Here is a 57,422-nt window from a genome sequence, read left to right on the forward strand (position 1 = left end):
TCCGGCCCGCACGACGGCCCCGAAATCGTTCCCGCCGCATGCGCCGCCGACGGCAGACTCACCTGCATCGCCTCGCCCGCCTTCGACAGCCCCTCCGCAGCCGTCGCGGCCCTGCCCAGAACCCCCGACACACCCGACGGCGAAACATCCCACCCCGACACGAAAGTCCAACCCCCGCACATCAGTTGACCCCACACACCGCCACACGGGTCCCATACGCCCCCCGGCGAACACCAATCCTCCCCGAACCGGCATTGCAACCGCAACGAGGTTGCGAACCCATGGACATGGATCCAGCCAAGTGGAGGGCCATGGGCTGGGTGGGACGCAAGGGACAGGGGAGCCCCTCAACGCGGGAGATCGGGGCCGACGCCCAGGGCCACGGGCGCAGGGCGTCGGCCCCCCAGGGTCAGGGGCGCAGGGTCGCCGTCCGGGTCGGCGGGGCTGCGTCCAGCTTCGCGTCGAACTGCGCCTGCGGCTTCGCGGGGGCCGGGTTCAGGCCTGCCCAGCGGAGGATCGCGGAGGTCGCCGCGGACTTCTGCGCGGTCGGCAGCGCGGCCACCTTCGAGCCGTGGTTGCCGCCCGGGACCGTGTACACGTAGGAGTCGCGTGCTCCCGAGCCGAGGTTGAAGCGCTCGGCACCCCACGGGTCGTTCTGGCCGTACACGTACAGCATGTGGTCCGCGTGGTGCTTGACCCACGCGTCGACGTCCGGCATCGCCCACGGCTGGAACCGCATCGGGATGTCCCGCGGCACGAAGTTGCGCGGCGGCTGGTAGCCGTAGCGGCTCAGCTTGCCGAGCCAGGGCTGCTTGATCGTGGGCGAGCCCAGCTGCGTACCGGCCTGGTAGTAGTACGCCGTGTAGGGGGCCAGGCCCTGGTCGGTGTAGAAGGAGTAGCCGGAGATCGTGTCGATGGAGTCCCAGATCGCCTGGTCGGTCGCGTGCGCCGCGTCCGCCGGGATCGTGGAGCACTCGGCGAGCAGGTGGTACTGCCAGAAGCCCCAGACGTAGTCGAGCACGACCGCCTCGTAGGCCTTGTCGAGGGAGCCGACCGTCGTGAAGGTGTAGCCGTTCGCGGTCGCGTACTCCCGGTACTTCTTCTCCAGGGACGCCCGCCGCACGAGCGCCTCGCGCTGCACGCCCTCCAGCTTGTCGCGGCACTCCTTGGTGCCGACGGACGTGAAGAACCGGTCGTAGGCGGAATCCTCGTTGTTCACCACGTCGTTGGGGGCCACGTACGCGACGACGCCGTCCATGTCACGCGGGTAGAAGCGCTTGTAGTACGTGGCCGTCATGCCACCCTTGGAACCGCCCGTGGTCAGCCAGTTCTTCGAGTAGACCGGCTTCAGGGCCCGGAAGATGGCGTGCTGGTCGCTCGCCGCCTGCCAGATGTCGTCCTTGGACCAGTCGGTGGGCTGCGGCCGGGACTGCGGGAAGTAGCGGTACTCGACGGAGACCTGGTTGCCGTCCACGATCTGCGTCGGTTCGCTGCGGCTGGGGTTCGTCGAGACGTCGTAGCCGCTGGTGTACATCACCGTCGGGCGGTCGGTGTCCTTGTGCAGCAGGGTGAAACGCTGCTGGAAGGTGGCCCGGCTGTACGGGTTGTGGTGGTCGACCGGCTGCGTGATGGAGAGAACGAAGTAGCGGTAGCCGGTGTACGGCTTCTCTTCTATGAGACGTATCCCGGGTATCGCCAGGATGCGGTCCTTGATGTCCGGCTCGGCGGCGGTGGCCGCCCCTGCCGTGGCTGCCGTCGCGGTCAGCGTGCCTATCAGCACGACCAGCGACAACAGCCATCTGAACGCCTTGCGCATTCACACTCCCCTGTGGGGCCCCTGTGGGCTCGGAACGTGGCTCCGCGAACCTAGCGGTGTCAACACCGGCCCCGCCAGACCCAGTTGTTCCCCACGGATGCCCTTCAGCGGCCGGTCAGCAGACCCAGCCCGTCTGCGCCGAACTGCCCGATATCGCGCCGGTGGCGCGGACGCAGCGGTTGCCCGCGTGCACGGTGACGGGGCCGGCCAGCTGTGTGTAGGCGCCGGAGTCGCCGGCCGGGGCGCTGCCCCGGGCCTGGATCGTCACCGACATCTGGCGTCGCGGCCCCGGGCTCTTCGCGGCGGTCACCGCGCACGCGTACCCGTTGCCCTTGTAGAGGCGCAGCTCGCCCGTGGCGAACCCGACCGTCTTCAACGGCCGCCCGGCGCATGCCGCCGCCGCGTCCGCGCTGCCGCCGGCCGGCCCGAACACGACCAGGCCGGCCGCCGCCGCGAGCACGGCCAGGGCGGGCCCCAGCCGTCCTTTGCCGCCCGCCCCGCCGAACATACTCACCCCACCGAACACGCTTGCACCCTTCCGTCACGTGCGCGTACGTGGGGTGGGACGCGGTGGGCCGTCCGGCGGTTCTCCGGTGCGGGGTGGGCGTGCGGTGCCGCTGCGCCCGGAACCCTTTCGCGCAGTTCCCCGCGCCCCCAACCCCTCTTCGGCCTCGCACCGTGCGTGCCTGATCGCGCAGTTCCCCGCGCCCCTAAACCCGTTCTCGCCCGCGGACCGTGCCCGCTTCTCGCGCAGTTCCCCGCGCCCCCTGGCAGCGCCGGTGGCATGGGCATCCTCAGCCCGTCCGGCGATTGAGGACGAGCGCCCTTTAGGCGCGATACGGGGTCTGGGGCGGAGCCCCAGGGGCCGGGACCAACCAACCCCGGGCAACGGGCGGGCGGGTGGGCAAACACCCCGGGGCCGGGGGCGGAGCCCCAGGGGGTTGGGGGTCAGCGGGCCGCGATGGGCTCGGCTTCGCCGATGAACGTGCGCCACAGGCGGGCGTACTTGCCGTCCAGGGCAAGGAGCTGCTCGTGCGTGCCGTCCTCGGCGACCCGCCCGTGATCCATCACGATCACCCGGTCCGCCCGGGCCGCCGTGGTCAGGCGGTGCGCGACGACCAGGGTCGTACGGCGCCCGGTGAGCCGCTCGGTCGCCTGGTTGACCTGGGCCTCCGTCGCGAGGTCGAGCGCCGCCGTCGCCTCGTCGAGCAGCAGTATGTCCGGGTCGACGAGTTCGGCGCGGGCCAGCGCGATCAGCTGGCGCTGCCCGGCGGAGAGATTGCGGCCGCGCTCGGCGACCTCGTGCAGGTAACCGCCGTCGAGCGTCGCGATCATGTCGTGGGCGCCGACCGCGCGGGCCGCCGCCTCCACCTCCGCGTCGCTCGCGTCGGGCCGGCCGTAGGCGATGGCGTCGCGGACGGTGCCCTCGAAGAGGTACGCCTCCTGCGGGACGACGCCGAGCCGGTGCCGGTAGGCGGTGATGTCCAGGTCCCGCAGGTCCGTGCCGTCGGCGGTGACCCGCCCGCCGGTCGGGTCGTAGAAGCGCGCCACCAGCTTGACGAGGGTGGACTTGCCCGCGCCGGTCTCGCCGACGAAGGCCACGGTCTGCCCGGCCGGTATGTGTATGTCGACCCCGCTGAGCGCCTCCTCCGGCTCGTCGGCGGACCCGTACGCGAAGTCGACGTTCTCGAAGACGATCTCGCCGCGCAGCGAGAGCACGTCGAGCGGCTCGGTGGCCTCGGCGGTGGAGGTCTGCTCCTGGAGGAGTTCCTGGATGCGCTTGAGGGAGACCGCCGCCTGCTGGTAGCCGTCGAAGACCTGCGAGAGTTGCTGGACGGGGGCGAAGAACAGGTCGATGTACAGCAGGTAGGCGACGAGCGCGCCCGTGGTGAGGGTGCCGGCGTCGACCCGGTGCGCGCCCACGATCAGCACGGCGGCCGCCGCCACCGACGACAGGAGCTGCACGAACGGGAAGTACACCGAGATCAGCCACTGGCCGCGCACGCGCGCCTGGCGGTAGTGGTCGCTGCGCTCGGCGAACCGCGCCGAGCCGTCGCGCTCGCGCCGGAACGCCTGCACGATGCGCAGTCCCGACACCGACTCCTGGAGGTCGGCGTTGACGACGCTGACGCGCTCGCGGGCCAGTTCGTAGGCCTGCACGCTCTTCTTGCGGAAGACGTACGTGCCGACGACGAGCAGCGGAAGCGTCGCGAAGACGACGAGCGCGAGCTGCACGTCGATGACGAGCAGCGCGACCATGATGCCGAAGAACGTGACGACGGAGACGAACGCGGTGACCAGACCGGTCTGCAGGAACGTGGACAGCGCGTCGACGTCCGTCGTCATGCGGGTCATGATCCGGCCGGTCAACTCCCGCTCGTAGTAGTCGAGTCCGAGCCGCTGGAGCTGGGCGAAGATCTTCAGGCGCAGGGCGTACAGGATGCGTTCGCCGGTGCGTCCGGTGACCTGCGTCTCGCGGGTCTGGGCGAGCCACTGCACGACGACGCTGAGCAGGGCGAGCCCGGCCGCCGCCCAGACCGCGCCGAGCGCGAGCTTGGTGACGCCCTGGTCGATGCCGTGCCGGATCAGGATCGGCAGGATCAGCGACATTCCCGCGTCGATCACGACCAGGAGGAGCGAGGCGAGGAGGGGAAGGCCGAAGCCGCGGAGCAGTCGGCGCAGGCCGTAGGACTCCTCGGCCTGGACGGCCTTCGCCTCGTCTATCGCGGGCACATCGGTCGCGGGCGGCAACGCCTCGACCTGGGCGAGCAGTTCGGGGGTGGCAGGCATCCCGCCGGGGGCGGCGGACTCGGCCTTCTCCTCGCGGACCCACAGCGGCGGGGTGATGCCGCGCTCGACGTCGTACTCCGCGTCCAGCTCGTCCCGTACGGAGTGGTCCTCGTCCTCGGTCTGCGGGGCGGGCGGGGTGTGGCCCGGGGAGACCGCGCCGAGTTCGTCGGGGTCGGTGAGCAGACGGCGGTAGAGGGCGCTGTCGCGCTGGAGCTCGTCGTGGGTGCCGATCGCGGCGAGCCGTCCGCCGTCGAGGACGGCGATGCGGTCGGCGAGGGCGAGGGTGGAACGGCGGTGCGCGATGAGCAGGGTGGTGCGGCCGGCCATGACCGACTTCAGGGCCTCGTGGATCTCGTGCTCGACGCGGGCGTCGACGGCCGAGGTCGCGTCGTCCAGGACGAGCAGCCGGGGGTCGGTGAGGATGGCGCGGGCCAGCGCGACGCGCTGGCGCTGGCCGCCGGAGAGGGTCAGGCCGTGCTCGCCGACGGTGGTGTCGTAGCCCTTGGGCAGCTCGGCGATGAAGCGGTCCGCCTGCGCGGCGCGCGCGGCCTTCTCTATCTCCTCCTGGGTGGCGTCCGGCTTGCCGTACGCGATGTTGGCGCCGACGGTGTCGGAGAAGAGGAACGAGTCCTCCGGTACGAGCCCGATGGCGGCGCGCAGCGAGGAGAGCGTCAGCTCGCGCACGTCGTGGCCGCCGATGAGGACGGCGCCGTGGGCGACGTCGTAGAAGCGGGGCAGGAGCAGCGAGACGGTGGATTTGCCGGAGCCGGACGAGCCGACCACGGCGACGGTCTCGCCGGGCCGGATGTCGAGCGAGAAGCCCTTCAGGACGGGCCGCTCGTCGTCGTAGCCGAAGCTCACGTCGTCGAACTCGACGGTCGCGGGGGTGTCCGGCGACAGCTCCTTGGTGCCGTCCTTCATGGACGGCTCGGTGTCGATGAGCTCCAGGACGCGCTCGACGCCGGCCCGCGCCTGCTGGCCCACGGTGAGCACCATGGCGAGCATGCGGACGGGCCCGACGAGCTGGGCGAGGTAGGTGGAGAACGCCACGAACGTGCCGAGCGTGATCTGGCCACGGGTGGCGAGCCAGCCGCCGAGGGCCAGCATGGCGACCTGGCCGAGCGCGGGGACGGCCTGGAGGGCCGGGGTGTAGCGGGCGTTCAGCCTGATGGTGCGAAGGCGGCCCGCGAACAGCTTGCGGCCGACCTCGCGGAGCTTGCCGGTCTCCTGGTCCTCCTGGCCGAAGCCCTTGACGACCCGGACCCCGGACACGGCCCCGTCGACGACCCCGGCGACGGCGGCGGCCTGGCCCTGGGCGTACCAGGTGGCGGGGAACAGACGGGTGCGGCTGCGCTTGGCGATGAACCAGAGGGCGGGGGCGACGGCGAGGGCCACGAGGGTGAGCAGCGGCGAGAGCCACGCCATGATCCCGATGGAGATCACGAAGAGCAGGACGTTGCCGATGGTCATCGGCAGCATGAAGAGGAGGCCCTGGATCAGCTGGAGGTCGCTGGTGGCACGGCCGACGACCTGCCCGGTGGACAGCTCGTCCTGGCGCCGCCCGTCGAGCCGGGTGATCGTGCGGTACATCTCGGTGCGCAGGTCGTGCTGGACGTCGAGGGCGAGCCGCCCTCCGTAGTACCGCCGGATGTAGGTGAGCCCGTACACCACGACGGCGGAGGCTATGAGGAGGCCGGTCCAGACGGCCAGGGAGCGGGTGTGGGCGCCGATGACGTCGTCGATGACCACCTTGGTGATCAGCGGGACGAGCGCCATGACGGCCATGCCGCCGAGCGAGGAGCCGAGCGCGAGCACCACGTTGCGCCGGTACCGCCAGGCGTACCCGGTCAGCCTGCGCGCCCACCCCTGTTGCGCACCCTCCGTCACGACATTCCTCCCGTTGGTACCTGGTCCTGCCGCAAGCCCCAACACGGGGGCCTGCGGATTTCATCCCGCCGCAACAAATACGGGACCCAGGTCCTGGGTACTGTCCGAAGTCCGGCCGCGCCTCAGAGGTGGGTCGGCGCGAACATCTTCAGGAGGGCGGGCAGCACGACCACCGAGGGCCCGGGGGCAGCCAGCGCCTTGGTGAGGTCGGCGGCCAGGGTGTCCGGGGTGGTGCGGACGGCCGGGACGCCGAAGGACTCGGCGAGCGCGACGAAGTCGGGCCGGGCCAGCTCGGTGGCCGTGGCCTCACCGAACGTGTCCGTCATGTATTCGCGCAGGATGCCGTAACCGCCGTCGTCGACGATCAGCCAGGTGACCGGCAGGTCGTACTGCTTCGCCGTGGCGAGCTCCGCGATCGAGTACATCGCCCCGCCGTCGCCGGACACCGCGAGGACCGGGCGCCCGGGATCGGCGGCGGCCGCGCCGAGCGCCGCCGGGAAGCCGTAGCCGAGGCCCCCGGCGCCCTGGGCCGAGTGCATCGCGCCGGGCCAGGCCGACCAGGCCCAGTAGGCCAGGATCGTCATGTCCCAGAAGCTGGGCGCCCCGGCCGGCAGCGCCTCGCGCACGGCGGCCAGGATGCGCCGCTCCTCGCCGAGGTCCTGCGCGTCGATCCGGGCCCGGACCTGGTCGAGGACGGCCCGTACCCGCCCGGCCGCCGTCTCGTCGTGACGCTCCGCGACCGTTTCGAGCAGGGCCTGGAGGGCGATGCGGGCGTCCGCGTGGATGCCGAGCGCCGGGTGGTTGGACTCCAGCTTGCCGAGGTCGGCCTCGATCTGGATGATCCGGCCGCGCGGCTGGAACGTGTGGTAGTTCGAGGACAGCTCGCCGAGCCCGGAGCCGACGACGAGCAGGACGTCCGCGTCCTCGAGGAAGTCCGTGGTGTGCCGGTCCTCCAGCCAGGACTGGAGCGAGAGCGGGTGCTCCCAGGGGAAGGCGCCCTTGCCGCCGAAGGTCGTCACGACCGGCGCGTCCAGCCTCTCGGCGAGCGCGAGCAGCTTGCCCGAGGCGTCGGCGCGTACGACACCGCCGCCCGCGATGATCGCCGGGCGGACCGCGTTCGCCAGCAACTCGGCTGCCACGGCGGTCAGTTCGGGGCGCGGGACGAGGTCTTCGGGGAAGGCGTCCATGGGCGTGACGGCGGGCAGCGCCGTCTCGGCGAGCAGGACGTCCTGCGGGATCTCCACCCACACCGGCCCGTGCGGCGCGGTCAGCGCCGACTCCCAGGCGGCCGCGATCGCGGAGGGGATCTGCGACTGGCTGCGCACGGTGTGGACGGACTTGACCACATCGCGGAAGGACGCCTTCTGGTCGCGCAGCTCGTGCAGATAGCCGTGCCGTCCGCCGCCAAGTCCCGCGGTGGGGATCTGACTTGAGATCGCGACGACCGGGGACGAGGCGGCTGCCGCCTCCTGGAGCGCGGCGAGCGAGGTCAGCGCGCCGGGGCCGGTCGACAGCAGCAGCGGGGCCGCCTCGCCGGTGACCCGACCGTACGCGTCGGCGGCGAAGCCCGCGTTGTTCTCGACCCGGAGGCCGACGTACCGCAGGTCCGAGCGGCGCAGCGCGTCGAACATGCCGAGCGCGTGCTGACCGGGCAGGCCGAACACGGTGGTGGCGCCGAGCCCGGCGAGGGTCTCGACCACCAGGTCACCGCCGTTGCGCCCGGGCGGGGGGTTCAGGGCGGCCTCCACCTGGCGCGGCGTGGGCCGCAGCACGAGGTCGTGGTCGTGGGTCATCGCGTCCTCTCCTTGGAGCTCGGCCTTCGGCCCGGCGCCGGTCCTCCGGCCGCCGGGCCGACGCCGTTGATCGTTTCCCGGTCCGTGCCGCGCCTCAGCCGCGGCTCGCCGCGATCTGCCGGGACATGATCGTGGTCAGCTCGTAGGCGGTGTGCGAGGCGGCCACGCTGGTGATCTCGGCGTGGTCGTAGGCCGGGGCGACCTCGACGACGTCGGCGGAGACCAGGTTGCAGGAGGCGAGGCCCCGCAGGATCTCCAGGAGCTCGCGCGAGGTCATGCCGCCGGCCTCGGGGGTGCCGGTGCCGGGCGCGTGGGCCGGGTCCAGGCAGTCGATGTCGATGGAGATGTAGAGCGGGCGGTCGCCGATGCGCTGGCGGAGCTGGTCGGCGACCTCGTCGGCGCCGCGCCGGTAGACGTCGGCGGAGGTGACGATGCCGAAGCCCATCTTCTCGTCGTCGGTCAGGTCCTGCTTGCCGTACAGCGGGCCGCGCGTGCCGACGTGCGAGAGCGCCTCGGTGTCGAGGATGCCCTCCTCGACGGCCCGGCGGAACGGGGTGCCGTGGGTGTACTCGGCGCCGAAGTAGGTGTCCCAGGTGTCGAGGTGCGCGTCGAAGTGGAGCAGCGCGACCGGGCCGTGCTTCTTGGCGACCGAGCGCAGCAGCGGCAGCGCGATGGTGTGGTCGCCGCCGAGCGTCATGAGGCGGGCGCCGGTGCCGAGCAGGTCGTCGGCGGCGGCCTCGATGGTGTCGACGGCCTCGTTGATGTTGAACGGGTTGGCCGCGATGTCACCGGCGTCGGCGACCTGGGCGAGCGCGAACGGCGAGGCGTCCTGCGCCGGGTTGTACGGGCGCAGCAGGCGGGAGGCCTCGCGGATGGCGTTGCCGCCGAAGCGGGCGCCGGGCCGGTAGGAGACACCGCTGTCGAAGGGCACGCCGACCACGGCGACATCGGCGGTGCCGACCTCGTCGAGGCGGGGCAGCCGGGCGAAGGTCGCGGGCCCGGCGTACCGCGGGATGCGGGACGAGTCGATCGGACCGCGCGGCGTTTCGTTGCTGCTCATCTGAATTGCCCTTCGTTTCAGCGTTTATGCGCTTTATCAGTGTGACTCTAGCTGTGTGCCGGTGCCGCTTCGGCGGCCGCCGGCTCGTCGGGATCCGACGCGCCGGGTTCCGCCCCGCGCCCGGCCAGCCGCTCGCGCCAGACGGCGAGCACCGCGGCGTCGGTCGGCTTCGTCGCGTACGACACGACGACGTGGGCGAGGAGCGAGGCGAGCAGTCCGTAGTAGACGGGCTCGTTGGCGAGGATGCCGTAGCGCACCATCAGCGCGACGACCGCGAGGCCGCCGACGACGACGGAGGCGAGGGCGCCCGACGCGGTGCCGCGCTTCCACAGCAGCCCGCCGAGGATCGGCACGAGCAGCCCGCCCACAAGCAGGTCGTAGGCGACGGTGAGGCCCTCGACGACACTGCTCAGGCGGGTCGCGATGACGATCACGACGAGGCCCATGACGAGGATGAAGACCCGGTTGCCCTTCACCTCGTCGTGGTCGGTGGCGGCCTGCCCGGACCGGCCCCGCAGCCGCGCCCAGATGTCGTTGTTGGCCACGGTGGCCGAGGCGATGAGCGCGCCGGAGGAGGTGGACATCACGGCGGCGAGGGCGGCGGCGAGCACCAACCCCCTTATGCCGACGGGCAGTTCGGCCTTGACGATGGTGGCGAACGCGTCGTCGGCACTGGCGAGGTTCGGGTAGAGCACCTTGGCGGCGGTGCCGATGACGGCGCCCGCGACGGCGTACACCAGGCAGTACGTACCGGCGACGGTGCCGCCGAGCCGGGCGACCTTGTCGCTGCGCGCGGTGAACACGCGCTGCCAGATGTCCTGCCCGATGAGCATGCCGAACGTGTAGATCAGGACGTACGTGAAGATCGTCTCGCCGCCGATGCCGAGCGGGTCGAAGTAACCGGAGGGCAGCTTCGCCTTCATCGCGCCGAACCCGCCGGCCTTGACGACGGCGATGGGCAGCAGGAGCAGCAGCACCCCGATCGTCTTGACGACGAACTGCACCATGTCGGTGAGGGTGATGGACCACATGCCGCCGAGCGTCGAGTACGCGACGACGATGGCGCCGCCGAGAATGATCGCGACCGTGCGGTTCAGGTCGAAGAGGACGTCGAAGATGGTGGCGTACGCGATGGTCGAGGTGACCGCGAGCATCAGCGTGTAGGCCCACATCACGAGGCCGGAGATGAGTCCGGCCCGGCCGCCGTAGCGCAGGTCCAGCATCTCGGAGACGGTGTAGACGCGGAGCCGGGCGATGCGGGCGGAGAAGAAGACGGAGAGCGCCAGCAGGCCGAGGCCGATGGTGAACACCATCCAGGCGCCGGACAGGCCGTACTTGTAGCCGAGGCCCACGCCGCCGATGGTGGAGGCGCCGCCGAGCACGATGGCGGCCATGGTGCCGGAGTACATCGCGGGCCCCAACCGCCGCCCCGCGACGAGGAATTCGGACTTCGAGCGGGCGCGGCGCATGCCCCACCAGCCCATCGCCAGCATCCCGGCCAGATAGACGACGATCACTGTGTAGTCGACGGCCATGCGGGGCCCTCCTTCGCGCTCACTCGGTGGCGTGTCGTGCGGGGGATCTCGGGTTCCAGGGAGATGTCGAGGTCCCGTCGGCTTTTCGCGGGGACATCCGCCCGTACCCGCGGCCTTCGGTTCGGCACGACCTTAGGTGGCCGGAAAGCAACGCTGAAGTGTACGTTTCCTCCACTCCCGACGCTGTCGATGGATGGATCGTCCACCATGCCGGACCAGACCGCTCCGACCGCCCCGACCATTCCTCCCACCCCGCCCGTGCCGCTCGCCGCGCTGCTCGCCCGCTCCGACCTGGGCCTGCGGCAGCTCGCGGGTCCCTCGGACGCGTCCATCCGCTGGGTGCACACCTCGGAGATGGCCGACCCGTTCCCGTATCTGCTCGGCGGCGAGCTCCTGATGACGGCGGGGGTGCAGCTCCCCGACCCCGAGGTGTACGTGGCCCGGGTGGCGGCGGCGGGCGCGGCGGCCCTCGGCTTCGGCGTGGCCCCCGTGTACGACGCGGTCCCGCCCGCCCTGGTGGAGGCCTGCGCCCGCCACGGCCTCCCCCTCCTGGAGGTGCCGCCGCAGACGACGTTCTCGGGGGTGGCGCGGGCGGTGTGGCTGCTGATGGCGCGGGCGCGGGAGGAGGAGTTGCGGAGGGTGAGCGAGGGCCAGCGGGCGCTGGCCACGGCGGCGGCCCGGCTTGAGCCGGTGGGTGCGGTGCTGCGGGTGCTCGCGGGGCGGATCGGGGGGTGGGCGGCGCTGGTGACCCCGGAGGGGTCGGTCCTGGATTCGGCGGGGCCGGAACCGTCCGATTCCCAGCGGGTGGGGGTGCGGGGGCTGGTGCGGGTGGTGGCGCCTTCGGCGGACCTTCCCCACCCCGCCCCTTCCCGAAAGCCTCCGGCGGATGATGCGACGGCCGCGGACCGCCGGACACGGGGCTCGACCCCGGACCCCACCGCTCAAACGCCGCAGGGGCCGGAATTCCCCCTTGAGGCCCCGGCCGGAAAAGGGCGGGGCGGGGGAAGCGCGCTCACCGCCAGCGACACCGTGGCCGGCACCCACCTCTCCGCCTACGCCCTCGCGGGGCCCCGCGTGCTCGCGCTGGCCACCCCCCACCGCGCCCCCGGCGACCACACCATCGCCGGTGTCGCGGCCGTGCTGCTCACCCTGCTCACCGCCGAGCGGCAGGGCGCCGACGAGGCGGCCCGTTCGGCCGCCCTGGTGCGGATGCTGCTGGGCGGCGGGCCGCAGGACACCTCCGAGCTGCTCGGCCCGGGGCCGTGGACCGTGGTGCACGCCCGGGGCCAGGGTCCCGCGCCCGACCTCGGGACCCCGCTGGTCGAGGCGGACGGCCACCGCGTACGCGCCCTCCTGCCGGCCGGCCGCGAGGTCACCCCGCACCCCGACTGGACCCTGGGCATCAGCGCCCCGGCCGGGCTCGACGGGCTCTCGGTCGCCGACACCCAGGCAGCCCGCGCCCTGGCACGCGCGGAGGCGACCCGCGTCGCCCTGGCCCGGCACCGGCCCGCCGGATTCGGGGCGCTCGTGGACCCCGAGGAGGCCGCCGCGTACGCCCGCGAACTGCTCGCCCCGCTCACCGAGACCCAGCGCGCCACCCTGCACACCTGGCTCTCGCTGCACGGGAGTTGGGACCGCAGCGCGGTGGCCGTCGGAGTGCACCGCAACACCGTCCGCCAGCGGATCGCCCGCTGCGCGGCACTGCTCGGCACCGACCTCGACGACATGGACGTACGCACGGAGCTGTGGCTGGCGCTGAAGCAGCAGGGCTGAGCTCCCCCCGATGCCAACGCGCGCGTCGGGTGGCCGGGTTCAGGTCCCGGCCTGGGTCCCCAGCTCCTTGGCCAGGCGTTCCAGCTGGGGGTCTGCCTTGGCGTTCTCGCCGAGGCTCACGACCAGGGTCGCATCGCCCGGGCCGGACACGGGCAGCCGTACCGACACGACGGTGTCGCCGGGCGTCGGCACCGGCACCCCGCGCTCCGCCTTGGCCGCCGTGCCGAGCCAGGCCACCAGCGCGTCCGTGGACATCCCGGCGTCGCGCTGGACGACCGGCGCCAGCAGATTCAGCGCCGCGCCCTTGCCCGCCGCGACGGTGTAGGCGTGCAGCTTCTGGGAGTTGATCCAGTAGACGCAGTCGAGGAGGGCTCCGTCGGCCCGGCGGAGCGGGGAGTCCGCCGAGCCGTCGAACTCCCCCGTGGCCACGGGCTCGTCGGGCCGCGTTCCCGCCCGGCCGCTGTATCCCGAGGCCTTGGCCGCCGCGACGATGTCGTACTTCACCGGGCACTTCGGCGCACCGCCGGTACCCGTCTCCTTGGCCCGCTCCTTGACCCACGCCACGCTCAACGCCCCGCTCTCCGAGCCCTTCGAGCATCCGGCGAGCAGGAGCGCGGCGGCGCCGAGTACGGCGGCAGCACGGAATTTCACAAGCATGGACATCCCCCGATGAGGTCCGGCCGGGACCGCCGCGGCGACCGGGTGCGGCCGCCGATGACCGACGGACTGGATCCTAGGCCGTCGCCGGGTGGCGCCGGAGCGGGGGCCGGGTGGCGGCGGGGAGTGGGGCGTCTCACTCTGGACCCCTGGACAGTGCCGGTGACTGCCGGGTAACTTCGTTATTCAACCTGAGCAAGCGCTTAGCCGAATTTGCGAGCCGAGGAGGGCGACCGTGCGCCGTACGGTATTCAACGAAGACCACGAGGCGTTCCGGGAGACCCTGCGCGCCTTCATCGAGGCCGAGGTCGTCCCCGCCTACGACGAGTGGTTCGCGCAGGGCATCGTGCCGCGCGAGTTCTACTACAAGCTCGCCGAGCTCGGCATCTTCGGCATCCGCGTGGACGAGGAGTTCGGCGGCGCCGGCATCGACTCGTACAAGTTCGAGGCCGTGATGTACGAGGAGACGGCCCGCGCGGGCGTCCAGTTCGGCGGCTCGGGTGTGCACGTGCTGCTCGGCCTGCCCTACATCAAGATGCTCGCCACCGACGAGCAGAAGAAGCGCTTCCTGCCGAAGTTCGTCTCCGGCGAGGAGATGTGGGCGCTGGCGATGACCGAGCCGGGCACCGGCTCCGACCTCGCGGGCATGAAGACCACCGCCAAGCTCTCCGAGGACGGCTCGCACTACGTCCTCAACGGCGCCAAGACCTTCATCACCGGCGGCGTGCACGCCGACCGCGTGATCGTCTGCGCCCGCACCGACGCCCCCTCCGCCGAGGACCGCCGCCACGGCATCTCGCTGTTCGCGGTGGACACCAAGTCCGAGGGCTACTCGGTCGGCCGCAAGCTCGACAAGCTCGGCCTGAAGACCTCCGACACCGCCGAGCTCGCGTTCGTCGACGTCAAGGTCCCCGCGGAGGACCTGCTCGGCGAGGAGAACAAGGGCTTCTACTACCTCGGCCACAACCTCGCGTCCGAGCGCTGGGGCATCGCGTTCGGCGCGTACGCCCAGGCCAAGGCGGCCGTCCGGTTCGCCAAGGAGTACGTCCAGGACCGTACGGTCTTCGGCAAGACGGTCGCCTCGTTCCAGAACACCAAGTTCGAACTGGCCGCCTGCCAGGCCGAGGTGGACGCCGCCGAGGCGGTCGCCGACCGCGCCCTGGAGGCCCTCGACGCGGGCGAGCTGACGCCGGCCGAGGCCGCGTCCGCGAAGCTGTTCTGCACCGAGGTCGCGCACCGCGTCATCGACCGCTGCCTCCAGCTGCACGGCGGCTACGGCTTCATGAACGAGTACCCGATCGCCCGCCTGTACGCCGACAACCGGGTGAACCGGATCTACGGCGGCACCAGCGAGATCATGAAGTCGATCATCGCCAAGAACATGGGGCTGTAGGGGCCGGCCACACCGACCTGTACAACTACCTTCATGCATCAGGCACTTGAGAACCTCCTCGATCTGCTCGACCTCGAGCGGATCGAGGAGGACATCTTCCGCGGCCGGTCCCGCTCGGCGGTCGTGCCCCGCGTCTTCGGCGGCCAGGTGGCCGCGCAGGCGCTGGTCGCCGCGGGCCGCACCGTGCCCGCCGACCGGATGGCGCACTCGCTGCACGCCTACTTCCTGCGGGCGGGCGACCCGGGCGCGCCGATCGTCTACACCGTCGACCGCATCCGCGACGGCGCCTCCTTCACCACCCGCCGCGTCGTCGCCATCCAGCACGGGCAGCCGATCTTCCACCTCTCCGCGTCGTTCCAGACGTACGAGGAGGGCATGGAGCACCAGGCCGGCATGCCGCCCGCGCCGGACCCGGAGTCGCTGCCGACGGCCGCCGAGATGCTGCCTCGGTACGCGGACGCCTTCCGCGACGCGGGCGTGGTGGACCGGCTGATCGAGGCCCGCGCGGCCGTCGATCTGCGGTACGTGGACGCGCCGCCGTGGGGCAGCGTCGGCACCCCGCGCGAGCCGCGCTCCCAGGTGTGGTTCCGCACCAACGGCAAGCTCGCCGACGACCCGCTGCTCCACGTGTGCCTCGCGACGTACGTCTCCGACATGACGCTGCTCGACTCGGTGCTGCTCGCCCACGGGCGCGGCGGCTGGGCGGTCGGCGACGTCGTGGGCGCCTCGCTCGACCACGCGATGTGGTTCCACCGGCCCTTCCGCGCCGACGAATGGCTCCTGTACGACCAGGAGTCGCCCTCGGCGTCCGGCGGGCGCGGGCTCGGGCAGGCGCGGATCTACACGCAGGACGGGCGGCTCGCGATCACCGTGATCCAGGAGGGCGTCGTCCGCATCCCGCGCTGACGTCGCAGGTGGCGCTGACGTCGCCGGGCACGGGGATCGGACATACCGTCCCGGTATGAGCGCAACGCAGGAGGGCGGCGGCGAGAGCACGGTCACGGTCGTCGTGGCGGCGGCCGCCAATCTCGGGATCGCCCTCGCGAAGGCCGTGGCCGGGGTGATCAGCGGGTCCAGCGCGATGCTGTCGGAGGCCGCGCACTCGCTGGCCGACACGGTCACCGAACTGCTCCTGCTGACCGCGCTCAAGCGAAGCGACAAGCCGGCCGACGAGGAGCACCCGCTCGGGTACGGGCCCGAGCGCTACATCTGGGCGATGTTCGCTGCGGTCGCCACGTTCGTCGGCGGCGCGGTGTTCTCGGTCTACGACGGCATCCACACGCTGGTGGCGGGCGAGGAGCTGGGCGACCCGCTCGTCTCCTACCTCGTCCTCGCGGTCGCCTTCCTCCTGGAGGGCTACTCGCTGCGGACCGGCATCCGCCAGGTGAAGGCGGAGGCGGCGCGGCTCGGGGCACCCGTGGGCCGCTACTTCCGGCTGACCCCGGACACCGCGGTCAAGGCGGTGGTGATGGAGGACTCGGCGGCGCTCGTGGGCCTGCTGCTCGCGGCGGGCGGCCTGCTCGGCGGCCAGCTCACGGGCTCCGGCGTCTGGGACGGTACGGCTTCCGTGCTGATCGGCGTGCTCCTGGCGTACGTGGCCTGGGAGCTGGGCCGGTCCAACGCGCGCCTGCTGATCGGCCGTCCGCTGCCGCCGGAGATGCGGGACGGGGTACGGGCGGTGCTGCTCGGGGTGCCGCACGTGGAGGCGGTCCTGGAGCTGACCACGCTCATCCAGGGCCCGGAGGAGATCCTGATCGCCGCGAAGATCGACTTTCGGGACGTGTCGACGGCGGCGGAGGTCGAGCGGGCCTGCGACGAGGCGGAGGCCCGCCTGCGCGCCCGCTTCCCGGCGGTCCGCCGCGTCTACCTGGACCCGACCCCCTCCGCCTAGAGCGGCGGGCCCGAGCCCCCTTCTCGTCCGTCCACCGTGCGTGGCTGGTCGCGCAGTTCCCCGCGCCCCTTGGCGGCACCGGTGCCGGGCCTCGTTCGCGCAGTTCCCCGCGCCCCTTAACCCCCTTCTCGACTGCGGACCGTGCCCGCTTCTCGCGCAGTTCCCCGCGCCCCTGGCGGCGCCGGTGGCATGGGCATCCTCAGCCCGTCCGGCGTTTGAGGACGAGCGCCCTTAAGGCGCGATACGGGGTCTGGGGCGGAGCCCCAGGGGCCCGGAACCAACCAACCCCGGGCAACGGGCGGGCGGGTGGGCAAACACCCCGGGGGCCGGGGCGGAGCCCCAGGGGGTGTCAGGCCTCCAGGCCCGCCGCCGCGAGGAGGTACGCCGTCATGGGCTCGTAGAAGCGGGGATCCACGACGTGGTCGTCCAGGGGAACCGTCACCTGGAGCACCCCCTCCGCCTCCGCCAGGAACAGCGCGGGGTCGTTGCAGTCCGCGTACCCCATGGAGTCCACCCCCCGCTGCCCCGCGCACCCCGCCCACCCGTGGTCCGCGACCACGAGGTCCGGCGGGGTCTCGAGCGCGTCCAGAATCGCCCGCATGGGCTCCGGCGAGTGGGTGTGCCACAGCGACGCACCCCGCTCGAAGACGGCCACGTCCGCGAACTGCACGACGTACCCCTCGTCCGCCGTGAGCCCGCCGGGGATCCGTACGATCTCGCACCCCGCGGCCCGCAGCCCCGCCGCGGTACGGCTGTGCACGTCGATGAGCGCACCGGGGTGCCCGGTCGCGAAGAGGACCCGCTCCCGCCCCGCCGCGGCCTTCCGCAGCCGCGCCGCCATCCGCTCCAGGCCGTCCACGGTCAGCTCGGGGTCGATGGTGTCCTGGCCGGTGCGGTGGCGCGGGTCGTCCACGACGCCGCAGCGCTCGGCCATCACGGCGAGCACGTCCTGCTCGTCCGTCCAGCGGTCCCCCAGCTCAAGGCCCAGCCAGTAGTGGCGGTCGCCGTTGGCGAGCTTGCGGTAGTGGGAGAGGTTGTTGTCGCGTGGCGTGGCGACGTCACCGGCGATACGGGTGCGGACGAGGTGGTCGACAAGGGCGGCACGGCTGGGTATCGGCATGCCGCCCATTCTGCCCCGAGCGCGCCGCGCGCGACCGGTCCGTCCCGCTCGGTGGACGCGGCCGCCGGGCCCGGACCGGCCCGCTCAGTGCGCGTCGAGCGCGGCGAAGGCCCCGTGCGCCAGGCGGCGAAGGAGCGTCTCGGTGGCTGAGCGGCCGGGCAGGCCCGAACCGTACGAGCCGAGGTGCGGGGTCGAGTTCAGCAGCCCGAACACGGCGTGCACGGCCCCGCGCACCTCGGCCTCCGGCACCGGCGGATACAGCTCGCGCACCACGCCGACCCACAGCTCGACGTACTGCCGCTGAAGCTGGCGCACCAGCTTGCGGTCGCTGTCGCGGAGGCGGTCCAGCTCGCGGTCGTGCAGGGTGATGAGCGACCGGTCGTCGAGGGCGAAGTCGATGTGCCCGTCGATGAGCGAGCCGAGCAGCCGCTCGGGGTCGCCCGCCGCCTCGGCGACCCGCTTGCGCCCGCCGTCGTACAGCCGCCCGCTGATGCCGACGAGCAGCTCGGCCAGCATCGCGTCCTTGCCCGCGAAGTGCCGGTACAGACCGGGGCCGCTGATGCCGACCGCGGCGCCTATCTCGTCGACGCCGACGCCGTGGAAGCCGCGCTCGGCGAAGAGCCGGGCGGCCTCGCGCAGGATCTGCTCGCGGCGGGTGGGGGCGTCGGTACGGGTGCTCATGGGAATTCATTCTAGACAATGCGGTTAGCGCTCGTTAACCTGAAGGCAATGAGTTAACGGTCACTAACATCCGTTGACGTCGCCGCGTACGGGCAAGGGGGCTCGACACGATGCAGCAGGCACCGGTCCTGGGGAGTGCGGCGGATCCCGCCTCCGAGGCCTGGCGGGCCAACGAGGCAGGGCACCGCACGCTCGGCGACGAGCTGCGGACCAGGCTCGCCGCGGCCCGGCTCGGCGGAGGCGAGCGGTCCCGCGCGCGGCATGTCGCGCGCGGCAAGCTGCTGCCGAGGGACCGCGTGGACACGCTCCTCGACCCCGGCTCGCCCTTCCTCGAACTGGCCCCGCTGGCCGCCGAGGGGATGTACGGCGGGCAGGCGCCCGCCGCCGGCGTGATCGCCGGCATCGGCCGGGTGAGCGGCCGCGAGTGCGTGATCGTCGCCAATGACGCCACGGTCAAGGGCGGCACGTACTACCCGATGACGGTGAAGAAGCACCTGAGGGCCCAGGAGGTGGCGCTGGAGAACCGGCTGCCCTGCCTCTATCTGGTCGACTCGGGCGGCGCGTTCCTGCCCATGCAGGACGAGGTCTTCCCGGACCGCGAGCACTTCGGGCGGATCTTCTACAACCAGGCCCGGATGTCGAGCGCGGGCATCCCCCAGATCGCGGCCGTCCTCGGCTCCTGCACGGCCGGCGGCGCGTACGTACCCGCGATGAGCGACGAGGCCGTGATCGTCCGCAACCAGGGCACGATCTTCCTGGGCGGCCCCCCGCTGGTGAAGGCGGCCACCGGCGAGGTCGTCACGGCCGAGGAGCTCGGCGGCGGCGAAGTGCACTCGCGGGTCTCCGGCGTGACCGACCACCTGGCCGAGGACGACGCGCACGCGCTGCGCATCGTCCGTAACATCGTGGCCACCCTGCCCGACCGGGGCCCGCTGCCCTGGTCGGTGGAGCCGGCCGAGGAGCCGAAGGCCGACCCGTTCGGGCTCTACGGCGCGGTGCCGGTCGACTCGCGCACCCCGTATGACGTACGGGAAGTGATCGCCCGGGTCGTCGACGGATCCCGCTTCCAGGAGTTCAAGGCCGAGTTCGGGCAGACGCTGGTCACCGGCTTCGCGCGGATCCACGGCCACCCGGTCGGGATCGTCGCCAACAACGGCATCCTGTTCTCCGAATCCGCCCAGAAGGGCGCCCACTTCATCGAGCTGTGCGACCAGCGCGGCATCCCGCTGGTGTTCCTGCAGAACATCTCGGGCTTCATGGTCGGCCGGGACTACGAGGCGGGCGGCATCGCCAAGCACGGCGCGAAGATGGTGACGGCCGTCGCCTGTACGCGGGTGCCGAAGCTGACCGTCGTCGTCGGCGGCTCCTACGGCGCGGGCAACTACTCGATGTGCGGCCGGGCCTACAGCCCCCGCTTCCTGTGGATGTGGCCCAACGCCAAGATCTCCGTGATGGGCGGCGAACAGGCCGCCTCCGTCCTCGCGACCGTCAAGCGCGACCAGTTGGGCGACGACTGGAGCGCGGAGGACGAGGAGGCCTTCAAGGCCCCCATCCGCGAGCAGTACGAGACCCAGGGCAACGCCTATTACGCCACCGCCCGGCTGTGGGACGACGGCGTGATCGACCCCGTCGACACGCGTCAGGTCCTGGGCCTGGCCCTGACCGCCTGCGCCAACGCCCCGCTGGCCGACCCCGCCTTCGGCGTCTTCCGGATGTGACACCCGCGATGGCTGAGACACCTGAGACGGCACCCACGTCGACTTCTACGTTGAGGGCTCCCATGTTCACGACAGTGCTCGTCGCCAACCGGGGCGAGATCGCGGTCCGCGTCATCCGCACCCTGCGCCGGCTCGGCATCCGCTCGGTGGCCGTCTTCTCCGACGCGGACGCCCAGGCGCGCCACGTCCGCGAGGCGGACACCGCCGTACGCATCGGCCCCGCAGCGGCCTCCGCCAGCTATCTGCGCCCCGAGCTGCTCATCGACGCGGCGCTGCGCACCGGCGCCCAGGCCGTCCACCCGGGCTACGGCTTCCTGGCCGAGAACGCGGGCTTCGCCGCGGCCTGCGCCGAGGCCGGGCTGGTCTTCATCGGGCCGAGCGCCGAGGCGATCTCCTTGATGGGCGACAAGATCCGCGCCAAGGCGACCGTGCGCGAGGCCGGGGTCCCGGTCGTGCCGGGCTCTTCGGGCAGCGGCCTGACGGACGATCAACTGGCGCTCGCCGCACGGGAGATCGGCATGCCGGTGCTCCTCAAGCCGAGCGCGGGCGGCGGCGGCAAGGGCATGCGCCTGGTGCGCGAGGAGGCGCTGCTCGGCGACGAGATCGCGGCCGCGCGCCGCGAGGCCCGCTCCTCCTTCGGCGACGACACGCTGCTCGTGGAGCGCTGGGTCGACCGGCCGCGCCACATCGAGATCCAGGTGCTCGCCGACGGCCATGGAAACGTGATCCACCTCGGCGAGCGCGAGTGCTCGCTCCAGCGCCGCCACCAGAAGATCATCGAGGAGGCGCCCAGCGTCCTGCTCGACGAGGAGACCCGCGCCGCGATGGGCGAGGCGGCCGTCCAGGCGGCCCGCTCGTGCGGCTACTCGGGCGCGGGCACGGTCGAGTTCATCGTCCCGGGCAGCGACCCGTCCTCGTACTACTTCATGGAGATGAACACCCGCCTCCAGGTCGAGCACCCGGTGACCGAGCTCATCACCGGCGTCGACCTGGTGGAGTGGCAGCTGAGGGTCGCGGCCGGCGAGCGGCTGCCGTACGAGCAGAAGGACATCACCCTCACCGGCCACGCCATCGAGGCCCGCCTCTGCGCCGAGACCGTGTCCGTCAAGGCGGGCGCCCGCGGCTTCCTGCCCTCCGGCGGTACGGTCCTGGCGCTGCGCGAGCCCCAGGGCGACGGAGTGCGCACGGACTCGGGCCTGAGCGAGGGCACCGAGGTCGGCAGCCTCTACGACCCGATGCTGTCGAAGGTCATCGCGTACGGCCCCGACCGGGCGACCGCGCTGCGCAAGCTGCGCGCCGCGCTGGCCGGCACGGTCACGCTCGGCGTGCCCACCAACGCCGGGTTCCTGCGCCGCCTCCTGGCCCATCCGGCCGTCGTGGCGGGCGAGTTGGACACCGGCCTGGTCGAGCGCGAGGCGGACTCCCTGGTCCCCGAGGGCGTGCCCGACGAGGTGTACGCGGCAGCGGCCGCGGTCCGCCTAGACGCGTTGCGGCCCGCCCCGGCCGCCGGCTGGACCGACCCGTTCTCGGTGCCGAGCGGCTGGCGCATGGGCGGCGAGGCGGCCCCGCTCGCCTTCCCGCTGCGCATCGCGGGACTCGAACCCGTCACATACGCGGCACCGGCGGCGGCCACGGTCACCGCCGAGCGCGTCACCGTCGAGCTCGACGGGATCACCCACACCTTCCACCGGGCCGGAAGCTGGCTGGGCCGCGAAGGCGACAGCTGGAACGTGCTGGACCACGACGCCGTCGAGGCCGCCCTGTCCGGCCGGACCCACGGCGGGGCCGACACCCTGGCCGCGCCCATGCCGGGCACGGTCACCGTGGTCAAGGTGGCGGTCGGCGACCAAGTCGACGCCGGGCAGAGCCTGTTGGTGGTCGAGGCGATGAAGATGGAGCACGTGATCTCCGCGCCGCACGCGGGCACGGTCACCGAGCTCGACGTCACCCCCGGCTCGACCGTGGCCATGGACCAGGTCCTGGCCGTCGTCACCCCGGCCGCCGACGCCACCCCCGCCGCACCCGAGGAGACCTCATGACCCTCCCCATGGTCGTCCCGGCGCAGGACCTCCCGGCCCGCGTGCGCATCCACGAGGTGGGCGCGCGCGACGGGCTGCAGAACGAGAAGTCGGTCGTGCCGACCGAGGTCAAGGCCGAGTTCGTGCACCGCCTGGCCGCCGCGGGCCTGACCACCATCGAGGCGACGAGCTTCGTGCACCCCAAGTGGGTGCCCCAACTCGCGGACGCGGAGGCCCTGTTCCCGCTCCTCGGCGATCTCGACGGCGTGGCACTGCCCGTTCTGGTGCCGAACGAGCGGGGCCTGGACCGGGCGCTCGCGCTCGGCGCCCACCGGATCGCGGTGTTCGCCAGCGCCACCGAGTCCTTCGCCAAGGCCAATCTGAACCGGACCGTCGACGAGTCGCTCGCCATGTTCGAGCCGGTGGTGACCCGCGCGAAGGAGCACAAGGCGCACGTCCGGGGCTATCTGTCGATGTGCTTCGGCGACCCGTGGGAAGGCGCGGTGCCGGTGCACCAGGTGGTCCGCGTCGCCAAGGCGCTCGTCCACATGGGCTGCGACGAGCTGAGCCTGGGCGACACCATCGGGGTCGCCACCCCGGCCCATGTCCAGACCCTGCTCGCCGAGCTCAACGAGGAGGGTGTGCCGACCAGTTCCCTCGCGGTGCACTTCCACGACACGTACGGCCAGGCGCTGTCCAACACCCTCGCCGCCCTCCAGCACGGAGTGAGCACCGTGGACGCGTCGGCGGGCGGCCTCGGCGGCTGCCCGTACGCGAAGTCCGCGACCGGAAACCTCGCCACCGAAGACCTCGTGTGGATGCTCCAGGGCCTCGGTATCGACACCGGGGTCGACCTCGGCCTGCTCACCGCCACCAGCGTGTGGATGGCCGGACAGCTGGGCCGACCCAGCCCCTCCCGCACCGTGCGTGCCCTCTCCCACCAGGAGTCGTAGCCATGCCCCTCGACCACCGCCTCACCTCCGAGCACGAGGAACTCCGCCGTACCGTCGAGGAGTTCGCGCACGACGTCGTCGCCCCGAAGATCGGCGACTTCTACGAGCGTCACGAGTTCCCGTACGAGATCGTCCGCGAGATGGGCCGCATGGGCCTGTTCGGGCTGCCCTTCCCCGAGGAGTACGGCGGCATGGGCGGCGACTACCTCGCGCTCGGCATCGCCCTGGAGGAGCTGGCCCGCGTCGACTCGTCGGTGGCCATCACCCTGGAGGCGGGCGTCTCGCTCGGCGCGATGCCGGTCTTCCGGTTCGGTACGGAGGAGCAGAAGCGGGAGTGGCTGCCGAAGCTGTGCTCCGGCGAGATGCTCGGCGCGTTCGGCCTGACCGAGCCGGACTGCGGCTCCGACGCGGGCGGCACCCGGACCACGGCGGTGCGCGACGGCGACGAGTGGGTCATCAACGGCTCGAAGTGCTTCATCACCAACTCCGGTACGGACATCACGGGCCTGGTCACCGTCACGGCGGTCACCGGCCGCAAGGACGACGGCCGCCCGCTGATCTCCTCGATCATCGTGCCGTCCGGCACCCCGGGCTTCACGGTCGCGGCGCCGTACTCGAAGGTCGGCTGGAACGCGTCGGACACCCGCGAGCTGGCGTTCTCCGACGTACGCGTCCCGGCGGCGAACCTGCTGGGCCAGGAGGGCCGCGGTTACGCCCAGTTCCTGCGCATCCTGGACGAGGGCCGCATCGCGATCTCGGCGCTCGCGACCGGGCTCGCGCAGGGCTGTGTGGACGAGTCGCTGAAGTACGCCAAGGAGCGGCACGCCTTCGGGCGGCCGATCGGTGAGAACCAGGCCATCCAGTTCAAGATCGCGGACATGGAGCTGCGGGCCCACATGGCGCGGGTCGGCTGGCGCGACGCCGCGTCCCGTCTGGTGCACGGCGAGCCGTTCAAGAAGGAGGCGGCGCTCGCGAAGCTGTACTCCTCGACGGTGGCGGTCGACAACGCCCGTGAGGGCACGCAGATCTTCGGCGGCTACGGCTTCATGAACGAGTATCCGGTGGCCCGCATGTGGCGCGACTCCAAGATCCTGGAGATCGGCGAGGGCACGAGCGAGGTGCAGCGGATGCTGATCGCCCGCGAACTGGGGCTGCCCGCCTGACCGTTGCGGCCCTGGGCCCCGGGTCCCCCGATGGAGTGGTGACGCCCGCGTCGCCGCCGCTCCGGGGCGCCCGGGGCCCCACCCTGTCAGGGTGAACCCGCCGAACTGCCCCAACTGCGCGAGCCGTCCCCCGCTGTGGAAGGACACCTCGGCCACGGCGCCGGGCGCCGCGGACCGCTGGCACTGGCACTGCACGGGCTGCCACCGCAGCTACGAGCCGAGCGCCTCCCACAAGGTCCGCTTCACCTACGCCCCCCTGGCCCGGCAGGCCTCGCTACTGGGGAGGTAGGCCCCCTGGGGCTCCGCCCCCGGCCCCGGGGTGTTTACCCACCCGCCCGCCCCTTGCCCGGGGTTGGTTGGTCCCGGGCCCCTGGGGCTCCGCCCCAGACCCCGTATCGCGCCTAAAGGGCGCTCGTCCTCAATCGCCGGACGGGCTGAGGATGCCCATGCCACCGGCGCCGCCAGGGGCGCGGGGAACTGCGCGAGAAGCGAGCACGGTCCGCAGCCGAGAACGGGTTTTGGGGGCGCGGGGAACTGCGCGACCAGCCACGCACGGTGGACGGACGAAAACGGGGTCAGGGGCGCGAGGAACTGCGCGACCAGCCACGCACGGTGGACGGACGAAAACGGGGTCAGGGGCGCGAGGAACTGCGCGATCAGGCACGCACGATCCGCAGGCGCACCGAGGCACCGACACAGCTAAGGGTAGGCTTACCTACGCATCCAGCCACGCACGTATGAAAGCGGACCTCGTCATGCCCCTCTCCCGCGCCCGAACGTCCCTGCCCACCCGCCGCGGCCTCCTGGCCATGGGCGGCGCGATCGGCGCCGGCGTCGCGCTGGCCGCCTGCGGTGGCGGCGGCGACAAGAAGAGCGGGGCGGACGGGACCGCGGGGGCCGGCACGTCCGGGCCCTGGTCGTTCAAGGACGACCGCGGACAGACCGCCCAGACCAAGGCCACGCCGAAGAACATCGTCGCCTACACCGGCACCGCGGCCGCCCTGTTCGACTACGGGATCCAGGTCAAGGGCGTCTTCGGGCCGACGAAGACCAAGGACGGCAAGGCCGATGTGCAGGCCGGCGACCTCGACATCAGCAAGGTCGAGATCCTCGGCAACACCTACGGCGAGTTCAGCGTCGAGAAGTACGCGGCCCTCCAGCCCGACGTCCTGATCACGGACATGTGGCAGAAGGACGTCCTCTGGTACGTGCCCGACAACAGCAAGGACAAGATCCTCAAGCTGGCGCCGAGCGTGGCGCTCTGGGCGTCCGACCAGAGCATGCCCGCGGCCCTCCAGCGCCGGGCCGACCTCGCCAAGTCCCTCGGCGCGGACCTGAACGCGAAGGGGGTCACCGACGCGAAGGCCGCCTTCGAGAAGGCCTCCGCCCGGCTGCGCGCCGCGGCCAAGGCCAACCCCGGGATCCGGGTGCTGCTCGGCTCGGCGAGCCCCGACCTGTTCTACGTGTCCGAGGCCAAGCGGAGCTGCGACACCCGCTACTTCCAGGAGCTGGGCGTCCAGTTCGTCACCCCGAAGGTCGACTCGCAGGGCTTCTTCGAGTCGCTCAGCTGGGAGAACGTCGGCAAGTACCCGGCCGACCTCATCCTCATGGACAACCGCACCGGCACCCTGCAGCCCGCCGACCTCGGCGGCAAGCCGACCTGGGGGCAGCTGCCCGCCGTCAAGGCGAACCAGGTCGTGCCCCGCCTGACCGAGCCCATCTACTCCTACGCCCGCGTCGCCCCCATCGTCGACGCGCTCGCCCAGGCCATCGAGAAGGCCAAGAAGGTCGCCTGACACACCGGTGCCGGGACCCCTTCGCGGGCCCCGGCACCGGCTTCGGACCTACGGGCTCACACCCACGGCACCACCGGCGAGCGGTAGAAGTTGATGCCGAGCGCGGTCATGCGCGGGCCCTGCTGGGCGAGCCGCACCTTGTAGGCCGCCCAGTCGTGCGTGGACGCCGGCGACCAGCCGATCTCGGCGATCCCCTGGAGCCTCGGGAACGCCATGTACTCGATCTGCGCGCTGTTGCTGAGCGTCTCCGACCAGATCGGGGCCTCCACCCCGAGCACGGCGTCGGCGGGCACGCCCTTGACGAAGGTGTCCGGGTCCCAGGAGTAGGACTTGTCGACCTCGACGTAGCCGGCCCAGTTGGTGCCGAGCGGGGACTTCGCGTCGTACTTCATGTCGAGGTAGGCGCGGTTCGCCGGCGACATCACGAGCCGGGTGCCGGCCTGGGCCGCGGCCGCGACCTCCGGCTCGTTGCCGAGCGTGCCCCAGTACTGGGCGACGGCGCCTTCCACCGGGGTGGCGTCGGTGATCTGGTGCCAGGCCATCACGGTCTTGCCGTACTCGCCGACGACCGGCTGCGCCTTGTCCATGAAGGTGGCGTAGTCCTCCTTCGAGGTGGACTGCGCCTCGTCGCCGCCGATGTGGACGTACCGCCCCGGCGTCAGGGCGGCGACCTCGCGCACCACGTCGTCGAAGAGCTTGTACGTCACGTCCTTGGGCACGCACAGCGAGCTGAACCCGACGCTGGTGCCCGTGTACAGCGGGGGCGCGACGCCGTCGCAGTTGAGCTCCGCGTACGAGGCCAGGGCCGCGTTGACGTGTCCCGGTGTGTCGATCTCGGGCACGACCTCCATGTAGCGCGAGGAGGCGTAGGCGACGATCGCCTGGTAATCGGCCTTGGTGTAGTAGCCGCCCTTGCCGCCGCCGACCTGGGTCTGGCCGCCGTAGGTGGCGAGCCTCGGCCAGGAGTCGATGGCGATGCGCCAGCCCTGGTCGTCGCTGAGGTGCAGATGCAGCTCGTTGATCTTGTAGAGGGCCAGCTGGTCGACGTACCGCTTGACCTGGTCGACGGTGAAGAAGTGCCGCGAGACGTCGATCATCGCGCCCCGGTAGGCATAGCGCGGGGAGTCGGTGATCGTGCCGCCCGCGATCTGCCAGGGGCCGGTCTGCCTGGTCTTCTTCTCCACGTTCGCCGGCAGCAGCTGCCGCAGGGTCTGTACGCCGTGGAAGAGCCCGGCCGGTTCGTTGGCGGCGATGGTGACCGAGCCGCCGGCCGAGGTGAGCCGGTAGCCCTCGTCGCCGAGGCCGTCGTCGTGGGCGCCGAGCAGCAGTCTGATGCCGTCGTTGCCCGCCGCGCCGGTGACCGGCAGGGCGTAACCGGTGGAGGGGCGGAGCACGCCCGCCAGGTAGTCGCCGATGCGCTGGGCCTCGGCGGAGCCCTTGGCCACCCTGATCCTGGTGCCGGAGGCGATCGTGTACGGGGTGCCGCCGGGCGATACGGAGGCGGGGGCGGGCACGATCTGGCCGAGCGGGCGGGGGGTGCCCGCCGCTGCCGGGGCCGCCGACGCTCCGACACTGGCGAGCCCGGCGCCCGCCACCAGGACCAGCGAACCGAGGAGCCGGGCGAATGTCCTGCGCTGACCATGTCTCACAAGCGGTTCCCTTCCAAGGGGTCGCGCAACTGTGGGGGCTGAGCAACCGAGCACTTACATGGGACCCGCGGACCCAGCCGGGGTCAAGACGGCGGCCGGTGCGGCGGTGCGACTCAACGTAGGCCGATCATGACCCCGGGGCGTGATGGAACAATCCGTTCATGGCGGAAATCATCCAGAAGGACGGCACCTGGGCGTTCGACGGCGACACGCTGCGGATCGTGCCGGGCAGCGACAAGTCGGTCGGCCTGCTCCGCAGGACGCTGGGCGAGATAGCGGTGCCGCTGCGGGCGGTGGCGGGCATCGCGTACGAGGCGGGGCGCAGGACCGGGCGGCTCAGGCTGCGGCTGCGGGACGGGGCCGACCCCCTGCTCCAGGTCACCGGCGGCAAGCTGCCGGACGCCTCGGACCCGTACCTCCTGGCCGTGGAGACCCGGACCGCCGGGGTGGCCGAATACATGGTCGACGAGGTACGCAACGCGCTGCTGCTCGACGAGGTGCCGGACGGGCCGGTCGACGGCTACCTCCTGCCCGGGCCCGCGCTGCCGATGACCGTGGGCGCGGGGGACGGCACGGTCACCTTCGACGGCCGTACGGTCCGCCTTGAGTGGACCTGGCACACCGACGACAAGAAGACCGCGGCCGGACCGGTCTCGCTGCCCCTGGAAGACCTGACCGGGGTGGTCTGGCAGCCGGCCCGTGGCCTGAGCGACGGCTATCTGCGCTTCGTCACCACGCCGCACGCCCCACGCCTCGACCCGGCCCACGATCCGCTGGCGGTGGAGCTGAACGGCTTCAAGAAGGACCCGTTGATGGCGCTGCTCGCCTCGGCCGTGGTCGCCCGCCTCCCGCATCCGCACGCCCCCCGGCGCGAGCTCACCGCCGCGGCACCCATGGCCCTGGAAGCGGCACCCCCGGCCCCGGCGGCGGAGGACCACGACGCGCTGCTCCGCCGGCTGCGGGAGCTCGGCGAACTGCACCGGAGCGGCGTCCTGACGGACGAGGAGTTCTCGGCGGCCAAACAGGCGGTCCTGAAGCGGCTGTGAGCAGCGGCGGAAACCGGGGCCGGACCTCGCCCGAAACTCCACCCCGACCCCCGCCCTGGTCCAGACCAGCGGCGCGATCATGAGAATCCTGCCCGGAATCGGGCAGGATTCTTGCGTACGGTCCCGTCAGACCGCAATATCGACGGGTGCTCGAACGCCGCAACCCGTCGTCCCACGACGACCTCGTAGATCATCTGGTGCGCAGCACCGCGCTCCAGCGCGGTGAGGCCGCTCGGGTGGTGCTCGAGGTGCTGGCGTACTTCGACGAGACGTGCGAGGAGTTCGTCCGGCGGCGCCACCGTGAACTGCAGTCCGGTGGGGCCGTCAACGCGGAGATCTTCGAGCGGATCGCGGCCGAGCTGCCGCACCGGGCCGTGGCGCCACCGGAGCTCTCGCTCCGGCAGCTGCGCCGCATCGTCTACGGCTGAGCACGGCTGGACACGGCTGGGGCCTGACGGCTGGGCACGGCCGGGCGGCACACAGGAACTTTTGTACGTCGATGGAGGGGCAGAGACTCTATGTGCGGAATCGTCGGTTATATCGGTAAGCGTGATGTGGCCCCGCTGCTGCTGGAAGGCCTGCAGCGGCTGGAGTACCGGGGTTACGACTCCGCGGGCGTCGTCGTCAACAGCCCCAAGTCCGGGGCCCTGAAGATGGTCAAGGCCAAGGGCCGCGTCCGCGACCTGGAGGCCCGCGTCCCCAAGCGCTTCGCCGGCACCACGGGCATCGCCCACACCCGCTGGGCCACCCACGGCGCCCCCTCCGACGTGAACTCGCACCCGCACCTCGACCCCGAGAACAAGGTCGCCGTCGTCCACAACGGCATCGTCGACAACGCCGCCGACCTGCGCAACAAGCTGGAGGCCGAGGGCGTCGTCTTCGCCTCCGAGACCGACACCGAGGTCATCACCCACCTGATCGCCCGCTCCGCCGCCGACTCCCTGGAGGAGAAGGTCCGTGAGGCCCTCAAGGTCATCGAGGGCACCTACGGCATCGCCGTGATGCACGCCGACTTCGCCGACCGCATCGTGGTCGCCCGCAACGGCTCCCCGGTCATCCTCGGCATTGGCGAGAAGGAGATGCTCGTCGCCTCCGACGTCGCCGCCCTGATCGCCCACACCCGCCAGGTCGTCACCCTCAACGACGGCGAGATGGCGACCCTGAAGGCCGACGACTTCCGGACGTACACGACCTCGGGCACGCAGACCAACGCCACTCCCGAGACCGTCGAGTGGGAGGCCGCCTCCTTCGACATGGGCGGCCACGACACGTACATGCACAAGGAGATGAGCGAGCAGGCCGAGGCCGTCGACCGCGTCCTGCGCGGCCGCATCGACGACCGGTTCTCGACCGTTCACCTCGGTGGCCTGAACCTCGACGCCCGCGAGGCGCGCGGGGTGCGCCGCATCAAGATCCTCGGCTGCGGCACCAGTTACCACGCGGGCCTGATCGGCGCCGGCCTCATCGAGGAGCTGGCCCGCATCCCCGCGGACGCCGAGCCGGCCTCCGAGTTCCGCTACCGCAACCCGGTCGTGGACCCCGACACCCTGTACATCGCGGTCTCCCAGTCCGGTGAGACGTACGACGTGCTCGCGGCCGTGCAGGAGCTCAAGCGCAAGGGCGCCCGCGTCCTCGGCGTGGTGAACGTCGTCGGCTCGGCCATCGCCCGCGAGGCGGACGGCGGCACCTACGTGCACGCCGGCCCCGAGGTCTGCGTCGTCTCCACCAAGTGCTTCACCAACACGGTCGTCGCCTTCGCGCTGCTCGCCCTGCACCTCGGCCGGATCCGCGACCTGTCGGTCGCCGACGGCAAGCGGATCATCGAGGGCCTGCGCAAGCTGCCGGCGCAGATCGAGGAGATCCTGGCCATGGAGCCGGAGATCGAGAAGCTGGCCCAGGAGTACGCGGGCGCCCAGTCGATGATGTTCATCGGGCGGGTACGCGGCTACCCGGTCGCCCTCGAGGCCTCCCTGAAGCTCAAGGAGATCTCCTACATCCACGCCGAGGCCTACCCCGCCTCCGAGCTGAAGCACGGCCCGCTCGCGCTGATCGAGCCCGCGCTCCCGACGGTCGCGATCGTCCCCGACGACGACCTCCTGGAGAAGAACCGCGCCGCCCTCGAGGAGATCAAGGCCCGCAGCGGCCGCATCCTCGCGGTGGCGCACCAGAACCAGGAGAAGGCCGACCACACCATCGTCGTGCCGAAGAACGAGGACGAGCTGGACCCGATCCTCATGGGCATCCCGCTCCAACTCTTCGCGTACCACACGGCGTTGGCGATGGGCCGCGACATCGACAAGCCGCGCAACCTGGCCAAGTCGGTCACGGTCGAGTAGTCCGCACCGGCCATGCGCGGGCATCCCGCGCACCCCGGGCACACGAAAGGCGACCCCCGTCCCATCGACGGGGGTCGCCCTTGTGGGTGCCGGTGCTGCCCAGGCACCGGCCGCGGCTGCCGATCAGCCGGTGGCCGTCACCCCCCGGCCGGCAGCGCGTCGGGGCAGGGCGGTCGGCCACTTGGCGAGCGCGGCCGTCGCCCCGTACCAGGCCACGGCGCCGGCGACCACGGCCACCCAGCCGGCCACCTTGCCGAGCGAGGAACTGGTGACGAACTGGCCCACGGCAAGCAGCACCAGGGCCAGGCACAGCAGTCCGTAGGTGCCCTGCCGCAGGAGCCCGGCACCGGCCGAGCCCGCCGCCAGGCTGAGCGCCAGGAGCGCGAAGAGGACCAGGAAGAGACCGGCCGCGTTGGCCGAGAACTTGGTGTCCGCGCCGACGGCCCAGGTGAACCAGAAGGCGCCGAGGCCGCCGAAGGCGGTGCCGGTGAACGCGTCCTGATCGCGGAAGGCGAGGACGCCGAGGACGAACAGGCCGATGCCGCCGACGTAGGTGGCGATCGAGACCGAGTCGGCCACCGTCACACCGTCGATCACGCGGGTGTTGCCGATGCCGAAGGCCAGCAGGGTGAGGCCGAGTGCGAGGTGACCGAGCGTGGAGGTGGTGCTTCCCGCGGGAACTTCGTTGTCCACGACGGGCTCCCTTCATGTGCGCTTGTGCTGCTTCCCAGCGACACTTATCTACCCTTCACAAGGGCACAATCCACTACCTACGCACGGGTAGATTCCCCATCGCGGCAAGGGAGTTGACGAGGGGTCAGGCAAACCCCGGCCAGGTCACGACCGGGACAACGCCCGATTACGGGATGACGACGACGGGCCGCTGCGCCCGGCGCGCGAGGCGCCCGGCGACCGAGCCGAAGATCCGCCCGACGAGGCCGTGCGTGGAGCCCACGACGATGGCGTCCGCCGCGTATTCGCGTCCGACTTCTTCCAGTTCGTGGCAGATGTCGCCGCCGCGCTCCACCAGGATCCAGGGGACCTCGGCGAGGTAGTCGGCACAGGCGAGTTCGAGCCCGAGGACCTCGGTGCGGTGGTCGGGCACGTCCACGAAGACCGGCGGCTCGCAGCCGGCCCACACCGTGGTGGGGAGCCGGTTGGCCACGTGGACGATGATCAGTCCCGAGCCGGAGCGCTTGGCCATGCCGATGGCGTAGGCGAGGGCCCGCTCACTGGACGTCGAGCCGTCGAAGCCGACGACGACGCCGTGACGGAATGCGGGATCGCAGGAATGACGTGGTTCTGTCGCCGCTTGGAGGTCCGACGTGGGGTCGGCTACCTGCTTGCGGTCCGCGGGTTCGGAGAATTCGTGACCGGCCATGGGTGTCTCGGCGAAAGAGGTCCTCAGTCGAGGGACAGCGGGGACTGGTGAGCAGCAACAACGAGTCGGCGGCGGAGGCGTGTCCGGGAATCATCTTCCCAACCCCATACCCCCAAGGGTACGGCGACACTCCTCTCCTGCCCAGAGCCGCCGAACCTACTCGGCGTTCCCCGGAGCATGCACGAGCCCGCCCCGGATGGCAATGCCCGGTGTGTCCTACAGCAGTCGTCCGACGATCCGTCCCGGCCGCCGCACCGATGATCTTCCAGTGACCGGAGCGACCGCTTCCGCGTTAGGCACGCGATCACCCCGACCCCGATCAGGAAGCACCTCCCGTGCCCCCTCCCCCGGTCGCCCACCCTTCCGCTCCCGCCGCGCCGTCCGGCACCCGCCGCCGGTCGCCGTCCGCGGCCGAAACCGTACGTACCAACCGGTCCGTGAACGCCGAACCACTCTGGTCGGCGACCGCCCGGCCCCCCGCCGACCCGGCCGGCGACCTCGTGCGGTGGGCTGCGTTCAGCTGTGTCCTCGTGCCCGTGGTCCTCGTCGTGTACGGGTCCTCGTTCGCCGGGGCGACGGGCTCCGCGCTCGGCCTCATGGCCGTGACGACGGTGTGCCGTCTGCTCCTTCGGCAGTCCGAGCGGGCGGCCGCCGAAGAACGCGCGCGGCGGTCGTTCCCGACGCACGCGCGAGGCGGCCCGGGCAGCCCGGGCGGGCATCGCGGTGGGCGGCACGGCGGGGGATGTACACCCGGAGGGTGATCCGTTCGCACACCTGGACCCGTAGGTTTTCGGCCAACTTCCCCCGGTGGCGGATTCCTTGGGTAAATGGCCTGCCAACCCCCTTGCCACCAGGGGAGAAAGGACCAATGCGGCCTCTGGCACCATACGGGTACGGGCCATCCCTATGAGGCGCACTTCCCCTACGGGGCCCACGAGTGAAACGCTTCGTGATCGAAAGCTTCGCGCCAAGTTGCCTTGTCGACATAGCGCTGGGTGCCGGACTTGTCACGCCGGCGCCACGGGACGCAGTAGATTCGATCATGCGTATCGAAGGCTGGGGACTCGTGCAAAACCGAGGGGAAAAGTGCAGGAGCGACAGGCCCGACAAGAACGGGGAGCCGCGAACACCGAGGGGGGCTTAGCGCCATGAGCCAGGACTCCGCTGCCGCATCACCGGAGACCGCAAGGAAGCTGGCCGGCCGCCGACGCCGGGAAGTCGTCGCCGTACTGCTGTTCAGTGGCGGCCCCATCTTCGAAAGTTCCATTCCGCTCTCCGTTTTCGGAATCGACCGACAGGACGCGGGAGTTCCGCGTTACAGACTGCTGGTGTGTGCCGGTGAGGAAGGACCCCTGCGGACCACAGGGGGACTCGAACTCACCGCGCCCTACGGTCTGGAAGCCATCAGCAGGGCGGGAACGGTGGTGGTGCCCGCGTGGCGTTCCATCACCTCGCCGCCCCCCCGCGGCCGCGCTCGACGCGCTGCGCCGCGCACACGAGGAAGGGGCAAGGATCGTCGGGCTGTGCACCGGCGCGTTCGTGCTCGCCGCGGCCGGTCTGCTGGACGGCCGCCCGGCGACGACGCACTGGATGTACGCGCCGACACTGGCCAAACGGTATCCATCCGTACACGTGGACCCGAGGGAGCTCTTCGTCGACGACGGAGACGTCCTCACCTCGGCCGGAACCGCGGCCGGAATCGATCTCTGTCTGCACATCGTGCGGACGGACCACGGCAGCGAGGCGGCCGGTGCGCTGGCCCGCCGACTGGTCGTGCCGCCGCGTCGCAGCGGCGGGCAGGAGCGCTATCTCGACCGGTCTTTACCGGAGGAGATCGGCTCCGACCCGCTGGCCGAGGTCGTCGCCTGGGCGCTGGAGCACCTCCACGAGCAGTTCGACGTGGAGACCCTGGCCGCGCGGGCGTACATGAGCCGCCGTACCTTCGACCGTCGTTTCCGCTCGCTGACCGGGTCGGCCCCCCTCCAGTGGCTGATCACCCAGCGGGTCCTGCAGGCCCAGCGCCTGCTGGAGACGTCCGACTACTCCGTGGACGAGGTGGCGGGCCGCTGCGGCTTCCGCTCCCCGGTCGCGCTGCGCGGGCACTTCCGCCGCCAGCTCGGCTCGTCCCCGGCGTCCTACCGCGCGGCCTACCGGGCCCGTCGTCCGCAGCCGGAGCCCAGTGCGGGTCCCGTCGCGGTGCCGATGCCCGCTCCGGTTCCGGAGACCGTTCCCTCCCAGGCGCTCCCCCAGGCCCGGCGGACGGCGGCCGCGAGTGTGGTGGGGCCGTCCGCGACCTCCCACACCGGACCGGAGCCGGGGAAGTCCAGCTCCGATCTGTACGCCTCCGGGTACTCCGGTAGCCGTGCGAGTCTGCCCGGCCAGCGGAGCGCCCCGTAGGGTAAGGCGCATGAACGACCGCATGGTGTGGATCGACTGCGAGATGACCGGGCTCTCGCTGGCGGACGACGCACTCATCGAGGTGGCCGCACTGGTCACCGACTCGGAGCTGAACGTACTCGGTGAAGGGGTGGACATCGTGATCCGTCCCCCGGACGCCGCGCTGGAGACCATGCCGGAGGTGGTGCGCACCATGCACACCGCCTCCGGGCTCCTCGACGAGCTGGCCGGCGGCACCACGCTGGCCGACGCCGAGGAGCAGGTCCTCGCGTACGTACGTGAACACGTCAAGGAGCCGGGCAAGGCGCCGCTGTGCGGGAACTCGGTCGGTACCGACCGGGGCTTCCTCCTGCGGGACATGCCGAGCCTGGAGTCCTACCTCCACTACCGGATCGTGGACGTCTCCTCCGTGAAGGAGCTCGCCCGGCGCTGGTATCCGAGGGCGTACTTCAACAGCCCGGACAAGAACGGCAACCACCGCGCGCTGGCGGACATCCGTGAATCCATCGCGGAGCTCCGCTACTACCGCGAGGCGGTCTTCGTCCCGCAACCGGGCCCGGACTCGGACACCGCGAAGACCATCGCGGCGAAGTACGTCCTGCCTGCGGAGTAACGCTCCACAGGGGGGCCGGGAGGGTGCCTCGAAACATGTGCGCGAGCACCCTCCCGGACCCTGTACACTTTTTCTCGGCCGGTAGGGAAGCCCCCAGGGACTTCTCAAGACCACAACAGTCCGGTCATGCATGGTGGGTATAGCTCAGCTGGTAGAGCACCTGGTTGTGGTCCAGGATGTCGCGGGTTCGAGTCCCGTTACTCACCCTGATGGAAGAAGGCCCGGGCCGCGAAAGCGGTTCGGGCCTTCTTCGTGTACAGGCCCTGTTCGCGCGCCCCGCGTACGGGCCTACGAAGAGGCCCGCACCACCAGTTCCGTCGGCAGCACCAGGCTCGGCCGGGTCGGTTCGGTGGCGGATATCTCGGTCAGGAGCAGCTCGGCCATCGCGCGGCCCATCTCCTCGATGGGCTGGCGGACGCTGGTCAGGGGCGGGTCCATGTGCCGGGCTATCGACGAGTCGTCGAAGCCGATCAGGGCGGTGTCCTCGGGGATGCGGCGGCCGTGGTCGCGCAGCACCTGGCGGGCGCCGGAGGCCATCACGTCGGAGGCGGCGAAGACCGCGTCCAGTTCCGGGGCGCGGGCCAGGAGCTCGGTCATCGCGCGGCGGCCGCCCTCCTCGGTGAAGTCGGCGTGGGCGGCCAGTTCGCCGAGGCCGGCCGCCGCGAGGGCGGCCCGGTAGCCGTCCAGGCGCCTTCGGGCCCCGTACACGTCCAGTGGCCCGGTGATCGTCGCTATGGTGCGCCGGCCACGGGCCAGGAGATGGGCGACGGCGGCGCGGGCGCCCTCGAAGTTGTCGGAGTCGACCGAGGCGAGCGGCTCGTCCTCGGAGCGCCGGCCGCTGATGACCACGGGGATGCCGAGCTGTTCGAGCAGCTCGGGCAGCGGGTCGTCGGCGTGCACGGAGACGAGCAGGACGCCGTCGACGCGGTGCGAGGCCAGGTACTGGGCGAGCCTGCGCCGCTCCCGGTCGCCGCCGACCAGGGTTAGCAGGAGCTGCATCTCGGTGTCGGCGAGGGCGGCGCCCACTCCGCGCACGATGTCGGAGAAGTACGGCTCGGCGAAGAAGCGGGCCTCGGGCTCGGGGACGACCAGGGCGATGGCGTCCGTGCGGTTGGCGGCGAGCGCGCGGGCCGCCCTGTTGGGCACGTAGCCGAGTTCGGCCACGGCGGCCTCGACGGCGGCGCGGGTCTCCTCGCTGACCCGGGGCGAGCCGTTGATCACCCGGGACACCGTGCCCCGGCCGACTCCGGCCCTCGCGGCCACCTCTTCGAGGGTGGGCCGCCCCGCGCTCCGGCCCCTGACCGTGCGAGCTGCTGTCACGTCTGCCTCCCCAACTCGCGCAACTGACCGTGAAAGTAACAGCCCCCGCCGGACGGAGAACGGCATCCCCTGTCGTTGCGCGGTCCCTTGACAGTCCAACAGGGAGCCGCGAACCTTCAACACATCACAGCTGGGAGCGCTCCCACAGTAGTAGGTCCTTACACCTTCCGCATCCCTTCCGCCCGCGCCGACCCGCCTCAACTGGCTTGGCCCGGACGACAGTTGGAGGAAGCAATGCGCACGCGTACACGTATGTCCAGGCGGCTGGCGGCCCTCGCGGCCGTGGCCGCGCTCGGTACCGGGCTGCTCGCCGGCTGCGCCGACGACGGGAAGTCCCCGGCGGCCGACGGCTCGTCGGCGGGAGGCGGCGGGGGCGGCGGGAAGACCACCCTCACCGTCGGCGTCTTCGGCGCCTTCGGCCTGAAGGAGGCCGGGCTCTACGACGCGTACATGAAGCTCCACCCGGACATCGAGATCAAGCAGACCTCGATCGAGCGGAACGAGAACTACTATCCGCAGCTCCTGACCCACCTCGGCTCCGGCAGCGGGCTCGCCGACATCCAGGCCGTGGAGGTCGGCAACATCGCCGAGGTCACCGCGACGCAGAGCGGCAAGCTGGAGGACCTGTCCAAGGCGTCCGGCGTGAACAAGGACGACTTCCTGCCGTGGAAGTGGGCGGAGGCCACCGCCAAGGACGGCAAGACGGTGGCGCTGGGCACGGACACCGGGCCGACCGGCATCTGCTACCGCAAGGACCTGTTCGCCAAGGCCGGCTTGCCGACCGACCGGGACGCGGTCGGCAAGCTGTGGGCGGGCGACTGGAACAAGTACCTGGAGGCGGGGCGCCAGTACAAGGCGAAGGCCCCCTCGGGCACCGCCTTCGTGGACTCCGCCTCCGGCGTGCTGAACTCGATCACCGGGTCCAGCGCCACCCGCTACTACGACGCCGACGGCAAGGTCGTCTACAAGACCAACCCCGCCGTGAAGCAGGCCTGGGACACCGCGGCCGCGTTCGCGACCGGCGGCCTGACCGCCAAGCTCCAGCAGTTCCAGCCGACTTGGGACCAGGGCTTCGCCAACGCCACCTTCGCCACCGTCTCCTGCCCGGCCTGGATGCTCGGCTACATCCAGGACAAGGCGGGCGCCGCGGGCAAGGACCAGTGGGACGTGGCCGCCGCCCCCAAGCCCTCCAACTGGGGCGGCTCCTTCCTCGCCGTGCCGTCGGCCGGCAAGCACAAGGCGGAGGCCGCCAAGCTCGCCGCCTGGCTGACCGCGCCCGCCCAGCAGGCCGTCCTGTTCGAGAAGCGCGGCAGCTTCCCGAGCGCCAAGGCGGCGTACGGGCTGCCCGCGGTCGCCGGCGCCAAGCACGCCTACTTCGCGAACGCGCCCATCGGCCAGATCTTCGCCAAGGCCGCCGAGGGCACTCCGGTGCAGTTCCTCGGGCCGAAGGACCAGATCATCCAGCAGAACCTCTCCGACATCGGCATGCTCCAGGTCGAGCAGAAGGGCAAGTCCCCGCAGCAGGGCTGGGACGCCGCGGTGAAGGCGATCGACAACGCCCTGGACCAGTGACGATGGCGAGCGACACCACGGCCGCCGTGCCCTCCCCCGCTCCCGGGCAGGAGGGCACGGCCCCCGCCCGGGAGCGGGCCGAGGAGCGGCGCAGCCGCCGCTACCGGCGGGACGTGCGCTGGAGTCCCTACGCGCTCGTCGCGCCCTTCTTCGTGTTCTTCGCGGCCTTCGGCCTCTTCCCGCTCCTCTACACCGGCTGGGCCTCGCTGCACCAGGTCGAGCTGACCTCGCCGAACGACATGACGTGGGTGGGCCTGCGGAACTTCTCGCGGCTGCTCTCGGACGACTTCTTCTGGAACGCGCTGCGCAACACCGTCACCATCGGGATCCTCTCCACCGTGCCGCAGCTGCTCGTCGCGCTCGGCATCGCGCATCTGCTCAACTACAAGCTGCGCGGCTCGATGTTCTTCCGGGTCGCCGTGCTCACCCCGTACGCCACCAGCGTGGCGGCCGCGACCCTGGTGTTCGTGCTGCTCTTCGGGCGCGACTACGGAATGATCAACTGGGCGCTCGGGCTCGTCGGGTTCGGCCACGTCGACTGGCAGAACGGCGGCTGGTCCTCGCAACTGGCCGTCTCCACCATCGTCGTCTGGCGCTGGACCGGCTACAACGCGCTGATCTACCTGGCCGCGATGCAGGCGGTGCCGGCCGATCTGTACGAGTCGGCGGCGCTCGACGGGGCCTCGCGGTGGCAGCAGTTCCGCCACGTGACGATCCCGTCGCTGCGGCCGACGATCCTGTTCACGACGGTCGTCTCCACGATCGGCGCGACCCAGCTGTTCGGCGAGCCGCTCCTGTTCAACGGCTCCGCGGGCGCCACCGGCGGCTCCGACCACCAGTTCCAGACGCTCGGCCTGTACCTGTACGAGCAGGGCTGGGTGAATCTGCACCTGGGCCGGGCCTCGGCGATCGCCTGGGCGATGTTCCTGATCCTGCTCCTCATCGGCGCGGTGAACTGGCTCGTCTCCCACAAGTTGCGCAAGGGGATGATGAGTTGAGGACCCAGCGTGCCGGACGACAGCTGCACGGCGGCCGGCTCACCCACGCGGTGCTGATCGTGTTCACCGCCGGATCCCTTTTCCCGCTGATCTGGACGGCGGTGGCCGCGTCCCGCACCAACACCCGGCTCGCCCAGACGCCTCCGCCGTTCTGGTTCGGCTCCAACCTGTTCAAGAACCTCCAGATCGCCTGGACCGACGCCAACATGGGCACGGCCCTGCTCAACACGACGATCGTCGCGGGGTCGATCGCGGCCGGCACGGTGTTCTTCTCCACCCTGGCCGGCTTCGCCTTCGCCAAGCTGCGGTTCCGCTTCAAGAACCTGCTGCTCGTCCTGGTGATCGGCACGATGATGGTGCCGCCGCAGCTCAGCGTCGTACCGCTGTACATGCTGGTCGCCAAGCTGTCCTGGACCGACCAGCTCCAGGCCGTCATCCTGCCCACCCTGGTCAGCGCGTTCGGGGTGTTCTTCATGCGCCAGTACCTGGTGGAGGCGCTGCCCACCGAGCTGGTCGAGGCCGCCCGGATGGACGGGGCGAGCAGCTGGCGGGTGGTGTGGCACATCGTGTTCCCGGTGGCGAGGCCCGCGATGGCGGTGCTCGGGATGCTGACCTTCGTGATGGCGTGGAACGACTTCTTCTGGCCGATCATCGCGCTGACCCAGAACGGCAGCCCCACCGTCCAGGTGGCCCTCACCGGACTCGGCCGCGGCTACATCCCCGACCAGTCGGTCATCATGGCCGGCGCCCTGCTCGGCACGCTGCCGCTGCTGCTCGCGTTCGTGCTCTTCGGGCGGCAGATCGTGGGCGGGATCATGCAGGGCGCGGTCAAGGGCTAGCCCGCGCCACGGCTGGCCCCAAGTCCCCTTACTCATCAGCTCGTTGGGAGTGCCGTATGTCCGACCGCTTTCCGCCCGGGTTCCTCTGGGGCGCCGCCACCTCCGCCTACCAGATCGAGGGGGCGGCGGCCGAGGGCGGCCGCACCCCGTCGATCTGGGACACCTTCAGCCACACCCCGGGGGCGACCGCCGGCGGGGACACCGGGGACCTGGCGGTGGACCACTACCACCGGATGCGCGAGGACGTCGCGCTGATGGCGGAGCTCGGCCTCACCTCGTACCGGTTCTCGGTGTCCTGGTCGCGGGTGCAGCCCACCGGGCGCGGGCCCGCCGTCCAGCTCGGCCTGGACTTCTACCGGCGCCTGGTCGACGAGCTGCTCGACCACGGCATCGCGCCGGCCCTCACCCTCTACCACTGGGACCTGCCGCAGGAGCTGGAGGACGCGGGGGGCTGGCCGGCCCGCGACACCGCCCATCGGTTCGCCGAGTACGCGGCGCTCGTCGGGGCCGCGCTCGGCGACCGGGTCGAGCGCTGGATCACTCTCAACGAGCCCTGGTGCAGCGCGTTCTTGGGGTACGCCTCGGGGGTGCACGCGCCCGGGCGGACCGACCCGGCGGCCTCGCTGCGCGCTGCCCACCACCTCAACCTGGCTCACGGCGAGGCGACTTCGGCCCTCCGAGCGGTGCTTCCTTCGCGGAATCAGCTCGCGGTGAGCCTCAACTCGGCCGCGATCAGGCCGCTTTCGCCGGATCCGGCGGACCTGGACGCGGTGCGCAGGATCGACGACCTGGCCAACGGGATCTTCCACGGGCCGATGCTGCACGGCGCCTACCCGGCGAACCTGTTCACGGACACCGCCTCCGTCACCGACTGGTCCTTCGTGCACGACGGCGACCTGCGCGCGATCCAGCAGCCGCTCGACGCGCTCGGCCTCAACTACTACACGACCTCCCTGGTGTCGGCGGCGGACGCGGGCACGGCGAACGCCCGCGCCGACGGCCACGGGGCGAGCGCGCACTCGCCCTGGCCGGGCGCCGCCTCGGTCGCCTTCCACCAGCCGCCCGGCGAGCGCACCGCGATGGGCTGGACCATCGACCCGTCGGGCCTGTACGACCTGCTCCTGCGCTACACCAAGGAGGCGCCGGGCCTGCCGCTCCTGGTCACCGAGAACGGCGCGGCCTGCGACGACGAGCCGGGACCCGACGGCTCGGTGCACGACCCGGACCGCATCGGCTATCTGCGCGAGCACCTCGCGGCGGTGCGCCGGGCGATGGAGGCGGGTGCGGACGTGCGGGGCTATTACCTGTGGTCCCTGATGGACAACTTCGAGTGGTCGTTCGGGTACGGCAAGCGGTTCGGCGCGGTGTACGTGGATTACGAGTCTCTGGAGCGCACCCCGAAGTCGAGCGCCCGCTGGTACGCGGAGCTGGCCCGAACGGGTGAACTGCCAGCGGCGCCCGGGGCCTGACGCCACGGGAGGAACGGTCGCGGGGCGGTGCCGGGGCGGCGGACCGGGGTGCCGCCGCCCCCGTCCGCTGTTAATTTCGCGTTTATGCGCCTTGTGTCCATATATGCCCTTCATACCCTCCGGCCCGGATGCACCCTGCCCGCCCCGCGGCTCGGCTGAGCCGCGATGGGCATCCTCAAGGACCATCCGGAGCTCGCCCTCTTCCTCTGCCTCGCGCTCGGCTACCTCGTCGGCAAGCTGCGGGCGGGACCCATCACGCTCGGCGGCATCTGCGGCACCCTGATCGTGTCGCTCCTGATGGGCGCCTGGGCCAAGGTGCAGGTCTCCGGTGACGTCAAGACGGTCTTCTTCGCCCTGTTCATCTTCTCGCTCGGCTATCTCGCGGGCCCGCAGTTCTTCGCCAACCTCAACCGCGGCAGCCTGCGCTTCTTCACGCTGTGCCTGATCGAGCTGGTCTGCGTGCTCGGCATCGCGTACGGCCTGGCGAAGGCGTTCGGGCTCGACGTCGGCACCGCGTCCGGCATCCTGGCCGGCGCCGCCACCGAGTCCGCGGTCGTCGGCACCGCCACCGAGGCCATCGGCAAGCTCAGCGGCCTCAGCGCGGCCCAGGTCAGCGACTACCAGGGCCATGTGGCCACCGCGTACACGGTCTGCTACCTCTTCGGCCTCATCACCATCGTCATCTACACCAGCCAGATCATGCCGATGATGCTGCGCATCAACCTGCGGGACGCGTCCCGGCAGCTGTGGGAGAAGATGCGCGGCGGCGGGGGCGAGCACGGCCTGGAGGCCGACGAGCGCGAGGCGCTGCCGGGCCTGGTGGGCCGCACCTATCTGGTGACCCTCGCCGACGGTCGCACCATCGGCGACCTGGAGTCCTCGCTCGGCGGCCGGATCACCGTCGAGGCGCTGCGCCGCGGCAGCCGCACCATCACCCCCGAACCCCACGTCGAGCTGACCCTGTCCGACCTCGTGCTCGTGGTCGGCCGGCGGGCCAACACCATCGAGGCGGGCCGCGAGATCGGCCCCGAGACGCCCGGCATCCCCGGTCTCGACTCGCCGCTGGCCACCGCGCAGGTCGCGATGACCGAGAAGTCCGCCGACGGCAAGAGCCTCGACCAACTCCAGCGTACCCACCCGGAGTTCATCAAGCAGGGCGTGTACGTCACCGATGTGATCCGCAACGACCAGCACCTGCCCGCGACCCCGGACACCGTGCTGCGCCGGGGTGACGTCCTCACCCTGGTCGGCGCCCGCTCCGGGCTCAACAAGCTGGTCGCGAAGATCGGCGCGGTGGTCAAGAACGACGCCACCGACTTCATCTACCTGGGCCTCGGCATCGTGTGCGGCTCGCTGCTCGGTCAGGTGGTGGTCCGGGCCGGGGACATCCCGCTCTCGCTCGGCACCGGCGGCGGCTGTCTGATCTCCGGCCTCGTCTTCGGCTGGTTCCGCTCCCGCAAGCAGACCTTCGGTGCGTTCCCGCCGCAGGCCGCGACCACCCTGAAGGACATGGGCCTCGCGGTCTTCATCGCCTGCACCGGCCTCGTGTCGGGGCCGCAGGCCTGGCCGCTGCTCAAGCAGTACGGGGCGCTGCTCCCGTTCGCCGGGATCGCGATGGTGCTGATCCCCGCCACCTTGTCGCTGCTGGTCGGACGCACCCTGCTGAAGATCGAGAAGCCGCTGCTCGTCGGCGCCATCGCGGGCCAGCAGTGTTCGACGCCCGCCATCACCTCCATCACCCAGGTCGCCCAGAGCTCCGTACCGATGCTCGGCTACACCATCACGTACACGCTCTCGAACTTCCTGCTGCCCCTGACCGGCCCGGTCCTCGTCGGCGTCCTCGGAGCCTGAACATGATCGATTTCATCAACCGCAACATCTTCCATCCGCACCCCGAGCTCCTGGTGTTCGTCACCATCGCGCTGGGCTTCCTGCTCGGGAAGGTCCGCTACAAGGCGATCGGGCTCGGCGCGGTCACCGGCTGCCTCATCGTGGGCCTGTTCCTCGGCGCCCAGTTCAAGGTGCCGATCGACGCCACGGTGAAGAACCTCTTCTTCACGATGTTCCTGTTCGCGCTCGGCTACCGGGTCGGCCCGCAGTTCTTCCGCGGCCTGAAGAAGGACGGCCTGCCGCAGGTCGTCAACGCGCTGGTCGTCTGCGTCACGGGCCTGCTGGTCTCCTGGGGCCTCGCCTCGATGCTCGGGTACGGGCCCGGGCTCTCGGCCGGGCTGCTCGGCGGCGGGCTCACCCAGTCGGCCGTGATCGGCGTCGCCCAGGACGCGATCGGCAACCTGCCGGGCCTCAGCCCCGCCCAGATCAAGAGCGAGGAGAACCTCGTCGCCATCGGGTACGCGGTCTGCTACCCGCTCGGCACGGTCTGCGCCGCGCTGCTCCTCGCCTCGGTGCTGCCCCGGCTCTACCGCAAGGACCTCGCCGAGGAGAGCGCCCAGCTGGCAAAGGAGCTGGACGCGCCCGGCGACGACCCCGACATCGGCGCGGGCTACTACGAGGTGGTGCTGCGCGCCTACAAGGTGGAGCGCCCCGACATCGTGGGCCGCACCATCGACGACTTCGAGCAGCAGCAGAAGCAGCTGGGCCGCCGTGTCTACATCACGGCGGTGCGGCGCGACGGCACCGTCCTCCAGCACGACCAGCAGACGGTCCTGCACCAGGGCGACACCGTCGCCATCAGCGCGATCCGCGGCGACCTCGTCACCTACGACGCCCGCACCCACATCGGCGGCGAGAGCGACGACGTGGAACTGCTCGGCTACCAGACCGAGACCCTGCACGTGGTGGCCTCCGAGAAGGCCCAACTGGGCAGGACCATCGGCGAGTTGCGGCAGGAGCCGTTCATGGTCGGGGTGTACGTGGACAAGCTGTACCGCTCGGGCACCGAGTTCCCCTACCGGCTCTCCACGCCCGTGGAGCGCGGCGACACCCTCATCCTGACCGGGCCCAAGCGCCTGGTGGGCCCGGCAGGGAAGGCGATCGGCAAGCCGGTCCCGACCAGCTTCGCCACCGACATGGTGTGGGTGTGCCTGGGCATCTTCCTCGGCGCCCTGATCGGCATCCCGGCCCTGAAGGCGGGCGGCGTCCCGATCTCGCTCTCCACCTCGGGCGGCGCGCTGATCATGGGTCTGGTCTTCGGCTGGATCCGCTCCAAGTACCCGACGTACGGCAACGTCCCGCCCGGCGCCCAGTGGTTCATGGACACCCTCGGGCTCTGCCTGTTCATCGCGGTGGTCGGCCTCAACGCGGGGCCGGGCTTCACCAGCGGCCTGTCCACGGCGGGCTGGACACTGCTCCTGTGGGGCGTGGTGGTCACCGTCGTACCGCTGATCGTCGGCTTCCTGGTGGGCCACTACATCCAGAAGATCCGCTTCCCCATCCTGATGGGCGTCCTGGCGGGCGGCGAGACCACGACGGCGGCGTTCGGCGCGGTCAACGAGGCGTCCAGATCCCAGATCCCCACGCTCGGCTACACCATCCCCTACGCGATGAGCAACGTCCTGCTCACCATCTGGGGCGCCGTGATCATCCTCCTCAACCACTGAGACCTCAACCGCTCACGTACGTAAGGAAGTTCCGTGCCCAAGACCACCTTCACCCGTGAGGAAATCCAGTCCTTCGCCCAGCTCTCGCCGTTCGAGCTGAAGGACAAGTTCATCCAGATCGCCCAGGCGGTACAGGAGGACGAGCCCGGCCAGAAGGAGAAGTCGGCGCGGCAGATGCTGAACGCCGGCCGCGGCAACCCGAACTGGGTGGCCACCGGCCCCCGCGAGGCCTTCTACGCCCTCGGCTACTTCGCCCTGTCGGAGTCCCGCCGGGTGTGGACCGCCGACAACCTGGGCGGGATGCCCGAGAAGCAGGGCGCGGCCGGCCGCTTCGACTCCTATGTGCGCCAGCACCCGGACCTGCCCGGCATCGAGCTCCTGGAGCGGTGCATCGCGTACGCCGTCGAGCGCTTCGGCTTCGACCGGGACGAGTTCGTGCACGAGCTCACCGACAGCTCGATCGGCGACAACTACCCGGTGCCGGACCGGATGCTGGTGCACGCCGAGAAGGTCGTGCGCGGCTACCTCGCCGACGAGATGTTCGACAAGCGGCCGCCGCAGGACACCCTGTCGCTGTTCGCGACCGAGGGCGGCACGGCCGCCATGTGCTACATCTTCGACTCCCTGATGAAGAACGGCGTCCTGAAGAAGGGCGACCGCATCGCCCTGATGGTGCCGGTGTTCACGCCGTACATCGAGATCCCCGAACTCGACACCTACGAGTTCGACGTGGTGCGCGTCGAGGCGAGCCTGTTCACCGAGACCGGGGTGCGCGAGTGGCGCTATCCCGCCGAGGAGGTCGCCAAGCTCGCCGACCCGAGCGTGAAGCTGGTGTGCCTGGTCAACCCGTCCAACCCGCCCTCGCTCGCGCTGAGCGACCGGGTCACCCAGCAGATCAAGGACATCGTGGCCGGGCCGAACCCGAATCTGCTGATCGTCACCGACGACGTGTACGGCACGTTCGTGGAGGACTTCCGCTCGATCGCCGCCGAGGTGCCGCGCAACACCCTGCTCGTCTACTCGTACTCCAAGCACTACGGCTGCACCGGCCACCGGCTCGGGGTGATCGGGCTGCACGACGACAACGTGATCGACGAGCTGATCGCCGCGCTGCCGCAGTCCGAGAAGGACCGCCTGGACAAGCGGTACGGGACGCTCAGCCTGGAGCCGTCCAAGATCCGGTTCATCGACCGGCTCGTCGCCGACTCGCGGCAGGTCGCCCTCAACCACACGGCGGGCCTGTCGCTGCCCCAGCAGGTGATGATGACCCTGTTCTCGCTCTTCGACCTCCTGGAGGAGGGCCAGGCGTACAAGCACCGCATCCGCGCGATCGTCAACCAGCGGCTCGAACTCCTCCTGGAGGGAGCCCAGATGAAGATCGCGGACGATCCGAAGCGGGCCGGGTACTACATCGAGCTCGATCTGCTCGCCGAGGCCGAGCGCGTCCACGGCAAGGACTTCGCGGCCTTCCTGGAGAAGAACTACGAGCCCGTCGACCCGCTGTTCCGGCTCGCCGAGCAGACCAGCGTGGTGCTGCTCAACGGCGGTGGCTTCGAGGGCCCCGAGTGGTCGGTGCGGGTCTCGCTCGCCAACCTCGACGACCTGGACTACCTGAAGATCGGCCACCATCTGCGGGCGATCTTCAACGACTACGCGGAGGAGTGGCGGACGTCGCGGGTCTGAGGCGGGGCCCGCTCCCGCCTCCCGTCGCACCGGGCGGGCGCGGGCCTTGAACCTCACGCGGCGTGAGGATGCACAGTGGCCGTATGAGCGAATCCACCTGGAAGGTGGGCCCCCTTGCCGAGGCGAGCGGGCTCACCGTCCGCACGCTGCACCACTGGGACACCATCGGCCTGCTGTCCCCGTCCCGCCGCACTGCGGGCGGGCACCGGGAGTACACCGAGGACGACATCGAACGCCTCTACCAGGTGCTCGCCCTGCGCAGCCTGGGCCTCGGTCTCGACACCGTCGCCCGCTGCCTGGACTCGGGCCTGGATCCGGCGCGGGTCCTGCGCGACCACCGCGAGAGCGTCGAGGCCCACCTCGCGGCGCTCGCCACCCTGCGCGACCGCCTCGTGCACATCGAGGACGAGCTGGCGGACGGCCGGCCCCCGACGACCGCCGCGGTCCTCGACGCGCTGCGCGCCACCGGCGCCGCGGAAGGGGCGGTGCGCCGCCACCTCGACGACGACCAGATGCGCGCGCTCGGCCGGCACGGCGCGGCGGCCGGGCCGGCCGCGCACTACCTCCTGGAGGTCGAGTGGCCCGAACTGTACCGGCGGGCCGAGGAGTTGAGGTCCGCCGGCACCGATCCGACCGATCCCCGGGTACGCGCCCTGGTGGCCCGGATGGACGAGCTGAGCGCCCTGTTCAGCGGCGGCGACCGGGCGCTCTCCACCGGCGTACGGGCCGCGTGGCGCGAGGACCCGGCGGCCCTGTCCGGCGACGCGTCGGCACGGCCGGGCCAGTGGGACCCGCTCATGGACTATCTGGAGGCGGCACGGTGAAGGAGATGAAGGTGAACCGGTACTCGCTCCTGCCGTTCCTGCTGGTCGTGGTGCCGCTGGTGTGCGTGCTCGCGGCGTTCGGGGTGATCGGGTGGGGCGTGGTGGCCGCGGTGGTGGTGGCGGTCGCCGTCCTGGCCCTGGTGGCCCGGGCGTCCACGCGCTGAGGCGCCCCGGCCGACGTGGGGGAAGGTGCGCACCGGCCGGGACGCTGGTTCAGCGAGGCCCGAAGGCCTTTCCTCTGGGGTTACTTGTAGGCGCCGAAGGCCTTGGTGAAGGCGAGCGGCTCCTGGGCGATCGAGGAGCAGGTCGGGTCGGCGGAGTCCTTGGCGCCGCCGGGGCACTGCTGGTCACGGGCGGCGGACCACATGGCGAGCCAGGCCAGCCCCTTGGACTTCGCGAAGTCCACGAGCTTGGTGGCGTCGGCGACGGTGAACTTCTCGACGTTGACGTCGTTGACGCCGATCATCGGGGTGACCGCGACGGCCTTCCAGGCGGCGGCGTCCGACAGACCCAGAACTCCCTTGATCTGGGCCTGGGTTGCCGTGGCGGCCTGGATCGCGTAGTCACCCATGTTCCCGCTGTAGGAGGGCCCGTAGTCCATCGCCATGATGTTCACGGCCGAGACCTTGACGCCGTTCTTCTTGGCGTCGGCGACGAGGTCGACACCGGGCTGGGTCAGGCCCTCCGGCATCACGGGCAGCGTGAACGAGACGTCGAGCCCGGGGTGGGACTGCTGGAGCTTCGCGATGGCCTGGGCGCGGCGGGCGTTGGCGCCGGTGTCGGGCAGGGCCGCGCCCTCGATGTCGAAGTCCACCTTGGTGAGCTTGTACGCGTCGATGACCTTGCCGTACGCGGCGGCCAGCTCGTCGGCGCTCTTGCAGACCAGACCCAGCTCGGAGCCGGAGGCACCGCCGAAGGAGACCCGGACGTCACCACCCTTGGCGCGCAGCGCGCCGATCTGCGAGGCGACCTTGTCGCCCGGCAGGTCGGTGACGCCGCCCCACAGCGGGGCGCAGCCGCCGCCCGAGGTCACGAAGGCGAGGTTGAACTGCTTCACGCCGGTCTTGTCGGCGGTGCCCGCGAGGTCGTACGTCGGGTAGAGCGAGGTGTCGACGTACGGGGCGAACCCGGCGCCGCTCGCCGTGCCGCCGCCTCCGGAGGGCGTCTTGCTCGGGGTGGGTATCGCGGTGGCCGGCTTGGAGGGCTGCGCGGTCGGCTTGGTGGTGGGCTTGGTGCTCGCCGACTGGGAGGGCTTCGCGGTGGGCTGCCCGGTGGGGCGGCCGCTGGGCTGCGGGGTGGCGCCGGTGTCGACCGAGCACTTCTCCTGGTCGATGAGACAGCCGGTCGGGTCGCCCGCGGTGCCGCTCGCGGAGGTGACGAAGCCGACGGTCACGGACTTGCCCGGGGCGAGGCCGGCCTTGTCCCAGCTCGGGGGCTTCACCGTCACGTGCTGGCCCTTGACGGTCTGGTCGCCGTTCCAGAGGGAGGCGAGGGTGGTGCCTGCGGGCAGGTCGAACTCCAGGGTCCAGTCGGAGAGCGCCTTGCCGGTGTCGTTGGTGATGACGTACTGCCCGGTGTAACCACCGGTCCAGCTGCTGGTCTTGGTGTACGCCGCGCCGATCGAGGCGGCCTGGGCGGTGCCGGTGAGCGCGAAGGCTCCGCCGCCGACGACCGCCGCGGCGACGAGGCCGCCGATCACCTTGGTCTTGCCGCTCGCCCTGCGCCGGTGCGTACTGGTGCCCATGCCGTGCCTGCCTCTGCGTTGCGGGGTTTTCTGGGGGTGCGGGCAGCACGCTAGCCCGGGGGATTCGGACAAATGCCCTGTCCTGGGCGGGGCTTGGGGATCTTAGGTTCCCCTTAAGGATCCGATCGGGAGAGGTTAAGCCCGGCCTCCCTGGGGGGGTTGCCCACCCTCCCGCCCGTGCGGCGGGTTGAATCGGCTGAGCCCTGGGGCTGCGCCCCAGACCCCCTGCGGGGGCTCCGCCCCCTGCACCCCCGTCCGCGCCTGAACGGCGCTCGTCCTCAAACGCCGGACGGGCTGAGGTTGCCCGGTGCTGGCCCGCACCGGGCATTTAGGGGCGCGGGGAACTGCGCGACCAGCCACGCACGGTGGACGGACGAAAACGGGGTCAGGGGCGCGGGGAACTGCGCGAACGGCCCCTACGGCCCGCGGACGAAGGCGGGTTTAAGGGGCGCGGGGAACTGCGCGAAAGGCCACGACGGGCCGCAGGCGGGCCGAGGGGGCCCGGGGCGCGGCCCCGGAGGCATCCGAGGGGCTAGGCCGACACGCCGCGGCGGCGGAGGCGGTGGCTTCGGCGGGTCGGGGCGGGCCGCCCCAGGCCGATCCAGAGGCGGACCTCCGTCCCGCCCAGGACGGAGTGGCCGATCCGGACGTCCCCGCCCGTCGACTCCGCGACACGGCGGACGATGTCGAGGCCGAGCCCCGTCGAGCCGGGCCGCCCCCCGCTGTTGCCCCGCGCCATCGCCGCCCGGGGATCCGCGATCCCGGGCCCCGCGTCGGAGACGAGCACGATCACCGCGTCCTCCCCGTTGTGGACGTCCACCGAGAACGCCGTCCCCTCCGGCGTGTGCCGGAACACGTTGCCGAGCAGCGCGTCGAGCACGGCCACGAGGTCGGGCCGGGCGACCGGGATGCGGACCGGCCGGTCCACCCCCGCGAGCCGCACCTCGCGCCCCTCGTCCTCGGCGAGCGCGGACCAGAACTCCATCCGCTCCAGGATGACTTCGCAGGCGTCACAGCCCGCCCCCGGCCCGGCCGGCTGCGTCTTCGGCTTCGCCTCGCGCGCCGTGCGGATGATCGTGTCGACCTCCCGCTCCAGCTGCTCGACCGCCGCCCGGGTCTGGTCGGCCGCGGGGCCGTCCCCGAGGGAGGCCGCGTTCAGCCGGAGCACGGTGAGCGGGGTGCGCAGCCGGTGCGAGAGGTCGGCCGCCAACTCCCTTTCGTTGGCGAGGAGTTGGACCACCTGGTCGGCCATCGAGTTGAACGCGACGGCCGCCGAGCGCAGTTCGGTGGGCCCCTCCTCGGGCACCCTCGCCCCGAGCTTGCCCTCGCCGAGGTCCTGCGCCGCGCCAGCGAGCCGCTGGGCCGGGCGGACCATCCGTACGCCGAGCCGGTCGGCGACCGCGACGGAGCCGATGATCAGGCCGATGCCGACGCCCGCGAGGACCAGCCAGGCCGTCGCGACGCCGTTGGTGACCTCGGCCTCCGGCACGAAGACCTCGACGATGGCGATCTGGCCGGAGCTCAGCGCGGTCGGCTGGAGCAGCGTCGAGCCGCCCGAGACGTCCGAGATCGAGGCCCTGATGACCTTCCGGGTCGCTTCGAGGTCCTTGGTCGCGGCCCGCTGCGTGCCGATGTCCACCGGCGCGCTGCCCGGCACGGCCGGATCCGCCGGGACGTGCACCGCCATCCGGCCCTCGGCGCCGGACTGGGTGGAGGCGACGGCCCGCTCCAGGGCGTCGCGGTCGGTGGTGATGGACAGCGTCGGCCCGATCGCCGCGGCCTGCCGTTCGGCGTTGGTGAACGCCCGGTCGCGGGCCATCTCCTTGATGACCATGCCGAGCGGCACCGCGAAGGCGACCACGACCATCACGGTGACGGCGAGACAGACCTTGACCAGCGCCCACCTCATCGCGGCGGCTCCAGCTTCACGCCGACACCCCGCAGGGTATGCAGATAGCGGGGCCGGGCCGCCGTCTCGCCCAACTTCCGCCGCAACCAGGACAGATGGACGTCGATGGTCTGGTCGTCGCCGTACGACTGCTGCCACACCTCGGCGAGCAGCTCCTTGCGCGGCACGACCACACCGGGCCGCCCGGCGAGGAAGGCGAGCAGGTCGAACTCGCGCCGGGTCAGGTCGAGGCGTACGCCGTCGAGCTCGGCCTGGCGGCGCAGCGGGTCGACGCGGAGGCCGCCGACCTGGAGCACCCGCGAGGGCGGTTCGGCCCCGGCCGTGGCGCGCGCCCGGCGCAGCACGGCGGCCATCCGCGCGGAGAGGTGCTCCACGGAGAACGGCTTGGTGAGGTAGTCGTCGGCGCCGTCGTTGAGCAGCCGTACGATCTCCGTCTCGTCGTCCCGCGCGGTCGCGATGATCACCGGTACGTCGGTGATTCCGCGCAGCATCTTCAGCGCCTCGGACCCGTCCAGATCGGGCAGGCCGAGGTCCAGGATGACCACGTCGAAACGGAGATGGGCCACTTCGCGCAGCGCCTCAAGTGCCGTGCCGACGCTCCGTACCGTGTGGGAGGCCTCGGTGAGGTGGCGGATGAGGGCGGAGCGGACAAACTGGTCGTCCTCGACCACGAGCACACTTGCCATGGCCCGCACCGTACGCCATCCGGAGGAGCGCGGTCCCCCGTGGGAGTGGAGTCGGCGCTGGTGGGACACGGGTGGGGCTCGTGGTGCAGTATGGCCCGGATGCACAGAGGACTCGTACACGGTTTGGCGTGGTCGCTCGCTACCGGAGCTTCGGTGACGCTCTCCTGGTGGGGCGTCCACACGGTGATGGCCGGTACGGCGTACGACCCGCCCCGCGCGCTGCCGATCAGCGGCGACGCGCGCGTGAACCAGAGCTCGTCGCCGGACGCGTCGTCGACCCGGCGCCCCAAGGAGACCCCGCCCCCGACGCCCCCCGCCGCCTCGCAGAAGCCGTCCAAGAGCACGGGGAGCGGGAAGCCGTCGGGCAGCCGAAGCCCCTCGTCCGAAGCGTCCGGGAACAAGTCGCCCGGCACGTCGGGCAGTTCGGGCGATCCGGCCAATTCCGGCGCGGTGCAGGGGTACAACGTCGCGGGCGGCCGGGTCGTCTTCGACCTCGGGGACACCTCGGCCCAGCTGGTGTCGGCGACGCCCGCGTCCGGCTGGCGCATGGACCGCTGGATCCAGACCGAGTGGATACGGGTCACCTTCACGCGCGGCAGCGAGACGGTGTCGGTGTTCTGCACCTGGAACGGCCATCCGCCCTCGGTGGAGATCAACAACACCTGACCGGGCGGGTCGGACTCAGACTCAGACTCGGGCTCGGGCTCGGGCTCGGGCTCGGGCTCAGCGGAACGCGGAGGCGGGCGGGGCCGGTGAGGGCTTCGCGCTCGCGTCGCTCACCGCGACCGCCCCGCCGGTGAAGTCGGCCAGTTCCCGCCCGTGCTGTACGCGCCCGGGGTGCGGGTCGCCCGCGATCCGCCGGGTCAGCTCGGCGACGGGCAGCGGCACGGCCGAGCACACGAGCACCGCGTTCCCGAACCGCTTGCCGCGCAGCACCGTCGGGTCGGCGGCGAGGGCCAGCTCGGCGAACACCCCGGCGGCGGTGGCGATCTGGCCCCGCAGATGCGCGAGCGGCGGCCCGTCGGCGAGGTTCGCGGCGTACGTACCGCCGGGCTTCAGCACCCGGCGCACGTCGTTGAGGAACTCGGTGCTGGTCAGATGGGCCGGGGTGCGGGCCCCGCTGAACACGTCCGCGATGACGAGGTCGGCCCAGGCGTCGGGGAGCTTGGCGAGCCCGGCCCGCGCGTCACCGCCCCGCACCCGGATCCGGGCCCCGGGATCGAGCGGCAGCTCCCGGCGCACGAGCTGGACCAGCGCGGCGTCGAGCTCCACGACCTGCTGGGTGGAGCGGGGCCGGGTGGCCGCGATGTAGCGGGCGAGCGTGAAGGCGCCGCCGCCCAGGTGCAGCACGTTCAGGGCCTGGCCGGCCGGGGCGGCGAGGTCGATGACGTGGCCGAGGCGGCGCTGATACTCGAAGGTCAGCCGGTCCGGGGCTTCGAGGTCCACATGGGACTGGGGCGCCCCGTCGAGCAGCAGCGTCCACCCGCCGGTGCGGTCCCGGTCGGGTATGAGTTCGGCGAGGCCGCCGTCCACGGTCTCGACGACGGGCTCGGGCCCGCGCCGCCTGCTGCTCTTCGCCATCCGGCCATTATCGACCGCCCGGGCGGCTGCCGCCCTCCCGGGCCCCGGCGGCCTCAGCGGCCCTCGGCCTCGCGGATCCCGTCGGCGGCCTCGATCATCCGGGCCGCCTCGCCGAGGGCCGCGCGCAGCAGGCCCGGATCGGTGACCTCGGTGGTGTTCGGCGGCAGGAGCCAGCCGGAGCCGGTGACGGGGGGCTCGACGGGCAGGCCCTCGATGCGCAGCCCGCGCCCGTTGGTCTCCGTACAGGCGCTGCCGGGCACGTCCCAGGCGGCGGCGGTGCCGGACGGCACCAGGAAGCCGAGGGTGTCGCAGGTCCCGTCGTGCAGGACGGGCCCCACGGCGGCCGGGGCGGCGGCGCGGCGGATGATGTCGACGGCCTCAAGACCCTGCCGGGCGGGCACGGTCACCAGGTCGCAGGGCTCCTCCGCGTCGCCGCACGCGGCGGCCGGCGGGGCGCTCGCCTGCGGCGAGTGCGGATGACGGACGGTCGTCGTCTGCGTACCGGAGACGGTGAAGTCGAGGTCGGTGTCGGTGTTCACGCAGTCCTCCAACAAGGCAAGCCCTCCGCGTCGCGCGGTGTTCTGGTGCTCTCCACCCGGTTCAACGCCCTTGCGCGTCAAGGGGAACGGCGGCACGCCGCCGCAAAGGATGGCAGTTCATGGCGGATCGTGGGTGAGATATCCGTTTTGTAGGCAAACACTGTGTGAACGGCCCGTCACAGCAGGTACGTTCTTGCTCCGCATCACCCCGCCAGAGAGAGCTGTCAAGCCATGGCGTCGTCACCAGATCCCCAGGCCGAGCCCCGGGTGAACAAGCGGACCCCGCAGAGTCCGGGCCGGCTCGCGCGGGAACCCAACCTGGCCTTCCGGCAGTTGAGGGGCGCCCGCTCGCCGGGAGAGTTCGCGGCCGCGGTCCGCCGGGCCGCCCGCGAGATCGGCGAGCAGGTCGCCTGCGACGCCCGCTACATCGGGCGCGTGGAGAACGGCGAGATCCGCTGTCCCAATTACGCCTACGAAAGGGTCTTCCGGTACATGTTCCCGGGTTTGACCCTTGCGGATCTGGGGTTCTCGGCGAGAGAAACGGTACGAGGGCGGGGGGCGCGGCCGGCCTCCGGCACGGCGTCCCTGCTGCACCTCGCGCCCCGCCCCGCCGCCCCACCCCCGCACGACTCGTCCCACCACCACCAGAACCACGAGGAGAGCGACGTGCTGCGTCGCGCATTCATGACGGGCTCCACCGCCACCGTGGCGGCCGTCTCGCTGGGCCTCGGCCCGGCAACCGCCCGTGCCGTCCAGCGCGTCGGCGAGGCCGAGGTGAGCGCCGTCGAAGAGGCGGTGCGCAGGATCAGACTGCTCGACGACCGGCACGGCGCGGACGGCCTGTACCAGCGGGCCGCCCAGCCGCTGCGCACGGCCTACGCCCTGCTGGACGCCAGCGCCTCCCGCCCCGCCACACAGGAGCGGCTGCACACCGGGGCCGGTGAACTGGCCATCTCCGTCGGCTGGTTGGCGCACGACTCGGGCCGCTTCGGCGAGGCGCGCTCGCACTACGCGGAGGCGCTCGCCACGGCCCGCCTCGCCGGCGACCCGGGCCTTGAGGCGCACGCGTTCTGCAACATGTCGTTCCTGGCCCGGGACATGGGCCGGCCGCGCGAGGCGATGCGGGCGGCGCAGGCGGGCGAGCGGGCGGCCCGCGCGCTCGGCTCGCCGCGGCTGACGTCCCTGCTCGCGCTGCGCGAGGCCGGCGGCTGGGCGGGGCTCGGCGACCGCTCGGCGTGCGAGGAGTCGCTCTCGCGGGCACTCGCCCAGTTCGCGCGGGGCGCCTCGGACGCCGACCCGGAGTGGATGTCCTTCTTCGTGGAGGCCGAGCTGGAGATGCTCCAGGCGCAGTGCTGGTCGGCGCTCGGCGACTGGTCGCGGGCGGCCCGCCACGCCCACCGCGCGGCCTCGCTGCAGGATCCGCACTTCGCCCGCAACCTGGCCCTGTACCGGGCCGAGCTCGCCGACGACCTCGCCCGGGCGGGCGCGCCCGCCGAATCGGCGGCGGCCGGCCAGGCGGTCCTGGACCTCCTCAGCCAGGTCCAGTCCACCCGGATCCAGGCGATGCTGGCCGACACGTCCCGCATCCTGGCCCCCCACCGGGCGTCCCCGGAGGTGGCCGCCTTCCTGGAACGCCGGGCGGCGGTGGCGGTGTAACCCTCGGGGCTCCGCCCCGAACCCCGGAATTTGGCCCCTCCCCGCCCCTTCCCTCAACCCTCCGGGGGTGAAAAGGGGTGGGCGGGCTCTCCGGGGCTGCGCCCCGGGCCCCTGAACGCACGGTTCGGCTGCGGACCGTGCGTGGCCGGTCGCGCAGTTCCCCGCGCCCCTGAAGGCCCTGGTGCCGGCCAGCATCAGGGCATTTCAGCCCGCCCGGCTGACCAGTGCGGGCCCATGCGGGCCCCTTCAGCCCGCCCGGCATTTGAGGACGAGCGCCCTTAAGGCGCGACGGGGGTCTGGGGGCGGAGCCCCCAGGGTCCCTCAGCCTCGGGGAGGAACCCCCAGCGGTACACGAGGGAGCCGCACCCCCACCTGCTCACCGCTCAAGGTGCCCCGTGTCGTTCCACCGCTCGACCGCCGGCTCCCCGTACGCCCACCCCAGTACCGAAAGCGACGTCGGGTCGAGGCGGATGCGGGCCGCGAACGAGACGTCCTCGCCCAGCCAGCGCGCCGCGATCACCCGCAGGATGTGCCCGTGGGCGAACACCAGCACGTCCCGCCCGGCAGAGCGCGCCCACGCCACCACCTCGTCCGCCCGCGCCGAGATCTCCGCCAGGGTCTCCCCGTCCGGCACCCCGTCCCGCCAGATGAACCAGCCGGGCCGCACCGCCTGGATCTCGGGCGGCGCCATGCCCTCGTACGCGCCGTAGTCGTACTCCATGAGCGCGTCCCACGGCTCGGCCCGCTCGCCGAACCCCGCGAGCTCGCACGTCTCGGCGGCCCGCACGAGCGGACTGGTGCGCACCTCCACGCCGGGCAGTCCGCCCCACGGCTCCCGGTGCAGCCGCTCACCGAGCAGCTTCGCGCCGCGCCGGCCCTCCTCCAGGAGGGGGATGTCGGTCCGGCCGGTGTGCTTGCCCGCGAGCGACCACTCGGTCTGCCCGTGCCGGGCCAGCAGGATGCGCGGTGCGGCGGCTGCCATGGGTGTTCTCTCCCGATCCGTACGAAATGTTCCATAACCATCATCGCGCACCTCCGGAAGCAACCAGGAGCCGGACCTGGGCGTCTGACCCCAACGCCGGGGTGCTGCGTGCATGCGATCACTTACACCGTACGGTTGAACGCACGTCGAAAACCCGGAGGCCCCCAGCGGGCAGCCCGAGGACCAGTTGGGGGAACCTGCCGGATGCAGCCGCCGCAGCACGCCACGCGACCGCGCTGGTGGACCGAACTCCCACTCATCGCGCTCATATACGGGGTGTACACGCTCGGCCGGCTGATCGTACGCGGCGACGAGGCGCGGGCCGTCGAGCACGGCCTGTCCATCCTGAACCTGGAGAAGACGCTCCACCTCAACGCCGAGCACCCGCTGAACAGGCTGTTCACGCACACCCCGGCCCTGGGCATACCCGCCGACTTCATCTACGCCTCGCTGCACTACGTCATCACCCCGGCCGTCCTGATCTGGCTGTTCCGCCGCCGCCCCACCCAGTACCGGGCGGCCCGCGGCTGGCTGATGACCTCGACCCTGCTCGGCCTGATCGGCTTCACCTTCCTGCCGACCTGCCCGCCCCGGCTG

At 71.7% G+C, this 57,422-nt stretch carries 47 protein-coding genes, 1 tRNA gene and 1 pseudogene (1 of these 49 running past the window's edge); 29 read left to right on the plus strand and 20 right to left on the minus strand.

Annotation, left to right across the window (positions count from 1 at the left end; all coding sequences use genetic code 11):
- From ACFYZA_RS37580 to ACFYZA_RS37610, 7 genes are all read right to left on the minus strand, one after another.
- Positions 1-182: DUF6507 family protein (locus ACFYZA_RS37580; RefSeq protein WP_388494838.1), on the minus strand; the 182-nt coding region annotated here is incomplete at its 3' end.
- Positions 183-409: 227 nt separating this feature from the next.
- Positions 410-1,816: a S28 family serine protease gene (locus ACFYZA_RS37585; protein ID WP_388494839.1), complete on the minus strand. Its 1,407-nt coding sequence runs from the start codon at positions 1,814-1,816 to the stop codon at positions 410-412.
- Between the two features lie 115 nt (positions 1,817-1,931).
- On the minus strand, positions 1,932-2,324 hold the full coding sequence (locus ACFYZA_RS37590; RefSeq protein ID WP_382600461.1) for a hypothetical protein: 393 nt from the start codon (positions 2,322-2,324) through the stop codon (positions 1,932-1,934).
- Positions 2,325-2,764: 440 nt separating this feature from the next.
- On the minus strand, positions 2,765-6,493 hold the full coding sequence (locus tag ACFYZA_RS37595; protein ID WP_388494840.1) for an ABC transporter ATP-binding protein: 3,729 nt from the start codon (positions 6,491-6,493) through the stop codon (positions 2,765-2,767).
- 122 nt (positions 6,494-6,615) lie between these two features.
- Positions 6,616-8,286, minus strand: coding sequence for a thiamine pyrophosphate-binding protein (locus ACFYZA_RS37600; protein WP_388494841.1), 1,671 nt, complete (start codon positions 8,284-8,286; stop codon positions 6,616-6,618).
- Positions 8,287-8,380: 94 nt separating this feature from the next.
- The gene (gene speB, locus ACFYZA_RS37605; RefSeq protein WP_382598126.1) at positions 8,381-9,346 is read right to left on the minus strand and encodes an agmatinase; all 966 of its coding nucleotides are present in this window, start codon (positions 9,344-9,346) and stop codon (positions 8,381-8,383) included.
- Positions 9,347-9,393: 47 nt separating this feature from the next.
- Positions 9,394-10,881 carry a sodium:solute symporter gene (locus tag ACFYZA_RS37610; protein ID WP_382598124.1) on the minus strand — a complete coding sequence of 496 codons (1,488 nt, stop codon included), beginning with the start codon at positions 10,879-10,881 and terminating at the stop codon, positions 9,394-9,396.
- A gap of 207 nt (positions 10,882-11,088) precedes the next feature.
- Here ACFYZA_RS37610 and ACFYZA_RS37615 point away from each other — a divergent pair, with 207 nt between their 5' ends.
- Complete coding sequence (locus tag ACFYZA_RS37615; RefSeq protein ID WP_388494842.1) at positions 11,089-12,654, plus strand: PucR family transcriptional regulator ligand-binding domain-containing protein; 1,566 nt, start codon at positions 11,089-11,091, stop codon at positions 12,652-12,654.
- Positions 12,655-12,693: 39 nt separating this feature from the next.
- On the opposite strand, the gene ACFYZA_RS37620 is transcribed toward ACFYZA_RS37615, so the two are convergent.
- Positions 12,694-13,311 (minus strand): hypothetical protein, encoded by a 618-nt coding sequence (locus tag ACFYZA_RS37620; protein WP_388494843.1) that lies wholly within the window; start codon positions 13,309-13,311, stop codon positions 12,694-12,696.
- A 235-nt stretch (positions 13,312-13,546) separates the two neighbouring features.
- Here ACFYZA_RS37620 and ACFYZA_RS37625 point away from each other — a divergent pair, with 235 nt between their 5' ends.
- From ACFYZA_RS37625 to ACFYZA_RS37635, 3 genes are read left to right on the plus strand one after another with little or no spacing between them, the layout of a single operon-like run.
- Positions 13,547-14,704, plus strand: coding sequence for an acyl-CoA dehydrogenase family protein (locus ACFYZA_RS37625; protein ID WP_382598118.1), 1,158 nt, complete (start codon positions 13,547-13,549; stop codon positions 14,702-14,704).
- 33 nt (positions 14,705-14,737) lie between these two features.
- Positions 14,738-15,610 carry an acyl-CoA thioesterase II gene (gene tesB, locus ACFYZA_RS37630; protein ID WP_167153069.1) on the plus strand — a complete coding sequence of 291 codons (873 nt, stop codon included), beginning with the start codon at positions 14,738-14,740 and terminating at the stop codon, positions 15,608-15,610.
- A gap of 55 nt (positions 15,611-15,665) precedes the next feature.
- Positions 15,666-16,595 (plus strand): cation diffusion facilitator family transporter, encoded by a 930-nt coding sequence (locus ACFYZA_RS37635; protein ID WP_382598115.1) that lies wholly within the window; start codon positions 15,666-15,668, stop codon positions 16,593-16,595.
- A gap of 349 nt (positions 16,596-16,944) precedes the next feature.
- On the opposite strand, the gene ACFYZA_RS37640 is transcribed toward ACFYZA_RS37635, so the two are convergent.
- Positions 16,945-17,715, minus strand: a complete 771-nt coding sequence (locus ACFYZA_RS37640) for a phosphatase (protein ID WP_382598113.1) — start codon at positions 17,713-17,715, stop codon at positions 16,945-16,947.
- An 84-nt stretch (positions 17,716-17,799) separates the two neighbouring features.
- Positions 17,800-18,396 (minus strand): TetR/AcrR family transcriptional regulator, encoded by a 597-nt coding sequence (locus ACFYZA_RS37645; protein ID WP_382598111.1) that lies wholly within the window; start codon positions 18,394-18,396, stop codon positions 17,800-17,802.
- A 110-nt stretch (positions 18,397-18,506) separates the two neighbouring features.
- Between ACFYZA_RS37645 and ACFYZA_RS37650 the strand changes: the two genes are divergently transcribed.
- From ACFYZA_RS37650 to ACFYZA_RS37675, 6 genes are all read left to right on the plus strand, one after another.
- Positions 18,507-20,114, plus strand: coding sequence for a carboxyl transferase domain-containing protein (locus tag ACFYZA_RS37650; RefSeq protein WP_388494844.1), 1,608 nt, complete (start codon positions 18,507-18,509; stop codon positions 20,112-20,114).
- Between the two features lie 62 nt (positions 20,115-20,176).
- Positions 20,177-22,153 carry an acetyl/propionyl/methylcrotonyl-CoA carboxylase subunit alpha gene (locus tag ACFYZA_RS37655; RefSeq protein ID WP_382598107.1) on the plus strand — a complete coding sequence of 659 codons (1,977 nt, stop codon included), beginning with the start codon at positions 20,177-20,179 and terminating at the stop codon, positions 22,151-22,153.
- On the plus strand, positions 22,150-23,085 hold the full coding sequence (locus ACFYZA_RS37660; protein ID WP_388494845.1) for a hydroxymethylglutaryl-CoA lyase: 936 nt from the start codon (positions 22,150-22,152) through the stop codon (positions 23,083-23,085). Before ACFYZA_RS37655 ends, ACFYZA_RS37660 begins: the two co-directional genes overlap by 4 nt.
- A 2-nt stretch (positions 23,086-23,087) precedes the next feature.
- The gene (locus ACFYZA_RS37665) at positions 23,088-24,248 is read left to right on the plus strand and encodes an acyl-CoA dehydrogenase family protein (RefSeq protein WP_382598103.1); all 1,161 of its coding nucleotides are present in this window, start codon (positions 23,088-23,090) and stop codon (positions 24,246-24,248) included.
- Between the two features lie 91 nt (positions 24,249-24,339).
- Entirely contained in the window at positions 24,340-24,537 is a 198-nt protein-coding gene (locus tag ACFYZA_RS37670; protein WP_382598101.1) for a hypothetical protein, read from the plus strand.
- Positions 24,538-25,057: 520 nt separating this feature from the next.
- The gene (locus tag ACFYZA_RS37675) at positions 25,058-26,044 is read left to right on the plus strand and encodes an ABC transporter substrate-binding protein (RefSeq protein WP_388494873.1); all 987 of its coding nucleotides are present in this window, start codon (positions 25,058-25,060) and stop codon (positions 26,042-26,044) included.
- A 56-nt stretch (positions 26,045-26,100) separates the two neighbouring features.
- On the opposite strand, the gene ACFYZA_RS37680 is transcribed toward ACFYZA_RS37675, so the two are convergent.
- Positions 26,101-27,693 carry a beta-N-acetylhexosaminidase gene (locus ACFYZA_RS37680; RefSeq protein ID WP_388494846.1) on the minus strand — a complete coding sequence of 531 codons (1,593 nt, stop codon included), beginning with the start codon at positions 27,691-27,693 and terminating at the stop codon, positions 26,101-26,103.
- A gap of 161 nt (positions 27,694-27,854) precedes the next feature.
- Here ACFYZA_RS37680 and ACFYZA_RS37685 point away from each other — a divergent pair, with 161 nt between their 5' ends.
- The 3 genes from ACFYZA_RS37685 to glmS all read left to right on the plus strand — a co-directional run bounded on the left by ACFYZA_RS37685 (position 27,855) and on the right by glmS (position 31,075).
- Positions 27,855-28,739, plus strand: coding sequence for a DUF4429 domain-containing protein (locus ACFYZA_RS37685; protein WP_388494847.1), 885 nt, complete (start codon positions 27,855-27,857; stop codon positions 28,737-28,739).
- 146 nt (positions 28,740-28,885) lie between these two features.
- Entirely contained in the window at positions 28,886-29,167 is a 282-nt protein-coding gene (locus ACFYZA_RS37690; protein ID WP_053723696.1) for a hypothetical protein, read from the plus strand.
- Positions 29,168-29,257: 90 nt separating this feature from the next.
- Complete coding sequence (gene glmS, locus ACFYZA_RS37695) at positions 29,258-31,075, plus strand: glutamine--fructose-6-phosphate transaminase (isomerizing) (RefSeq protein ID WP_382598094.1); 1,818 nt, start codon at positions 29,258-29,260, stop codon at positions 31,073-31,075.
- 123 nt (positions 31,076-31,198) lie between these two features.
- Here glmS and ACFYZA_RS37700 read toward each other — a convergent pair whose 3' ends face one another.
- On the minus strand, positions 31,199-31,768 hold the full coding sequence (locus tag ACFYZA_RS37700) for an acetate uptake transporter (protein WP_382598091.1): 570 nt from the start codon (positions 31,766-31,768) through the stop codon (positions 31,199-31,201).
- A gap of 166 nt (positions 31,769-31,934) precedes the next feature.
- Complete coding sequence (locus tag ACFYZA_RS37705; protein ID WP_114036721.1) at positions 31,935-32,456, minus strand: universal stress protein; 522 nt, start codon at positions 32,454-32,456, stop codon at positions 31,935-31,937.
- A gap of 437 nt (positions 32,457-32,893) precedes the next feature.
- Between ACFYZA_RS37705 and ACFYZA_RS37710 the strand changes: the two genes are divergently transcribed.
- The 4 genes and pseudogenes from ACFYZA_RS37710 (at position 32,894) to ACFYZA_RS37725 (ending at position 35,672) form a co-directional block, all read left to right on the plus strand.
- The gene (locus ACFYZA_RS37710; RefSeq protein WP_382598088.1) at positions 32,894-33,217 is read left to right on the plus strand and encodes a hypothetical protein; all 324 of its coding nucleotides are present in this window, start codon (positions 32,894-32,896) and stop codon (positions 33,215-33,217) included.
- A 387-nt stretch (positions 33,218-33,604) separates the two neighbouring features.
- A pseudogene (locus ACFYZA_RS37715) lies at positions 33,605-34,853 on the plus strand (helix-turn-helix domain-containing protein).
- Positions 34,854-34,863: 10 nt separating this feature from the next.
- On the plus strand, positions 34,864-35,466 hold the full coding sequence (gene orn / locus ACFYZA_RS37720) for an oligoribonuclease (RefSeq protein WP_382598084.1): 603 nt from the start codon (positions 34,864-34,866) through the stop codon (positions 35,464-35,466).
- Positions 35,467-35,599: 133 nt separating this feature from the next.
- A tRNA-His gene (locus ACFYZA_RS37725) sits at positions 35,600-35,672 on the plus strand.
- 82 nt (positions 35,673-35,754) lie between these two features.
- On the opposite strand, the gene ACFYZA_RS37730 is transcribed toward ACFYZA_RS37725, so the two are convergent.
- Positions 35,755-36,786: a LacI family DNA-binding transcriptional regulator gene (locus ACFYZA_RS37730; protein WP_382598082.1), complete on the minus strand. Its 1,032-nt coding sequence runs from the start codon at positions 36,784-36,786 to the stop codon at positions 35,755-35,757.
- A 252-nt stretch (positions 36,787-37,038) separates the two neighbouring features.
- Between ACFYZA_RS37730 and ACFYZA_RS37735 the strand changes: the two genes are divergently transcribed.
- The 9 genes from ACFYZA_RS37735 to ACFYZA_RS37775 all read left to right on the plus strand — a co-directional run bounded on the left by ACFYZA_RS37735 (position 37,039) and on the right by ACFYZA_RS37775 (position 47,892).
- Complete coding sequence (locus tag ACFYZA_RS37735; protein WP_382598080.1) at positions 37,039-38,358, plus strand: extracellular solute-binding protein; 1,320 nt, start codon at positions 37,039-37,041, stop codon at positions 38,356-38,358.
- 2 nt (positions 38,359-38,360) lie between these two features.
- Positions 38,361-39,356, plus strand: coding sequence for a carbohydrate ABC transporter permease (locus ACFYZA_RS37740; protein ID WP_382598078.1), 996 nt, complete (start codon positions 38,361-38,363; stop codon positions 39,354-39,356).
- Positions 39,314-40,195, plus strand: a complete 882-nt coding sequence (locus ACFYZA_RS37745; protein WP_382598132.1) for a carbohydrate ABC transporter permease — start codon at positions 39,314-39,316, stop codon at positions 40,193-40,195. Before ACFYZA_RS37740 ends, ACFYZA_RS37745 begins: the two co-directional genes overlap by 43 nt.
- A gap of 56 nt (positions 40,196-40,251) precedes the next feature.
- Positions 40,252-41,664 carry a GH1 family beta-glucosidase gene (locus ACFYZA_RS37750; protein ID WP_388494848.1) on the plus strand — a complete coding sequence of 471 codons (1,413 nt, stop codon included), beginning with the start codon at positions 40,252-40,254 and terminating at the stop codon, positions 41,662-41,664.
- A 165-nt stretch (positions 41,665-41,829) separates the two neighbouring features.
- The gene (gene aspT / locus ACFYZA_RS37755) at positions 41,830-43,515 is read left to right on the plus strand and encodes an aspartate-alanine antiporter (protein WP_388494849.1); all 1,686 of its coding nucleotides are present in this window, start codon (positions 41,830-41,832) and stop codon (positions 43,513-43,515) included.
- A gap of 2 nt (positions 43,516-43,517) precedes the next feature.
- Positions 43,518-45,221, plus strand: a complete 1,704-nt coding sequence (gene aspT, locus ACFYZA_RS37760) for an aspartate-alanine antiporter (protein WP_388494850.1) — start codon at positions 43,518-43,520, stop codon at positions 45,219-45,221.
- 33 nt (positions 45,222-45,254) lie between these two features.
- Positions 45,255-46,904 carry a bifunctional aspartate transaminase/aspartate 4-decarboxylase gene (locus tag ACFYZA_RS37765; RefSeq protein ID WP_388494851.1) on the plus strand — a complete coding sequence of 550 codons (1,650 nt, stop codon included), beginning with the start codon at positions 45,255-45,257 and terminating at the stop codon, positions 46,902-46,904.
- A gap of 83 nt (positions 46,905-46,987) precedes the next feature.
- A complete protein-coding gene (locus ACFYZA_RS37770) occupies positions 46,988-47,728 on the plus strand; it encodes a MerR family transcriptional regulator (protein ID WP_388494852.1) in 741 nt (246 codons plus the stop codon).
- Between the two features lie 11 nt (positions 47,729-47,739).
- Entirely contained in the window at positions 47,740-47,892 is a 153-nt protein-coding gene (locus ACFYZA_RS37775) for a hypothetical protein (protein ID WP_382598065.1), read from the plus strand.
- An 80-nt stretch (positions 47,893-47,972) separates the two neighbouring features.
- Here the strand turns inward: ACFYZA_RS37775 and ACFYZA_RS37780 are convergent, their stop codons facing one another.
- The 3 genes from ACFYZA_RS37780 to ACFYZA_RS37790 form a co-directional block, all read right to left on the minus strand.
- On the minus strand, positions 47,973-49,472 hold the full coding sequence (locus ACFYZA_RS37780) for a cellulose binding domain-containing protein (protein WP_388494853.1): 1,500 nt from the start codon (positions 49,470-49,472) through the stop codon (positions 47,973-47,975).
- A gap of 532 nt (positions 49,473-50,004) precedes the next feature.
- On the minus strand, positions 50,005-51,381 hold the full coding sequence (locus ACFYZA_RS37785) for a sensor histidine kinase (RefSeq protein WP_382598061.1): 1,377 nt from the start codon (positions 51,379-51,381) through the stop codon (positions 50,005-50,007).
- Positions 51,378-52,067: a response regulator transcription factor gene (locus ACFYZA_RS37790; RefSeq protein ID WP_382598059.1), complete on the minus strand. Its 690-nt coding sequence runs from the start codon at positions 52,065-52,067 to the stop codon at positions 51,378-51,380. Before ACFYZA_RS37790 ends, ACFYZA_RS37785 begins: the two co-directional genes overlap by 4 nt.
- A gap of 153 nt (positions 52,068-52,220) precedes the next feature.
- Between ACFYZA_RS37790 and ACFYZA_RS37795 the strand changes: the two genes are divergently transcribed.
- A complete protein-coding gene (locus ACFYZA_RS37795) occupies positions 52,221-52,733 on the plus strand; it encodes a hypothetical protein (RefSeq protein ID WP_388494854.1) in 513 nt (170 codons plus the stop codon).
- A gap of 57 nt (positions 52,734-52,790) precedes the next feature.
- On the opposite strand, the gene ACFYZA_RS37800 is transcribed toward ACFYZA_RS37795, so the two are convergent.
- Both ACFYZA_RS37800 and ACFYZA_RS37805 read right to left on the minus strand, forming a co-directional pair.
- Positions 52,791-53,648, minus strand: a complete 858-nt coding sequence (locus tag ACFYZA_RS37800) for a spermidine synthase (protein WP_388494855.1) — start codon at positions 53,646-53,648, stop codon at positions 52,791-52,793.
- 53 nt (positions 53,649-53,701) lie between these two features.
- Positions 53,702-54,187 carry a hypothetical protein gene (locus tag ACFYZA_RS37805; RefSeq protein ID WP_382598053.1) on the minus strand — a complete coding sequence of 162 codons (486 nt, stop codon included), beginning with the start codon at positions 54,185-54,187 and terminating at the stop codon, positions 53,702-53,704.
- 231 nt (positions 54,188-54,418) lie between these two features.
- On the opposite strand from ACFYZA_RS37805, the gene ACFYZA_RS37810 reads away from it, so the two are divergent.
- Positions 54,419-55,843 (plus strand): hypothetical protein, encoded by a 1,425-nt coding sequence (locus ACFYZA_RS37810; protein WP_382598051.1) that lies wholly within the window; start codon positions 54,419-54,421, stop codon positions 55,841-55,843.
- Positions 55,844-56,219: 376 nt separating this feature from the next.
- Here ACFYZA_RS37810 and ACFYZA_RS37815 read toward each other — a convergent pair whose 3' ends face one another.
- A complete protein-coding gene (locus tag ACFYZA_RS37815) occupies positions 56,220-56,825 on the minus strand; it encodes a histidine phosphatase family protein (RefSeq protein WP_382592270.1) in 606 nt (201 codons plus the stop codon).
- A gap of 204 nt (positions 56,826-57,029) precedes the next feature.
- Between ACFYZA_RS37815 and ACFYZA_RS37820 the strand changes: the two genes are divergently transcribed.
- Positions 57,030-57,422, plus strand: partial view of a phosphatase PAP2 family protein gene (locus ACFYZA_RS37820; protein WP_388494856.1) — the start only. It continues 495 nt past the right edge of the window; only the first 393 of its 888 coding nucleotides appear in the window; the start codon lies at positions 57,030-57,032; the stop codon falls past the right edge of the window.

Source organism: Streptomyces sp. NPDC001828 (assembly GCF_042892175.1).
Lineage (GTDB): Bacteria > Actinomycetota > Actinomycetes > Streptomycetales > Streptomycetaceae > Streptomyces.

Bases quoted from the DNA above. Each gene is read 5' to 3' on its own strand.
- ACFYZA_RS37800 (WP_388494855.1), bottom strand. From the start codon at position 53,648: ATGGCGAAGAGCAGCAGGCGGCGCGGGCCCGAGCCCGTCGTCGAGACC.
- ACFYZA_RS37735 (WP_382598080.1), top strand. From the start codon at position 37,039: ATGTCCAGGCGGCTGGCGGCCCTCGCGGCCGTGGCCGCGCTCGGTACC.
- ACFYZA_RS37640 (WP_382598113.1), bottom strand. From the start codon at position 17,715: ATGCCGATACCCAGCCGTGCCGCCCTTGTCGACCACCTCGTCCGCACC.
- ACFYZA_RS37810 (WP_382598051.1), top strand. From the start codon at position 54,419: ATGGCGTCGTCACCAGATCCCCAGGCCGAGCCCCGGGTGAACAAGCGG.
- ACFYZA_RS37650 (WP_388494844.1), top strand. From the start codon at position 18,507: ATGCAGCAGGCACCGGTCCTGGGGAGTGCGGCGGATCCCGCCTCCGAG.
- ACFYZA_RS37660 (WP_388494845.1), top strand. From the start codon at position 22,150: ATGACCCTCCCCATGGTCGTCCCGGCGCAGGACCTCCCGGCCCGCGTG.
- ACFYZA_RS37790 (WP_382598059.1), bottom strand. From the start codon at position 52,067: ATGGCAAGTGTGCTCGTGGTCGAGGACGACCAGTTTGTCCGCTCCGCC.
- ACFYZA_RS37620 (WP_388494843.1), bottom strand. From the start codon at position 13,311: ATGCTTGTGAAATTCCGTGCTGCCGCCGTACTCGGCGCCGCCGCGCTC.
- ACFYZA_RS37705 (WP_114036721.1), bottom strand. From the start codon at position 32,456: ATGGCCGGTCACGAATTCTCCGAACCCGCGGACCGCAAGCAGGTAGCC.
- tesB (WP_167153069.1), top strand. From the start codon at position 14,738: ATGCATCAGGCACTTGAGAACCTCCTCGATCTGCTCGACCTCGAGCGG.
- ACFYZA_RS37615 (WP_388494842.1), top strand. From the start codon at position 11,089: ATGCCGGACCAGACCGCTCCGACCGCCCCGACCATTCCTCCCACCCCG.
- orn (WP_382598084.1), top strand. From the start codon at position 34,864: ATGAACGACCGCATGGTGTGGATCGACTGCGAGATGACCGGGCTCTCG.
- ACFYZA_RS37750 (WP_388494848.1), top strand. From the start codon at position 40,252: ATGTCCGACCGCTTTCCGCCCGGGTTCCTCTGGGGCGCCGCCACCTCC.
- ACFYZA_RS37600 (WP_388494841.1), bottom strand. From the start codon at position 8,286: ATGACCCACGACCACGACCTCGTGCTGCGGCCCACGCCGCGCCAGGTG.
- ACFYZA_RS37585 (WP_388494839.1), bottom strand. From the start codon at position 1,816: ATGCGCAAGGCGTTCAGATGGCTGTTGTCGCTGGTCGTGCTGATAGGC.
- ACFYZA_RS37665 (WP_382598103.1), top strand. From the start codon at position 23,088: ATGCCCCTCGACCACCGCCTCACCTCCGAGCACGAGGAACTCCGCCGT.
- ACFYZA_RS37655 (WP_382598107.1), top strand. From the start codon at position 20,177: ATGTTCACGACAGTGCTCGTCGCCAACCGGGGCGAGATCGCGGTCCGC.
- ACFYZA_RS37675 (WP_388494873.1), top strand. From the start codon at position 25,058: ATGGGCGGCGCGATCGGCGCCGGCGTCGCGCTGGCCGCCTGCGGTGGC.
- ACFYZA_RS37645 (WP_382598111.1), bottom strand. From the start codon at position 18,396: ATGAGCACCCGTACCGACGCCCCCACCCGCCGCGAGCAGATCCTGCGC.
- ACFYZA_RS37610 (WP_382598124.1), bottom strand. From the start codon at position 10,881: ATGGCCGTCGACTACACAGTGATCGTCGTCTATCTGGCCGGGATGCTG.
- ACFYZA_RS37780 (WP_388494853.1), bottom strand. From the start codon at position 49,472: ATGGGCACCAGTACGCACCGGCGCAGGGCGAGCGGCAAGACCAAGGTG.
- aspT (WP_388494849.1), top strand. From the start codon at position 41,830: ATGGGCATCCTCAAGGACCATCCGGAGCTCGCCCTCTTCCTCTGCCTC.
- aspT (WP_388494850.1), top strand. From the start codon at position 43,518: ATGATCGATTTCATCAACCGCAACATCTTCCATCCGCACCCCGAGCTC.
- ACFYZA_RS37770 (WP_388494852.1), top strand. From the start codon at position 46,988: ATGAGCGAATCCACCTGGAAGGTGGGCCCCCTTGCCGAGGCGAGCGGG.
- ACFYZA_RS37740 (WP_382598078.1), top strand. From the start codon at position 38,361: ATGGCGAGCGACACCACGGCCGCCGTGCCCTCCCCCGCTCCCGGGCAG.
- speB (WP_382598126.1), bottom strand. From the start codon at position 9,346: ATGAGCAGCAACGAAACGCCGCGCGGTCCGATCGACTCGTCCCGCATC.
- ACFYZA_RS37635 (WP_382598115.1), top strand. From the start codon at position 15,666: ATGAGCGCAACGCAGGAGGGCGGCGGCGAGAGCACGGTCACGGTCGTC.
- ACFYZA_RS37590 (WP_382600461.1), bottom strand. From the start codon at position 2,324: ATGTTCGGCGGGGCGGGCGGCAAAGGACGGCTGGGGCCCGCCCTGGCC.
- ACFYZA_RS37785 (WP_382598061.1), bottom strand. From the start codon at position 51,381: ATGAGGTGGGCGCTGGTCAAGGTCTGTCTCGCCGTCACCGTGATGGTC.
- ACFYZA_RS37815 (WP_382592270.1), bottom strand. From the start codon at position 56,825: ATGGCAGCCGCCGCACCGCGCATCCTGCTGGCCCGGCACGGGCAGACC.
- glmS (WP_382598094.1), top strand. From the start codon at position 29,258: ATGTGCGGAATCGTCGGTTATATCGGTAAGCGTGATGTGGCCCCGCTG.
- ACFYZA_RS37685 (WP_388494847.1), top strand. From the start codon at position 27,855: ATGGCGGAAATCATCCAGAAGGACGGCACCTGGGCGTTCGACGGCGAC.